Raw genomic sequence first — 49,604 nt, 5'->3', positions numbered from 1 at the left:
GGCGCGTGCAGGGCCAGGCCCGCGGCGCGCAGCGGGGCGGCGAGGGCCGCGGCGAGCTCGCCGACCAGCGCCACCGGGCCGGTGCCCGCCGCCCCGGCGGTGGTGACCAGCGCGTCCACCGCCTTCCCGACGATCTCCGTGGCCACCGCATCGCCGGCGGCCGCCGCGTCGAGCCCGGCGGGCGACGAGCTCGCGAGGTCGGTGGCGGTCCCCGGCCGTCCGCGGGCCTGGAGGTCGCGGGCGGGCCCGGTCAACGTGGTGGCCGGGCCGGCGTCGTCGAGCGCCCGCAGCGCCGCCCGCAGCCCGTCCTGCCCGATCCGGGCGCCGCCGCCCTCGTCGCCGAGGAGCAGCCCGTGGCCGTCGACGCGGCGCAGCGCCCCGGCGGGGGAGACCCCGAGCGCCACCGCGCCGGTCCCCACGACGAGCACCACGCCCGAGCCGCCGTCGAACGCCCCGGCGTGCCAGGCGACGACGTCGGAGGTCACCGCGACCTCGTCGGGCGGCCGGGCCCAGCCGCCGGTGAGGGCCTCGGCGAGCTCCGCGGCATCGTCGGGAAGGGCCATCGCGCCCGGCACCCCGACGGCGAGGGACCAGGGTCCGGGTGGGATGTCCCCGACCGCGCCCCGCAGCACCGCGGCCACCCCGCCCGCGCCGCCCGGGTCGCCGAGCCCGGCGCCGGTCGTCGTGACGCGGCGTCCGCCGGGATGCACCACTCGAGCGCCGGACCGACCCAGGTCGACCGCCACCAGGCTCACACGCGCTCTCCGGAGACGACGGTCGAGCTCCGCTCAGGCGTTCCATCTCCCACCCCGATGGTCGAGCTCCGCTGCGCTCCGTCTCCCGGCGGGATGATGTCCATCTCGATGAGGTAGCGGTCGCCCCGGGCCAGCGACTCGACGCGTTCCACCACCTCGCCCCGCTGGTCGCGCGAGGTGCGGACGAAGCGCAGGGCCGGGGCGCCCGGGGCGACGCCGAGCAGGTCGGCGTCGCGGGCCGTGAGGACCACCGGCGCCACCGACTGCGTGCCCGACCGGATCCGGCGGCCGAACCGGTCGAGGAGGATCTCGTAGTACGACGACGGGCCGTCGAGGTCGTCGCCCGTCAGCCCCGGGACCCGCGCGGACGGGACGTGCAGAGTCTCGAGGGTCATCGGGTCGCCGTCGGCGAGGCGCACGCGGCACACCCGCAGCACCGTCTCGCCGCCCGGCATCTCCAGGCGCGCGGCGAGGTCGGTGTCGGCGGTGACGGTGTCCCACCAGAGCAGCCTCGAGGAGGGCTCGAGGCCCCGGCGGCGCATGTCGTCGCCGAACGAGGTGGCCATCAGCGGCTGGGCCACGGCGGGCCGGCGCACGAAGGTGCCCGCGCCGTGGCGGCGCTCGACGACGCGGCGCGTCATCAGCTCCTCGAGGGCCTTGCGCACGGTGGCCCGCGAGACGCCGAACCTCGTCGACAGGTCCCGCTCACCTGGCAACATGGCTCCGGGACCGAGTTCGGCGCAGAGCGCGGCGACCTTGGCGCCCACTTCCGTCGATCTCGTCACCGCCATCCGCAGAGGTATAGACCTCTGTCCGGCGTGAAGCAAGAGGTACGTACCTATGCAGATCGTCCGCTTCGTCCTGTCGTCGCGGCACGCGTACGAGGGGCGGCCGTCGGACGGCCCGACCCCCGCCGAGACCTGGTCGCCGGAGGCCATCGAGCTGCGCGCCGGGCACGGCGTGGTCGGCGACCGCTACGCCGGGCACCGGGCGCACCGCGACGCGGCGCTGACGATCATCGCGGCGGAGGCGCTCGAGGCGGTGGCCGCCGAGCTCGGCGTCCCGCCGTTCGACCCGGCGCTCGCCCGCCGCACCGTGGTGACGCGCGGGCTGGACGTGGAGCGGTTGCGGGGCACCGACGTGCTGCTCGACTCCGGCGACGGCCCGGTCCTGCTCGGCGGCCGCCGCCCCGCCGCCCCGTGCGGCTGGATGGACGAGGTGCTGGCGCCGGGGGCGCACCCGCTGCTGCGCGGCCGCGCCGGGGTGCGGTTCGCGGTGCTCGGCAGCGGGATCCTGCGGGTCGGGCCCCTGAGCGTCACCTATCCGGAGCGCGACACCCTCTTCCCCGACGACGAGTTGCTCGCCGCGCGTCTCGACCCCGCGCGGGCCGCCGTGGGCACCCGGCGTCGTCAGGCCTGAGCCCGGCGGGTGCGCAGGATCGCCCACCCGACGAGCCCCGCGGCGAGCACGGTGAGGACGGAGCCGGCGACGAGGACGGCCTCGTCGAACTCCGCGGTCTGTGCCGGGGTCCAGCCGGACGAGGCGATGCTGCCGGTGAACAGCGCGGCGAGGACCGTGCCGGCGACGGCGATCCCGATGCCGGAGGTGACCTCGGTGGCGGTGTCGGTGAGCGCCGCGCCGATCGAGGTCCGGTCGGACGGCAGCCCCCGCAGCACGTTCACCGCGGCGACGGCGCCGGCGACGCGCAGCCCGGCGGCCACCAGGGCCAGGGCGAGCGCGACCGCGACGTAGCCGAGGCGGCCGAACAGCGTGAACCCGGCGAGCCCGGCGACGATCGCGACCGCGCCGAGCCACGCGGCCCGGTCGATCCCCACCCGCTGCACGAACGGCTGGACGAACGGCCCGGCGCCGATGAGCACGGCGACCTGCGGCAGCATCCCGAGGGCGGCCTGCGTGGGCGTCCACCCCCAGTCGAGCTGGAGCTGCAGGGTCACCAGGTAGCCGGTGCCGGCCACGGCGAGCCCGGCGGCGGCCTTGTAGGCGAGGCCGCTCGAGACCAGCGGGCGGGCGACGAGCGCGAGGTCGAGCAGCGGGTGGCGTGCCGTGCGCTCGCGCACCACGAACCCGATCGCCGCGACGACGGCGGCCGCCGCGACCGTCCACGGCTCCCACGACCCGGTGCCCCGCTCGACGAACAGCGTCGGCGCGACGAGGGCCAGCACGATCGTCGCGGTGCCGAGCACGGCGCCGAGGACGTCGACGGGGTCGCGGTGGAGGTCGGCGGGGTCGTCGGGCGCGATCCCGAGCCGGATGCCGACGAACGCGAGCACCGCGATCGGCACGTTCACCAGCAGGAGGACCTGCCACGGGGCGACCGCGAGGACGAGGCCGCCGGCGGTGGGCCCGACCGCGAGCCCGACGAGCCCGACGGTGGAGATGAGGGTCATGGACCGGAGCCAGAGGGCCTCGGAGTCGAAGAGCCGGAAGGCCAGGGCGATCGACCCGGGCGTCGTCATGGCCGCCGCGACGCCCATGACCGCGCGGACCGCGATCAGCTCCTCCGGGGTGTTCACGGCGGCGGTGGCCAGGCTCGCGAGCGCCAGGAGCACCAGCCCGACGAGCATCAGCCGACGCCGGCCCGACCGGTCGGCGAGCGCGCCGAACACCAGCATCAGGCCGCCGAACACCACGCCGTAGGCGCCGGTCACCCACTGCAGCGCGACGGTCGAGGCGTGCAGCTCGCTCCCGATGGTCGGCAGGGCGACGGTGAGGATCGAGTTGTCGAGCATCTCGACCAGGAACACCGCCGAGAGCCCGGCCAGGGCCACCCAGGCCTCGCGGAGCGAGCGGGGGGCGGCGGTCGGCCGCGTCGTCGTCACGAACATCGTTCTACGCACGAACGTTGTTCGCGTCAAGCTAGGGTGGGGGCGTGAACCCGAGGGAGCGCCGTGCGGCCCGCCACCGGCCGGTCGCGGACGAGGCCGGGTCCCGGCCGCGGCGGCGGGCCTCGCCGATCACCGTCGACCAGGTCGTCGACACCGCCCTGGGCGTGATCGCCGCCGAGGGCTACGAGGCCCTGACGATGCGGCGGCTCGCCACCGCGCTCGACACCGGCCCGGCCTCGCTCTACGCCCACGTGGTCAACAAGGCCGACCTCGACGAGCTGCTGATCGGGCGGCTCTGCGCCGATCTGGTGCTCCCGGAACCCGACCCGGCGGCCTGGCGCGACCAGATCCAGGGGGTGTGCGCCCAGCTGCGCGACCAGTTCCTGCGGTTCCCCGGCATCTCCCGCGGCGCGCTCGCCATGGCCCCCACCGACCCCGAGACGCTGCGGGTCAACGAGGGGATGCTCGCGATCCTGCTGGCGGGCGGGGTCGCCCCGCAGACCGCCGCCTGGGCGATCGACGCCCTCCTGCTCTACGTCGCCGCCTACTGCCTGGAGGCCTCGATCGCCCGGCAGCGGGCCGCCCACCCCGACGACGCCTGGGTGCTCGACCGCGACGAGCTCACCCGCCGGCTCGCCGCCCTCCCGGCCGCGTCCTACCCCCACACCGTCCGGCACGCCGCCGTGCTCACCGCGGGGGAGGGGCACGACCGGTTCGACTTCACGGTCGGGCTGATGGTCGGCGGCCTCCCGCCGGGCTGAGGGCCCGCGGGTGCGAGCGCGCGACGCCACAGCAGCTGCCCGGGTGGGCGGGCGCCCGGCCGGGAACGCTGGCGGGACCGCCCGACGACCGAGGGAGACCCCACCGATGACCGGCCCGCTGGGCACCGAGGACGCCGCCCGCCGCCTGCTCGACCTGATCCCGGCCGGCGCCGACGTGATCGTCCCGATCGGGCAGGGGGAGCCGCTGACGCTGCTCGACCTGCTGGAGGAGCACGCCGGGGAGCTCGAGGGTGTGCGGATCCACCGCATGGACCCGTTCGTCGAGCGGCCCTACATCCGCGGCGAGTTCGGCGACCACCTGCGCCACGTCGACTACTACCTCGGGCCGGGCTCGCGGCAGGCCTACCGCGACGGGCTCTGCGACCTGGTGCCCAACCACTTCTCGGAGATGCCGCTGCTGCTCGCGCAGGCCACGAAGCGCACGGTGGTGCTGGCCGCGGCGGCGGGTCCCGACGAGCAGGGCCGGTTCAGCCTGGGCACGAACGCGGACTACGTCGCCTCGATGATCGGCGAGGTCCCGTTCGTCCTCGAGGCCACCTCGGCGATGCCCTTCACCCACGGCGAGAACCTGCTGCGCCCGGACCAGGTCGCCGCCTGGATCGCCACCGACCGGCCGCTGCCGCCGGTGCGCCACCGGACGCCCTCGCCGGCCGACCACACGATCGCCGGGCTGGTGGCCGACATGGTGCCCGACGGCGCCTGCCTGCAGATCGGGGTCGGCGGCACCCCCGACGCGGTCACCGCGGCTCTCACCGGGCACCGCGACCTCGGCATCCACACCGAGTGCCTCGCCGCCGGGCTCGCCCGCCTCGTCGACCTCGGGGTGGCCACCGGGGCACGCAAGTCCCAGCGCCCGGGCGAGCACGTCACCACGTTCTCCATCGGCGACGAGTCCCTGCACCGCTGGCTCGACGGCCGCACCGACGTCTCGTTCCTGCCCGTCGAGTGGACCAACGACCCGCGGGTGGTAGCGCGCGAGCCGAACTTCGTCTCGATCAACGCGACCACCGAGGTCGACCTCATGGGGCAGGCGGCCAGCGAGACCATCGCGGGCCGGTACTGGTCGTCCTCGGGCGGGCAGGCCGACTTCGCCCGCGGGGCGATGTACTCCGAGGGCGGCCGCGCGTTCCTGGTCACCCACGCCGCGACCTCGTCGGGAATGTCGCGGATCCGGGCGCAGCTCACCCCGGGCAGCGTGGTGACGACCCTGAAGAACACGGTCGACCACGTGGTCACCGAGTACGGCGTGGCGTCCCTGCGCGGCCGCTCGATCGCCGAGCGCGCCCGCGAGCTGATCGCGATCGCCGCGCCGGAGCACCGGGAGGACCTGCGAGCCGAGGGCCGGCGGTTCGGGATCCTGCCGTGACCGCTCAGGCGGCGACCAGCACCATGGCCGCCGCGACCACCCCGCCGGCGCTCCAGGCGAGCACCCGCCACCAGTTGGTGCGGACGAGGCGGGCCAGGACCTCGTCGTCGTAGCCCCGCGAGAGGCGCTGGTGGCACGGCACGGAGACCAGCACCGTCACCGCGACGGTGGCCGCCCCGCACACCCCGGCGACGGCGGCCAGCCAGAACGGCACGCCCTCGGGGCGGCGCACCAGGAGCACGGCGGTGGTGATGCCCTGCACCGCCCACGGGCCCGACACGACGAAGGACATCAGCCGGGTGTGGCGGTCGTGCCACTCGGTGAACGCCGCCCGGTCGATCCCGGCGAAGCCGGGGTAGACGAGCACCTGCACCACCCAGACCAGCCCGACGCAGAACCAGACGGCGGCCAGGTGGACGACGAGCAGGGGCACGTCCGCGGGGTGCCTCCGGCATGTGAGCACTAATCCGTGCCGGGACACGGATTAGTGCTCACGGGCGCGAAGCGCCCCTGTATCTCCGCCGCCGCCTCCACCGTCGCGGCCGCGAGCGCGGGCAGGGAGCGCCGCACCCGGGCGGCGGGCCCCGAGACGTTGACCGCGGCCACCACCCCGCCGTGCAGGTCGCGGACCGGGGCGGAGGCGCCGGCGAGGCGGGGGTCGAGCTCGCCGTCGACCACGGCGAGGCCGTCGGCGACCACCCGCGCCGCGATCGCCCGGTCGAGCCCGCGGGCGGCGAGCCGGCGCCCGAGCCCGGCCTCGTCGCGGAAGGCGAGCAGCACCCGGCCCGCCGAGCTGATCTCGACCGGGACCTCGGAGACGTCGAAGGCCAGCCGGGGCGGCGTGCCGTCGCCGGCGGCGGTGAGGACGGTCGCGACGGCGTCGCCGTGCAGCCGGCACAGGTGGGCGCCCACCCGCAGCCGGTCGGCCAGGGTCGCGAGGACCCGCCCGGCGGTGCGGACGAGGCGGGCCTCCGTGGTCCGCGCGGCGAAGGCGTAGAGCCGCCACCCGAGGGCGTAGCGCCGGCTCGTCGGGTCGCGCTCGACGAGCCCCTCGGCGGCCAGGGCGGCGAGCGCGCGGCTGACCTGCGACTCGGTGCGGCCGGTCATCGCCGCGAGCCGGGCGACACCGAGCCCGGCGGCCTGGGCCTCGGCCGTGGCGAGCGCGTCGAGGAGGTCGACGTCGCGCCGCAGACCCTCCACCCGGTCAGGGTACTTGCGCTCACCGCAAGACGACCTTGTCGCGGGGCGGCGTCCTCGCGTGCACTGCGGGCGTGGAGAACGGCACGTGAAGATCACCGACATCCGGGTGACCGAGTACCACCTCGAGCTCGACCCGCCGATGCACGCCGCGTGGGACCCCGACCCCCGGCGCGGGTTCGCCGCGACCGTGGTGCACGTCGAGACCGACGAGGGGCTGGTGGGCGTCGGGTCGGGCGACACCATGGCGGGGTTCGCGCCGCACGTCGGCCACTTCCTCGGCACGGACCCCCTCGCGATGGCCACCCAGGTGCGGCGCATCGAGTCGGTCGCCTTCCACGGCGGCCGGTTCTGGCCGCTGGAGGCGGCGCTCTGGGACGTCGTCGGGCAGGCCGCCGGGGTCCCCGTGGCCGTGCTGTTCGGCGGGGAGGCCGACCGCCTGCCCGTCTACGCGTCGTGGTGCTCGGTGCAGCCGCCGCAGCGCCGGGCCGAGGACGCGGTCGACCTCGTCGCGCGCGGCTTCCGGGCGGTCAAGGTGCGGGTCGACCCCCGCGACCCCGGGCCCGGCGTGGCGTCGGTCGCCGCCGTGCGCGAGGCCGTCGGCGACCGCCTCGACGTGCTCGTCGACCTCAACCAGGCCTGGCGCATGGCGGGCGACGTCCGGCCCCCGGTGGAGCTCGTGGAGATCCGGCGCCTGGTGCGCCGGCTCGCCGAGTACGAGCCCGGCTGGATCGAGGAGCCCCTGCCCTACGACGACGTCGCCGGGCACCGGACGCTGCGCGCCGACAACCCGGGCCTGCGGATCGCCTCGGGCGAGATGTGCGACAACCGCGTGCAGCTCGAGGCGCTGGCCGAGGAGCTCGACGTGGTCCAGACCGACGTCGTGCTCTCCCTCGGCATGTCACGCACCCGCCACCTCGCCGAGGGCCTCGCCGCCCGCCACCGCCGGTTCACCCCGCACACCTGGTCGAACGGGCTGGGCCTGCTCGCCAACCTGCACGTCGCGGCCGGCGTCGGCGCCGGCCCCTACCTGGAGTTCCCCTACGACCCCGCGGGCGGCTGGACCCCGGAGCGACGCGACTTCCTGCTCGCCGAGCCGCTGTGGCCCGCCGCCGACGGCACGCTCGCCGTCCCGCAGGCACCGGGACTCGGTGCCCACCTCCACCCCTCCCTGGAGCTCCGATGACCGACTGGCTCGCCCGGGCCACGGCCTTCACCCCGCCGTCGACGCTGCTGATCGACGGCGCGGAGGTCACGCCCGGCACGACGATGCCCGCGCACACCCCACGCGACGGGTCGCTGCTCGGCGACGTGCCGTTCGCCGGCCCCGCCGAGGTCGACGCCGCCGTGGCCGCGGCCCGCCGCGCGGTCGACGACGGCCGCTGGGCGCAGCTCGCCCCGGCGGCCCGCAAGGCGGTCCTGCTGCGCTTCGCCGCGCTGGTCCGCGAGCACGCCGAGGAGCTCGCGCTCGCCGAGACCCTCGACACCGGCAAGCCGATCCGCGAGTCGCTGGCCGTGGACGTCCCGACCTGCGCGGACGTGCTCGCCTGGTATGGCGAGGCGGTCGACAAGCACTACGACCTCGTCGCACCCACCGGCCCCGGGTCGCTCGCCACGATCACCCGCCGCCCGCTCGGGGTGGTCGCGGCGGTGGTGCCCTGGAACTACCCGCTCATCATCACCGCCTGGAAGATCGCCCCCGCGCTCGCGGTCGGCAACAGCGTGATCGTCAAGCCCGCCGAGCAGTCGCCCTCGTCGGCGCTGATCCTCGCGCGGCTCGGCGCCGAGGCCGGCCTGCCCGACGGCGTGCTCAGCGTCCTGTCCGGCGACGGCCCGACGACGGGCGCGGCGCTCGGCCGCCACCCCGGTATCGACAAGATCGGTTTCACCGGCTCGGTGGAGGTGGGCCGGCTGTTCCACCGGTACTCCGGGGAGTCGAACGGCAAGGCCGTCGCGGTGGAGGCCGGCGGGAAGTCCGCGCAGGTGGTCCTCGGCGACGCCGACCTCGACGCGGCGGCCTCCGCCATCGCCTGGGGGATCTTCTACAACGCGGGCCAGACCTGCCACGCGGGCTCCCGCGTGGTGGTCGACCGGTCGGTGCACGACGAGCTCCTGGGCCGGGTGGTCGACCTCGCCAAGACCTTCACCGTCGGCGACCCGCTCGACGGGGACACGGTGCTCGGCGCGATCGTCGACCGCACCCAGCTCGACCGCGTCACCGGCTACCTCGACCTGGCCCGCTCCTCGGTCGACGTCGCGTTCGGCGGGTCGGTGCTCGAGCCCGTCGCGGGCGGCACCTACGTCGAGCCCACGGTGCTCTCCGGCGTCCCCAACTCCTCGCCGCTGGCCCAGGAGGAGATCTTCGGGCCGGTCCTGTCGGTGATCGCCTGCGACGGTCCCGACGAGGCCGTGGCCCTGGCCAACGACACGCGGTTCGAGCTGGCCGCCTCGGTCTGGACCCGCGACCTGACGACGGCCCACCGGGCCGCCGACGCGCTGCGGGCCGGGACGGTGTGGGTGAACACCTACGACGCCGCCTCGGTCACCACCCCCTTCGGCGGAGGCGGTGACACCGGGGGAGGACGCGACCGGTCCCTGGCCGCGCTCGACGCGTACTCCGCGCCCAAGACCACCTGGTTCGCGCTGTGAGCGCCGTGGAGCCCCGGCCCGGGGTCGGCCCGGACGTCAGCGACGTGCCATCGCGGACGACCGATGTCAGCGATGTGCCATCGCTGACATCCGGCGCCATGGCAGCCGGCGCGTGCGCCTGCCCCGGCACCACCCCGTTCGTCCACGAGGCCGGCCCCGCCGTCGACTCGGGGCCCGGCGCCCTCGCCCGGCTCGGCGACCACGTGCTCGACGTGCACCGCGCCGACCGCTCCGGTGGCGCCGTGGTGGTGACCGACGCCGGGCTGCGGGCCACCGGCATCGTCGACGAGGCGCTGGCGGTGCTCGCCGCGGCCGGGTGCCCCACCGTGGTCGTCGACGACGTCCCCGGCAACCCGACGGTCGCGTCGGTCGAGGCGGGGGCGAAGGTCGTCGCGCACGCGTTCCCCGGCTCCCGCCCGGTGATCGTCGCCCTCGGCGGCGGGTCAGCCCTCGACGCCGCGAAGGGCATCGCGCGGCTCGCCGCCGACCCCTCGGGCCCCGGCCTGCCGCTCATCGCCGTCCCGACGACCGCGGGGACCGGCGCGGAGACCAACGGCTTCGGCGTGCTGGAGGACCCGGCGCGGCGCTGCAAGGTCTACTGCGGCGACACCACGACGACGCCGCGGGTCGCCCTGCTCGACCCGCTGCTCACCCACGGCCTGCCCGCCGGTCCCACCGCCGCCACGGGGGTCGACGCGCTCGTCCACGCGGTCGAGTCGCTGGTCAGCCGCGGCCGGAGCCCGGTCTCGGAGGCCTTTGCGGCCGAGGCGCTGCGCCGGGCCTGGCGCTGGCTCCCGGCGGCCTGCGCCGACGGCGGGGACGCCAGGGCGCGCGCCGAGATGCTCGTCGCCGCCCACCTCGCGGGGCAGGCGCTCACGCGGTCGGGGCTCGGCCTCGTCCACGGGCTCGGGCACGCGATCACCGCCCACCACGGCGTGGTGCACGGGCGGGCGCTCGCCGCGGTGCTGCCGGAGGTGGTCGCCTTCTCCCTCGGCGAGGCCCCCGACGCCTGGGCCCGGGTCACCGAGGTCCTCGGCCTGCCCCGGCCCACGGCCCTGCCCGGGGCGCTCGCCGACTGGTGCGCGGCCGTCGGCGTGGTGCCCGGCCTCGACGCGGCCGGGCTCGGCATCGGCCCGCGGGAGGTGGAGGCCCTCGCCGGCACCGCCGTCGCCGACCCCGTGAGCCGCAACGCGCCGCGGGCCGGGGCCCGGGAGGACCTCGTCGGGCTCGTCACCCGGTCGCTGCGGTGACCCGGACGACCCGTTTGTGGAGAAACAACAGAACCCGGCGACACCTCCTCGCTTACCGCGTAGAGCGTGAGGGGAGGCCGTCCATACCGTCGAGGACATGATCGCAGGAGTCCTCGGCCGGGCCGCGCGCGTGGTGGCCACGCCGCTGCTGCCCGACGACTACCTGGCGCTGGTCAACCCCCTCTGGTCCGCCCGCCACCCGCGGGGGCGCATCGTCGCCACGCGCCCGGTCGGGCCGGCCACCACCGAGCTGACGATCCGCACCGGCGCGGGCTGGCAGGGGCACCGTCCCGGCCAGCACGTGGGGCTCGGCGTCGACATCGCGGGCCGGCGGCACTGGCGCACCTACTCGATCACCAGCGCGCCCGGCGCCGACGAGCTCACCGTCAGCGTCACCGCCGTCCCCGACGGCTCCGTCTCGGTCCACCTCGCCCGGGTCGCGAAGGTCGGCGACCTCGTCGGCCTCGGCCCGGCGACGGGGGAGTGGACCGCGACCGGACCCCTGCTCCTCGTCTCCGGCGGCAGCGGCGTCACGCCCGTACTGGGCCTGCTGCGGGGCGGGACGGTCGACGACGCGGTCGTCGTGCATTCCGGCCGCGGCACGCGCCTGCACGCTCCCGAGCTGCACCGCCTCGCCGGGGCGAGCGCAGCGACGGGGGAACGCATCGTCGGGAACGGCTCCCTGCGGGTGCTCGAGCACGACAGCACCGCGGGCCGCCTGCGGCCCGCCGACCTCGACGTCCTGGTCCCCGACTGGCGGTCGCGCACGATGCTCGTCTGTGGCCCCGAGGCGATGATCGAGGCCTTCTCCGCCCACGCGGCCGAGGCCGGCGTCCCGAGCGTCGTCGAGCGCTTCCGCCCGCCGACCCCGGTCACCACCGGGGGCACCGGCGGCACCGTCACCTTCACGACCTCGGGCGTCGTGGCGCAGGCCGACGCGGCCACGCCCCTGCTGCGCGCCGGCGAGGACGCCGGCGCCCTGCTGCCCAGCGGCTGCCGCATGGGCATCTGTCACACCTGCGTCGGGCGGCTCTCCGCCGGCGCCGTCCGCAACCTGCAGACCGGTGAGACCGAGAGCGCGCAGGACGGCGACGTCGTCGTCCGGACCTGCGTCTCCGCGGCCGCCGGCGACTGCCGCATCGACCTCTAGCACTCGCTCCCCAGCGTCCCAGGAGGATTCATGACCACGCTCGCGAACCCGGAAGTCATCCCGGAGCACGTGACCCGAGTCAACGAGGCGAAGACCCCGACCGGCCCCGGCCGCCCGGGTGCCTCGAAGGCGCACATCACGGCTTCGACCGAGCACCTCTCGGTCGAGGACATCGAGCGCATCGGCGCCGAGCTCGAGGCGATCCGCGACGAGGTCATGTCGACGCTCGGCGAGGCCGACGCGCAGTACATCCGCCGCGTGATCCGCAGCCAGCGCGGGTTCGAGATCGCCGGGCGCATCCTGCTGCTCGGCGCGCTCTTCCCGCCGGCCTTCGTCGCCGGCGCGGCCTCCCTCGGGATCGCGAAGATCCTCGAGAACATGGAGATCGGCCACAACGTCCTGCACGGGCAGTGGGACTGGATGCGCGACCCGGAGATCCACTCCACCACGTGGGAGTGGGACCACGTCTCCACCGCGTCGTCGTGGCAGCAGACCCACAACTACCTGCACCACACGTACACCAACGTGCACGGCAAGGACCGCGACATCGGCTACAACGTGCTGCGGATCGACCCCGACCAGCCGTGGCACCCGCGCTACCTCTTCCAGACCGTGACCAACCTCGGTCTCGCCCTGATCTTCGAGTACGGCATCGCGGCGTTCGACCTCGAGCTCGACGACGTCGCGAACGGCAAGGCGACGTGGCGCGACAAGATGCCCGAGATCAAGGTGATGGCCCGCAAGGCCGGCAAGCAGGCCCTCAAGGACTACGTCGTCTTCCCGGCGCTCTCCGGGCCCTCGTTCGTCCCGGCTCTGCTCGGCGGCCTGCTCGCCAACACCATGCGCAACGTGTGGTCGCACGCCGTCATCTTCTGCGGCCACTTCCCCGTCGAGGTCGAGACGTTCGACGAGGAGCGGCTCGAGAACGAGTCGCAGGCCGAGTGGTACGTCCGGCAGATGCTGGGCTCGGCCAACATCGAGGGCTCGCCGCTGCTGCACCTCATGACCGGGAACCTCTCGCACCAGATCGAGCACCACCTGTTCCCCGACATGCCCTCGAACCGCTACCGCACGATCGCGCCGAAGGTGCGCGACCTGTGCCGGCGCTACGGGCTGCCCTACCACGCGGGCCCCATGTACAAGCAGTACGGCGGCGTCCTGTGGAAGATCGCCCGGCTGTCCTTCCCCGGCGGCCACGAGACGATCGCCAGGCGCCAGCGCAAGGCCCTGCCCGGTGGCCGCCTGGCCGCCGCCACGCTGCGTCGGCTGCGCGACCGGACGGTGCCCGCCGCCGCCTGATGCGCTCCGCCGTGCCGCCTCCCGCCGGGTGCCTATGATTCGCCCGTGGTGGATGACCTGACGTGGCGGGAGGAGCGGGACCGGTTCGTGGACGATGACGCGGAGAACGCGGCAGGGCCGCTCGCCCGGCAGTTCGTGACGCTGGGGGCGTCGCTGTCCCGGGGTGGCGGCCACGACGACGTCGCGAGCGTCCTCGAGCGCATCGTGCACGTGGCCCGCGACGTCACCGGCGCCGACGTCGTGTCGGTCACCCTGCGCGACGGCGACGGGTTCACCACCCCGGTCGAGACCGACGAGGTGGCCACGAAGGCCGACTCGATCCAGTACGAGACCGGCGAGGGGCCCTGCGTCGAGTCCACCGTGGACGGCGGCGTCGGGTACGCCGGTTCCTCGGACCTCGCGCACGACGAGCGCTGGGCCCGCTTCGGGCCCGCGGCCGCCGAGCTCGGGCTGCACAGCGTGTACGCCACCGGGATGTTCCCCGGCGGCGACCAGCCCCGTCTGGGTGCGCTGAACTACTACTCGCGCCGCGTCGGCGGGCTCGACCACGTCGACCGCGACGACGCGCTGCTGTTCGCGACGTTCGCCGCGGTGGCGCTGCAGGGGGCCCGGGCCGTCGAGGCCGCCGAGCTGCGCTCCACGCAGCTCGAGGAGGCCGTGCGCTCGCGCGACGTGATCGGGCAGGCCAAGGGCATCCTCATGGAGCGCCGCGGCCTCACCGCCGACGAGGCCTTCCAGACCCTGCGCCGCACCTCGCAGGAGCTCAACATCAAGCTCCGCGACCTCGCCGCCACCCTCGCGAACAACCGCGCCGACCTGTAGCCGGTGTTTCACGGCACCCGATCGTGGGGCAACCTGTCGGTATCCACCCGTGGAGCCCAGGCGGGACCGTGTCCGTGCGTGTCCTCCGGAGGTGTCCCGTGGCTGCACCGTTGCTGCCCGACGGCTACCCGACCGACCTCGCCGACCGACGTCGCGAGGCCCGGCGTCGAGCCGTCACGTACGCCGACGAGGGTGTGGGGCTGAGCCGGTACGACGACGGCTGCCTCGCGCTCGCCGTCGTCGGCGACGCCGGACCGGCCCAGGTCAAGGCGCTGCGCGCGCTGCGGCCCCGCCTCGCCCAGGAGGCGTGGGCCGAGCTGACCGTGGAGCTCTCCGCCCTTACCGGCGACTGCGGGCCCGCCCTCGTGCGGGTCCTCGGACAGCTGCGCGTGCACCGGCTCGCCGCCGGCGCGCGGGTCGAGGTGCACGGCGCACCGCCCGCGCTGATCTCGGCCCTCGGGTCGTCGCCCGCCACGGAGTTCACCGTCCGGGACGTCGACCCCAGCTGGTCCTGAGCGGCCTGGTCCTGAGCGGTCAGGCTTCAGGGGCGGGCTCGCCCAGCCCGCCCCCGAAGCGGAGGGCGAGGGCGACCTCGAGCCGGGCCACCGGGTCGTCCAGCGCCCCGGCGAAGGACTCCTTGAGCCGCGCGAGGCGGTAGCGCACCGTCTGCGGGTGCACGTGCAGCGTGCCCGCCGTCTCGGCGACGTCGCCGTGGGCGTCGAGCCACGCGCGCAGCGTCTCCACCGCCCGGTCGCGGGCGGTCGAGGTCATACGCCGCAGCGGCTCGAGCCGCTGGGCCACGAGGTCGGTGGTCACCGACACGTCGGCGTGCAGGAGCAGGGCGAGCAGGTGGTCGTCCGCGCGCACCAGGCCCGACGGCGGCTTCGCGCCGCGGGGCGCCGCGACCGCCGGGTCGGCCACGATCTCGCCGGCCGCGACCAGCGGCCAGGCGCCCCGGGCCCGCGCGATCGTGCGGCACAGCTGGTCGGGCGCGACGGTCGGACCGATCACGGCCGGCACCCCCGCGGTCGCCTCGACGAGGGCGTCGGCGCGGGCCGGACCGTCGGGGTCGGGCACGACGATGACCCCGAGCCCGTCGACGCGGGAGCCGACGACGTCGGGCGGCAGGCGCCGGAACACCGCCTGGAGGGCCTCGTCGTCACAGATGACCACGGCCAGCGAGCGCGGCAGCGCCCACTCGGCCTCGCGGGCGAGGCGCTCGAGCTCGGTGCCGTCGGGGGTCGGGGTGCGCATCAGCGCCGCGACGAGCGTGTGCCGGCGCGCCTGGCGCGACCCGGCCGTGAGGCTCTGCTCGTGGGCGTACCCGGCGACCGAGGCCGCGGCGAGCTGCTCGGTGTACTCGAAGAGCGCCTCGGCGAGCCGGAAGATGCCGTCGGAGTCGAGGCCGTAGGCGTCGCTGCCGACCGAGATCCGCCGCCACATCACCCGCGTGCCGACGCGGTAGGCGGTCTGCAGCGCGTCCATCGTGCGGCCGTGCCGGTGCTCGACGCGGCCCAGCTCGAAGTAGACGCGGGTGTCGGGCAGGTCGCCGTCGGTGCCGAGCAGCTGCAGGAACTGCTCGAGGGCCACCGACACGCCCTTGCGGATGTTCTGGCCGAACAGCCCGTCCATCGAGAGCGCGTACTCGGCGACCTGGAGGCGGACCTCCTCGATGATGTCGTCGCCGGCGCCGATGACCACGGCGCGCATGCGGTCGGCGGCCTCGGGCGGCACGTCGGCCCACGGGTGCCGACGGTCGGGGGGACAGGTCGCGACCGCGCGCAGCGGGGTCCGCGCCTCGAGTCCCGCTCCGTCCGCCACGGGCGCCATTGTGACCCAGACGGCGGGGATCGGGGGCGTTCCGGCGGCGCGGGCACAGCGACGTCACAGTCGCGGCGGCGATGATGCCGCTGGGTGTCAGCACTGCGGCCTTGCTGACACTGGACGTCACAAACGGGCCAGGTACCAGGGGGTCAGGCGGGGTGTCCGGAGCGGGGACCGGGCGGCAGCGGCGGGCCGCGGTGAGCGCGCTCGCGGTCGGGGCGGGAGCGGCGGTCGTCGTGACGGCGGGTCTGCGACCGCTCACCCGGCGCTGGCCCGCGGCCGTCGCGGCGTCCCTGCTCGCGGCGTTCGCCACCGAGCTCCCGCGCCCCACCGCGACGCTCACCGGCGGGGCCGCGCTCGTCGCGGCGTGCCGCGGGGCGGCCCGCTCCGCGACCGGCCGCGTCGGGCTGGGCCTCGCGGGCGGCTCGGTCGTCGCCCTGCTCGCGCTCGACCGTCGCGCCCGGGTCACCGACGACGTCCTCTCCGCCGCGCTCGCGGGTGCCCTCGGGGGAGGCGTCCCGTCGACCGAGCCCCCGCCGTGGCTCTCGCCCCGCGCGATCGCCGCGCCCCGCCGGTTCCGGGCGGCCGGGGCGCGGGACGTGCCCTACGGCCCGCACGGCCGCGCGAACACCCTCGACATCTGGCGCCACCCCCGCCTTCCCGACGATGCCGCGGCGCCGGTGCTCGTGGAGATCCACGGCGGGGCGTGGTCGTCGGGCACCAAGGAGGGCGAGGCCAACCCGCTGATGGCCCACCTCGTCGCCCGCGGCTGGGTGTGCGTCGCGGTGAACTACCGGCTCGGCCCCGACAACCGCTGGCCGGCGATGATCGACGACGTCCGGGCCGCCCTGCGCTGGGTGCACGCCCACGTCGCCGAGCACGGCGGCGACCCGTCGTTCGTCGCCGTCTCGGGTGGGTCGGCGGGGGCGCACCTCGCGGCGCTGGCCGCCCTGACCGGCTCGGGGGACACCCGCGTCGACGCCGCGGTCACGCTCTACGGGATCTACGACCTCACCGCGGACGACGGCAGCGGCACCCTCGACGTCCTGCTCGCGGACACGATGATGGACGGCGACGACGCGGCGGCGTGGACCGCGGCGTCGCCCGCGCACCGGGTGCACCCCGGCGCGCCGCCCTTCCTCGTCCTGCACGGGACCGGCGACGCGGTCGTCGTGCCGGAGCAGAGCCGCACCTTCGTCCGTGCCCTGCGGGCCGTGTCGCGCGCGCCGGTGGCGTACGCGGAGCTGCCCTACGCCCAGCACGCGTTCGACGTCCTGCCGACGCCGCGGACGATGCTGGTGGTGCGGGCGGTGGAGGCGTTCCTGCTGGGCGTGCGCGGACGACGGCCCCCGCGGCCCTGAGCCCGACCCGCGCCCCGAACGGTGTCGGTGCCCCTCGATAAGCTGGGACGGACGACGGGGGAGCCCTCGACGTCCACCTCGACCCAGGAGCACCGCCGTGTCCTCGCCCCCCTCGTCCGCCACCACCCCGAGCGTCCGGGTCGCCGCGGGCACGACGGCCGGCCAGGCGGTGCGCGAGGCGGGCCTGCCCGGCAACGGCCCGCAGGCGGTCGTCGTCGTGAAGGCTCCCGACGGCACGCTGAAGGACCTGGCCTGGACCCCGGCCGAGGACGTCGAGGTCGAGCCGGTCGCCGCCGACACCGCCGACGGCCGCGCCGTGATCCGGCACAGCGCCGCGCACGTGCTCGCGCAGGCGGTGCAGCAGAAGTTCCCGAGCGCGAAGCTGGGCATCGGCCCGCCCGTCACCGACGGCTTCTACTACGACTTCGCGGTGGACACCCCGTTCACCCCCGAGGACCTCGCCGACCTCGAGAAGTCGATGAAGAAGATCATCAAGGCGAAGCAGCGGTTCGTGCGCCGCGAGTACGAGAGCCTCGACGCCGCGCGCGAGGAGCTCAAGGACGAGCCCTTCAAGCTCGAGCTCGTCGACCTCAAGGGCACCAGCGAGGCCGAGGCCGACGGCGAGATCATGGAGGTCGGCTCCGGCGACCTCACGGCGTACGACAACGTCCACGCCCACACCGGCGAGCGCGTCTGGGGCGACCTGTGCCGCGGGCCCCACGTGCCGACCACCGGGTACATCCCGGCCTTCAAGGTCACCCGCAGCGCCGCCGCGTACTGGCGCGGCGACCAGCGCAACGCCCAGCTGCAGCGCATCTACGGCACCGCGTGGGAGTCGCCGGAGGCCCAGGACGCCTACCTCGAGCGCCTGGCCGAGGCCGAGCGCCGCGACCACCGGCGCCTGGGCTCCGAGCTCGACCTCTTCAGCTTCCCCGACGAGATCGGCTCGGGGATGGCGGTGTTCCACCCCAAGGGCGGGATCATCCGCAAGGAGCTCGAGGACTACAGCCGCCAGCGCCACGCCGAGGCGGGCTACGAGTTCGTCAACACCCCGCACGCCACCAAGGGCGAGCTCTTCCAGACCAGCGGGCACCTCGACTGGTACCGCGAGGGCATGTTCCCGGCGATGCACCTCGACGCCGAGTACGGCGAGGACGGCGAGGTCCGGCGCCCGGGCATCGACTACTTCCTCAAGCCGATGAACTGCCCGATGCACAACCTGATCTACCGGGCGCGCGGGCGCTCCTACCGCGAGCTGCCGCTGCGCCTCTTCGAGTTCGGCACGGTCTACCGGTACGAGAAGTCGGGCGTGATCCACGGGCTGACCCGCGCGCGGGGCTTCACCCAGGACGACGCGCACATCTACTGCACCCGCGAGCAGATGGCCGGCGAGATCACCTCGCTGCTGACCTTCGTGCTCGACCTGCTGCGCGACTACGGGCTCGACGACTTCTACCTCGAGCTCTCCACCCGCAACCCGGAGAAGTCGATCGGGTCGGACGAGGAGTGGGAGGAGGCCACCGACGCGCTGCGCGAGGCCGCCTCGTCCTTCGGTCTCGACCTCGTCGACGACCCGGGCGGCGCCGCCTTCTACGCCCCGAAGATCAGTGTGCAGGCCAAGGACGCGATCGGGCGCTACTGGCAGATGTCGACCATCCAGGTCGACCTCATGCTGCCCGACCGCTTCGAGCTCGAGTACACGTCCTCGGACGGCAGCCGACAGCGGCCGGTCATGATCCACCGCGCGCTGTTCGGGTCCATCGAGCGGTTCTTCGGCGTGCTCACCGAGCACTACGCCGGGGCGTTCCCGGCGTGGCTCGCGCCGGTGCAGGCGGTCGCGATCCCCGTGTCGAACGACCAGGGCGACTACGTCGACGGCATCGTCGGGAAGCTCCGGGCGCGGGGCCTGCGCGTCGAGGCCGACCACGCCGACGACCGCATGCAGAAGAAGATCCGCACACACACTCTGCAGAAGGTCCCGTTCATGCTGCTCGCGGGCGGCAAGGACGCCGAGGCCGACGCGGTGTCGTTCCGGTTCCGCGACGGCTCGCAGGTCAACGGGGTGCCGGTGGACGACGCGGTGGCGGCGATCAGCGGCTGGGTCGCCCGCCGGGAGAACGCCTCGCCCGACGAGACCACCTTCGCCCCGCTGCTGACGCCCTGAGGACCGGTCGTGTCTGACACCGGCGGGGGCGTGCCCCCGCAGCCCGGGCGGCCCGACTCCGGGGTCCCCGCCGACCACCCGGCGGGGGCCGACGAGCTGACCGGGGCCGGGACGCCCGACGGCTTCCGCCGGCTCTGGGCGCCCCACCGCATGGCCTACATCGCGGGGGAGCAGGGCACCGGCGAGGTCGACGGCGGGTGCCCGCTCTGCGCCATCCCCGGGCGGACCGACGCCGACGGCCTCGTCGTGGCCCGGGGCGAGCAGGTCTACGCGGTGCTGAACCTGCACCCGTACAACCCCGGGCACCTCATGATCGTCCCCTACCGCCACGTGGCGAACCTCGACGAGCTGACCGACGAGGAGTCGGTCGAGCTGATGCGCTTCACCCAGCACGCGGTGCGCGCGCTGCGGGTCATGTCGTCCCCGCACGGCTTCAACGTCGGGATCAACCTCGGCCACGTCGCGGGCGGGTCGCTCGCCGACCACCTGCACCAGCACGTGGTCCCGCGCTGGGGCGGCGACGCCAACTTCATCACCGTCATCGGCCAGACGAAGGTGATCCCGGCCCTGCTGGCCGAGACCCGGGAGCGGCTGGCCGAGGTCTGGGCGGCCGGGGACGGGGTCGGCCCGTGATCAACCGGTGGGGCCGGGCCGTCATGTCCGGGGTCGTCGAGCCGACGAGCGCCTGGCTCGTCCGGCGGGGCGTGCACCCCGACGCCGTCACGGTCCTGGGGACCGTCGGGGCCACGGCCTCGGCGCTCTGGCTGATCCCCACCGGGCACCTCTTCGCCGCCGCCCTGGCCGTCTGGTTCTTCGCGATGCTCGACATGCTCGACGGGTCGATGGCCCGCGCGCGGGGGGTGAAGAGCCCGTTCGGCGGCGTGCTCGACTCGGTGTGCGACCGCCTCGCCGACGGCGCCGTCTTCGCGGGCGTCACGTGGTGGGCCGCGTCGACGGGACGCTGGTTCGTCGTCGGGCTCGCCCTCACGTGTCTGCTCGCGGGACAGCTGATCTCCTACGTCAAGGCGCGGGCCGAGGGCGCGGGCCTCGAGGGCGGCGGCGGGATCGTCGAACGCCCCGAGCGGCTCATCCTCGGCCTCACCGGCATCGGCCTGACCGGCCTCGGCGTCCCGTACGCCGTCGAGGTCCTGCTGACGGTCCTGGCGCTCGGGTCGGTGGTCACGGTCGGGCAGCGCGTGCGCGCGGTGTGGATCAGCGCCCGCGAGCAGTACGGGGCGGCCACCGGCCACACCGAGGCGCGCGCCGAGCTGCCCACCGCGGAGCCCGACCGGTGAGCCCGCTCGCCGAGCGCGCCGCCGACCTCGGGTACGCCGCCGGGTGGCGGCTGGTGCGGGAGCTGCCCGAGCCGGTGGCGCGGGTGGCCTTCGACGCGGGCGCCGACCTCGCGGCGTGGCGGGGTGGCCCCGGGGTCGCGCGGCTGCGCGCGAACTACGCGCGGGTGCGCCCCGACCTTCCCGACGACGCCCTCGACGAGCTGACCCGGGCCGGCGTCCGGTCCTACGCCCGCTACTGGCGCGAGGCGTTCCGACTCCCGTCGGTGGACCTGAAGGCCCTCGCCGACCGGGTCGACGACGAGGTCGCCGGCCGCGAGCACCTCGACGCGGCCCTCGAGCGCGGCCGGGGCGCGGTGGTGGGGCTGACCCACTCGGGCAACTGGGACGTGGTCGGCGCGTGGGCCGTCCAGCGCTACGGCGGCTTCGCGACCGTCGCCGAGCGGCTGCGTCCCGAGGCGCTGTTCCAGCGCTTCGTCGACTACCGCGAGTCGCTCGGCTTCGAGATCCTCCCGATGACCGGCGGCGACCCGCCGGTGCGGGGCCTGCTGCGCACCCTGCACGCCGGACGCATCGTCTGCCTCGTCGCCGACCGCGACCTCTCCCACCGCGGCGTCCCCGTCGACTTCTTCGGCCACCGCTCCGCGATGCCGCCCGGCCCCGCCTCGCTGGCCGCGGCGACGGGGGCGCCCCTGCTGCCGCTGGGGTGCTGGTTCACCGAGGACGGGGGCTGGGGCTTCCGCATCCACCCGCCGATCGAGGTCAGGTCGCGGAGCGAGGTCCCGGCCGCGACCCAGGCGATGGCCGACGCGTTCGCGGCGGAGATCGCCGAGCGCCCGCAGGACTGGCACATGCTGCAGCGGATCTGGCCCGACCTGGGCTGACCGCCGGCCACTCCAGGGTGATCCCGCCGCCCTCGGGCAGGGCCCGCCACCGGTCGGCCACGTCGGCGAGGCGCGCGACGATGCGGGCGAGCACCGGGTCGTCGACCGGGCCGCCGTGGCGCCAGGCCCGGACGGCCAGCGCCGCGAGCTCCTCCGAGCGCGTCATGTCGGCGTCCTCCTCGGCGGTCGGGCGGTAGCGGGCCTCCCGGCGCTTCTCGCGGCGCCGCTCGTCGGGATCGGCCGGCCAGAAGATCGTGTTCCGCCCCGCGGCGACCCGCCCGTACACCCCGTGGCGCAGGCCCGCCTCGGTCTCGACGACGAGGTGCACAGCGTCGTGCGGGAGATCGTCGTCGTAGCCGGGGCCGCGCCGCGGGGCGAGCGCCGGGCCCCGGTCGCGCCGCACCGCGATCTCGTAGGCCCGCCCGGTCAGCTTCGTGAACCGCACCTCCACGGGCGCCACGGTAGGAGACCGTCGCGGGCGTCGCACCCGAATTCCGGTCCGACGTTTACCGCCCGGGGCTGCAGCATTTGCCGATGGGATTTCGCGGGTGGTGCCCCTAGAGTTTTTCGCATGGCTGACGTGGAGAACGCACCCGCACCCGACAGCGAGGAATTCCTCGAGAATCAGAACACCGTGGAACGCGTGGCCCCGGGGAACACCGCCGACGCCCCCGCGGTCGACCCGCACCTGATCTCCACCGATCCCGGTGGCGGCACCGGGGCACCCGCGACCGACGAGGAGCGCGACCCGCCGCGACCCTCCTGATGCTTCGACCCGGCCACGTTTCTCGTGAGGCGTGGCCGGGAACTGCGTCGCCGAATTTCCGGGAATTGCCTACGACCCGGATGCGCGGGGCGCCAGACGCATTCGCAGGGCGCCGACGGCACTCGCGAAGCCGTCCGGGAGTTCGCCCAGCAGCACGTGCAGTTCCTTCTCGACGACGGCGGTGGCCGCGTCGTGCGCCGTCCGCCCGGCGGCGGTGGCGGTGACCAGCGACGAGCGCCGATCGGTGGGGTGGGCGCTCCGCCCGACCAGGCCGGCCGCCGCGAGCCGGTCGACCAGCTTGCTCGCGGCCCCGACCGTCACCCGCAGCGCGGTCGACACGTCCTGGACCCGGCAGTCCGGCGTCGTCACCACCGCGCGCAGGGTCTCCACGCGGCCGAGCGGCAGTCCGACCTCGGCCCGCAGGCGCTGGTCGACCGCCTCCCAGAGCACGATCTCGACACGCACGAGGTCGTCGAACAGCTCGCTCAGAGACATGTGCATTCCATGGAATCATCTCCCGTGTGATGGGGTTGTGGCGGCATGAGCATCCCCGATTCCATGCGCGCGGTGGTCCTCGACGCCCCGGGTCCGCCCGAGGCGCTGCAGCTGCGCACGCTCCCCGTCCCGGTGCCCGGCCCCGGCCAGGTCCTGATCCGCGTCACCGCCGCCGGCCTCAACCGCTCCGAGCTGCACACCCGCCTCGGGCTCGCCGACGGCGTGACCTTCCCCCGCGTGCTCGGTATCGAGGCGACCGGCGTCGTCGCGGCCTGCCCGGGCGGCGAGTTCGCCGAGGGCGCGCGGGTCGTCGCGATGATGGGCGGGATGGGCCGGCAGTTCGACGGCGGGTACGCCGAGTACACCTGCGTGCCCGTGAGCCAGGTCCTCGAGGTGCGCACGCACCTCGATGCCGCCGTGCTCGGGGCGATCCCGGAGATGCTGCAGACCGCGTACGGGTCGTTGACGGTCGGGCTCGACGCGCAGCCGGGGGAGACCCTGCTGATCCGCGGCGGGACGTCGTCGATCGGGCTCGCGACGGCGGTGCTGGCGAAGCGCCTCGGGATGACGGTGTTCTCCACGACCCGCGACCTCGCCCGGACGCCGCTCCTGCAGGGGGTGGGGGTCGACCACGTGGTCCTCGACGACGGCGCGGTGGCGCCGCGGGTGCGCGCGATCCGGCCGGAGGGGGTGGACCGCGCCCTCGAGCTCGTGGGCACGCCCACGCTGCCCGACACCCTCGCCGCCGTCCGTGTCCACGGCGTCGCCTGCGTCTCCGGGATGCTCTCCAACGTCTGGACGATCCCCGACTTCTACCCGATCGCCTACCTCCCGCGCGGCGTCCGCCTCGCCGGCTACGGCGGGGACGCCGCCGACCTGCACGCGGAGGTGCTGCAGGGCTTCCTCGACGACGTCGCGGCCGGGACGGCCAGCGTGCCGCTCGGGCGCACCTTCCCGCTCGAGCAGCTGCCGGAGGCCCACCGCCTGATGGAGGAGGGGCACGCCGGCGGGAAGCTCGTCGTCCTGCCCTGACCGTCAGCGGGGGTCGAGGACGCAGAACTCGTTGCCCTCGGGGTCGGCCATGACGATCCACGGGTGGTCGGGCGCGAGGTCGAGGACGCGGGCGCCCAGGGCGGTCAGGCGCTCCACCTCGGCGTCGCGGGTGGTGTCCACGGCGGCGAGGTCGAGGTGGACCCGGTTCTTGCCCACCCGCTCGTCGTCGACGGGCTGGAAGAGCAGTTCGGTCCCCCCGGAGAGCGGCACGGCGACGTAGGTGGTCCCGTGTGCGTCGGTCCAGGGCTCCCCGACCTCGGCGCCGAGGGCCGCGGCCCAGAAGGAGGCCAGGGCGTGGGGGTCGGCGGCGTCCACCGCGACGGCCAGCAGGCGGCTGTGGGGTGCGGTCATCGTGCTCGTCTCCCGGGGTGACTGTCGGTGGGTCGAACTAGTATTCGATGCATGAGCAGGGGAGTCGAGGCGGTGGGGCCCGCCGACTGCGCGCGGCTCGCCGCGCTCGATCTGGCCGCCCTGACCGGGGAGGAGGCGGTCGCCGCGATGCGGCTCGCCTTCCGGGTGTCCAACTGGGCTGCCTCGATGCTCGACCGGACGATGTACGAGGCCTGCCGCGCCGAGGAGGGCACCACCGTCCGGCGCGACCTCGACCGGCACTCCTGCCTGGAGGCCGCCGCCGCGTTCGGTTGGTCGACGTCGATGGCCGCGCGCCGTCTCGATCTCGCGGCCGACCGTCTCGAGCGCCTCCCCACGGTGGCGGCGGCGATGGCCGAGGGCGGGCTGGAGCCGCGCAAGGCGCAGGTGTTCAGCGACGTGCTGGTCGAGATGACCCCCGAGCACCTGGGCCGCACCTGCGAGGAGGTGCTGCCCGAGGCCGCGGGGTTGCCGGTCGGGGCGCTCGGGGACCGGCTCACGGAGGTCGCGATGTCGCTCGACTCCGGGTGGTCGGCCCGCCGCCTGGCGCGCGCCCTCGGGGAGGCGCGGGTGACCCACCGGCTGAACCCCTCCGGGAGCGGCGACCTCTGTGGACGGGACCTCCCGCCGGAGGACGCGATCCGCTCCCGCGCCCACCTCGACGCGCTGGCCGACGCCGTGCACTCCGGGGTCCGGGAGCAGGGCGTCCGCCCACCGCGCCGGGCGTGGGTGCGGGCACGCGTGCTGTGCCGGCTCACCGACGGGTCGCTGACCGGGCTCGACGACGAGGCGCTCGTCGCCCGTCTCGTCCGGGAGATCGCCGCCGAGCTCGCCGACGGCGAGGGCGTGGACCCGGGTGGTCCCGACGACGACGGCCCGTCCGGCCCCGACCGCGGGCCCGGCAGTGGACCTCGTGGCCCGGACGACGGGCCCGATGCAGGGCCGGGCGACTGTCCCGGTCCGAACCCGGACGGTGGACCCGACGACGAGTCCGAGGGCGGCCCGGATGACGACCCCGATCCGCGTCACGACGACACCGACGAGGCCACCGACGCGAACGACGCAGGCGCCAACGACCGAGGCAGTGCCCCGGCGGGTAGCCGGGGTGGCCTGGACGAGGAGCCCACCCCCGGGCCGGCTCCCCCCGATCGCGGTCCGGCCGAGGCCGAGCCCGAGGAGACGTTCCCCGACGTGCCCGGCTCCCGCCTGCGCACCGGCATCGTGGAGGTCCGGCTCCGGCTCTCGACCCTCCTCGGCCATGACGACCTCCCGGGGAGCGTGCCGTCCTGGGGCACCGTCGGGGCCGCGACCGCCCGGACGCTGGCCCTCGCCCGTCCCGGTGGGGAGTGGCGTGTCGTGCTCTGCGACGACGACGGTCGGCCCACCCACGTGCTCGTGTCCCGCCGCCGTCCGACCCACGTGCCACGGCATCGGCGCGACGGTCGGGACGGCCACGCCATCGTCGAGCTCGCGGTCCGCACCCGTGACCTGCGGGCTCTCCGACTCGACGCCGACGACCCCTACGCGCCCCTCGTCCGAGCAGCCCAGGCCGCGCTCGAGGGACTGCCCGACCTCGACGACCCGGCCCACCCCGCAGCGACCCGTGCCCACGCCACGAGACGTCGCCCGGGTCCCGAGCTCGACCGCTGGCTGCGGGTCCGCGACCGCTGCTGCATCGGACCGGCCTGCCACCAGCGCGCCGCCACCGCCCAGATCGACCACACCCGGGACTGGGCGAAGTGGGGCCCCACGATCGCCGACAACATCGGCGTCCCCTGCGCGACGCACCACCGCGCCAAGACCGACGGCCGCTGGACCCTGACCCAACCCCGTCCCGGGTACTTCCGGTGGACCTCACCGGCGGGGATCGGGTACGTGACCCGCCCGCGCCGGGCGATCGATCCGCTGCCCGACCCGATGATCGCCCGCACCACACCCGTTCCGCGGCCACGACCTCCGGCCGACGACGCGCCCGCCGGTCGGGAGACCCCGTCGCGAACCGGATCGGGGGAGGCCGACGCCCGGGCCGGGCGGACGCCGACCGGGGGAGTGGTCCGCGACCTGTTGCGTCGCTGGCGCTCCGTCGTGCCCTCGGACGTCTCCTCGGCCGGCCCCGACCCGCCGTTCTGATCCGCCGGGCCCAGCCCGGCGCTGTCGGGCACCTCGCGCCGGCGGGGCCCCGTCGCCCGTCCGGGTCGGCGGAGGTCGGCGAAGATCGCCCGGACGGCGCACCGGCATAGGCTCCCGGGGTGAGGAACTCCCGCCGGATCAGCGGTGTGCTCGCCGGCGTGGGGCTGGTGCTGCTCGGGATCGTCGCCCTGGTGGTGCTGCTGGTCGCGCTCGGGGCGATCGTGCCCGGGCTCTGGCGGCTCTCCGGGTACGCCACGGTCCTGGTGACCTGGCAGGGACCGGCCCTCGTCCTCGCCGGGCTGGTGGCGACGGTCCTCGCGGTGGTGCTGCGACGTCGGGCGCGGCGGTCGGCCACGGTGGTCGCGGCGATCGGGGGCGTGGGCACCGTGGCGCTGGCGGTGGTCGTGGGCCTCGTCGTCGCGGCGGCCGTCGAGGCCGGCGGCTCGGTCGACCTGCTCCGGGCGGTCGCACCGCACGGTGACCTCTCGATCCCCGACGCCCACCCGCAGTACGGCACCGGGCCGGACGGCCGGCCGCTCTCGGTCGCGGTGTACGACCCGCGCGGCGCCACCGGCCCGGCCCCGGTGTTCGTCTACGTGCACGGCGGCGGCTGGTCCGGCGGGTCGGAGCTCGACAACTCGGCCGACATGCGCTGGTTCGCCGACCGCGGGCGGCTGGTGGTCAGCGTCGGGTACACGCTCGTGGCCGACGGCCGGCCCACCTGGGACGTCGCCGGACCCCAGGTGGCGTGCGCCCTCACCCAGGTCGCGCAGTTCGCGGCCGCCCGGGGCGGCGACCCGAGTCGGATCGTGCTGGCCGGGGACTCGGCGGGCGGGCAGCTCGCGATCTCGGTGGCCTACCACGCGGCCTCGGGCACGCAGCCCTCCGCGTGCGGCGGGCGGGTGCCCGTCCCACGCGGGGTCCTCGTGCAGTACCCGGCGACCGATCTCGTCGACGCCTGGGAGCTCGGGACGGGGGTCGGCGAGCCCGACGTGTCCGCCCGCCCCATCGGCGAGGCCTACCTCGGCGGCACCCCGGCCCAGGTCCCCGAGCGCTACGCCGCCCTCTCCGGCGTCCCCGCCATCACCCCCGCGGCCCCGCCGACCCTCGTGCTCGGGCCGACCGACGACGAGCTCGTCCCGCCCGGAGGCGTGGCCCGGTTCGTCGACGCGGCGCAGGGGGCCGGTCTGGACGCGACCCTGGTGCGGGTCCCGTTCGCGAACCACGCCTACGACCTGCTGGCCTACGAGTCGCTGGGCAACCAGCTCCGGCGCTCGGTGAGTGAGCGCTGGCTGACCGACCGCGGCCTGTGAGGGCCCCACGGACGGCTGCGGACCGGCCCCCGGATGAGGACGATCAGTGCAGCGCCCACGCGTCGGGAACGGTGCCGTCGAGGTCGGTGACGCCGTACGCCCGCGCCAGCTCGCCCGCCGTCACCGACGCCTGGTTCCACCGCGCCCGGTCGGGGTCGGCCGCCAGTGCGGCGATGCCGCGCCCCACGAAGCGCGGCGTCTCGGACTGCTCGAACCCCTCCGGCGCCGTGGTGCCGAGGGCCTCGCGCCAGGACTGCTCGGTGACCCCGAAGGCCTCGAGCATGAGCTCCGAGCGCATCCAGCCGGGCGTCACCGCCAGGGCGGTCGCCCCCCGCGGGCCGAGCTCGTGCCCGAGCGACCAGCCGAGCCGGTTCACCGCGACCTTCGCGAGGTCGTAGTACACCGAGATCCGGTAGTTCTCCGCGTTGAACGCCGTGGTGCCGTCGGTGACCTCGACGTGCAGCCCGCCCGGCCGCGCGAGCAGCAGCGGCAGCAGGTGGTGCGCGGTGACGAGGTGGGTGTCGATCGCGAGACGCAGGATGCGCAGCCCGACGTCGACGCCGTGCTCCCACACCGGGGTGTTCCACTCCGGCGGGGCCCCCTTGAGGTCCTCCCCGCCCCAGATGTCGTTGACCAGCACGTCGATCCCGCCGAACTCGGCGCGCAGCTCGTCGGCCAGGCCCGCCACCTGCTGCGGGTCGAGGTGGTCGACCTGGCGGGCGATCCCGGTGCCGCCCAGGGCGGTGACCAGCTCGGCGGTCTCCTCGATCGTCTCGGGCCGCCCCGCGTAGTCGGACACCACGCCGGGCCGCCCGTTCCGGCTCGACCGGCCGGTGCAGACCACCGTCGCCCCCGCCTCACCGAAGGCGGCGGCGATCCCGCGCCCGGCCCCCCTCGTCGCGCCGGCCACCACCACCACGGAACCGCTCGGATCGGTCATGTCGGGCAGTGTGCCGCGGGGGTCCGACAGTCACCCGGGCCGCAGCCCGCGGAGGTGCGGCCACGCCGGGTCCTCGGAGCCCGGGGAGCGCTCGCGTGGCGTCCAGCCGCACGATCCGTGCCGCGCTCGGAGTCGGACCGGTCCCGCAGGGCCGTCCCGCACCCGCGTGCCGCCGCTGACGGCCTCCACGGCAGGAGCCTTGACCACGGTGATCGTCGGGGTGTCCACTGATCGTCGTCCGCGAGCGAGGAGGTGAGTGATGAGTCCCGGTCACAGTCCCGGCGCCGGCCCCCGGTGCAGCACGGCCCGACCCCTCACCCCACCCGCCCCCCGAGGCGCCCACCCGGTCTGACGGCCGGCCGCGCGTCCGGCCGGGGTGGGCCCGACGCGCGCGAAGCGAGGTCGTCATGACCCTCACGATCACCATCACCGTGCCCGCCCCCGCCTTCGTGGCCCGGCCGGCGACCTGGCGCACGGTCCGCCCGTTCGTCCCTGTCCTGCTCGCCGGGGCGGAGCAGGTCGTCCCCGGCCTCGGCGTCGTCGTCGCCCTCGTGGGGCTCCTCGGCCTCGGCGCCGCGGTGGAGGCGACCCCGGCCGCGCCCCCGGCGGAGACGGCCGCGGTCCCCGTCGCCGACGAGGAGCCCGCGCTACGCGGGCCCGGCCTCGTCGCGGCCTGAGCCCGGGTGGTCGCCCTCGCCGTGCGAGCTGAGGTCGACCACGGCCAGCGTGCCCGCGTCGCGCAGGGCCTTGCGGTCGTCCGCCGCGAGCTCGGCGAGCGGGCGGTAGACCAGCCGCAGCGGGTCCAGGCCGAGGTCGGTGGCCGCGTCGTGGTCGAGGCGCTCGACGAGGGGCTTGGAGGCGAGCAGCTGGCCCCCGGCCGCGACGTGCTCCACGCGGGCGCACTCGTTCACCTCGTCGCCGAGCGCCGTGACCTCCAGGCGGCCACCGGTGACGATCTGCCCGATGTAGAGGTCCGAGCCCCAGTGGACGCCGACGTTGACGCGGAAGTCCTCGCGCGCGAGCCCGACCCCGCCCTCGACGAGGTCCCCGACGATCGTGCGGGCCGCGTCCGGGAGGGCCAGCGCCACGGCGAGGGCGGCGTGCGCCGCCGCCGACTCGTCCGCCCCCGACGGACCCGCGCCCGCGTCCCCGGCCAGGAAGAACGCGCTCGCGCCGTCGCCCGCGTGCTTCCCGACGATGCCGCCGTGGCGCGCGACGAGGTCGTCGAAGACGGTCGCGAAGCGCCGGATCAGGTCGAAGTACGCGGCCGTGGGCAGGCGACGGGAGAGCGGGCCGGAGGAGTCGATGTCTGCGAACAGCACGGCGGTCGGCCGCCGGCCCGGCTCGGTGAGGTCGGCCATGCGCGTGAACATGGCCTCGTCGCCCTCGCTGACCAGCGCCAGGACCCGGGCCGGTAGCAGCGGGGCGAACACGAGGGCCGTGCCCGCGACGGAGCCGTCCGGGCCGCGGATCGTGAGGCCCAGCATGCCCACCGGGCGGGTGCGGTGGGCCAGGTGCAGCTCGACGGGTGCGACCCACACCGGCGGCTGGTCCGTGTCGGGGTCGAGGTGCCCCGCCAGCTCGGCCCGCAGGTCCTCCCGCGTCCGGTCCGTGAGCATCGCGGTCCAGACCGGGAGGTCGAGGCCGTCCTCGAGCTCCATCCCGATCCCGACCTCGGTCGAGGAGTCGGCCCCGGCCAGCTCCAGCATCTGCTCCGAGACCCACTCGAGGCGCCCGCCCTCGTCGTAGACCTGCGAGGCGGTCCGACCCTGCTGCAGCGCCTCGATGGCGGAGCGGCGCAGGGCGGCCGCGGAGTCGGTGGGGCCCACCGGACGGACGCTAGCGGTGCTCCGCCCTGCCCGCGGGCCCCCGCCCGACGACGACCCGGACGGGGCGCCGACGATCTCTCGGGGAGGAGTAGGTGACATAGGCCACAGCACGGGCTACGTTCATCGGATGAACGCGGAACGGCCCGGCTCCCCGGCGGGCCTCCGGGCGGCGAACCGGCGGCGCCTGCTCGACGCCGTCCTCGCGGCGGGCGAGCCGAGCCAGTCCGGGATCGCCGCCGCGACCGGGCTCGCCCCCGCGACCGTCTCGAACATCGTCCGCGACCTCTGCCGCGAGGGCCGGCTGACGGCGTCGACCGCGACGCGCGGCGGCCGGCGGGTGCGGGTCGTGCGCCTGGCGCCCCCGCCCGGGGTGGTGGCGGGGATCGACTTCGGGCACGGCCACGTGCGCGTCGCCGTGGCGCGGGCGGCGGAGACGACTCGGCTGTTCGCCGCGTCCGACGCGCCGGGCGACCGGCTCCTCGGCGAGCGGTCGGTGGAGCTGCCCGAGGGCCACCGCGCCACCGACGGGCTGGAGGCGGCGGCCGACCTGCTCGACGACGTGCTGGCCGCCGCGGGCGTGCCCCGGGACGAGCTCCTCGGGGTGGGGATCGGGCTCCCGGCCCCGGTCGACGCCCGCACCGGCGCGGTGGGGGAGCCGGGCATCCTGCCGGGCTGGGTGGGCGTCGACGCGGCCGCCGTGGCGGCGCGGCGCCTCCGCGCCCCGGTGGTCGTCGACAACGACGCCCTGCTCGGGACCCTGGCCGAGCAGGCCTGGGGCGCCCTGCACGGCGTCGACGAGGGGATCTACCTCAAGCTGTCCGACGGGGTCGGTGCGGGCCTCGTGCTCGGGGGACGGCCCTATCGCGGCCGGGCCGGGACGGCGGGGGAGATCGGGCACGTCGTCGTCGACGACACCGGAGGCCCGCCGGGCGGTTCGGTGTGCCGCTGCGGCAACCGCGGCTGCCTGGAGACGTGGGCGTCGACCGACACCGTCGTCGGCCTCCTCGCCCCACTGCTCGGCAGCCCGCTCACGGTCACCGAGGTGGTGGCCCGGGCGCGCGGCGGCCACGTGCCGGCCCGCCGGGTCCTCGCCGACACCGGCGGCCAGGTCGGCCGCGCCCTCGGGGCGCTGTGCAGCGTGCTCACTCCCGCCCGCATCGTCGTCGGGGGCGAGCTGGCCCAGGCCGGGGACCTCCTGCTCGACCCGCTCGTCGCGGCGCTCGAGCGCTGGTCGTTGCCGGGCGCGGCCGACGTGGAGGTGGTGACGGCGGCCCTCGGGCAGCACACGCACGTCCTCGGGGCGATCGCGCTCGCGCTCGACCACGTGCTCGCCGCCCAAGAGTGACACGGTTCGCGCCGCGGCCCTCGCGGTGCCAAGATCAGCGGTGGTGCGTTCATCGGTTGACCACATCACGCCGTGCGCCTAGCCTGTGAACAGCATCACAGGCTGTTCGGGAACCGGATCAGCGACACGAGAAACGACGTGGAGGTCGCTTCCATGAGTTCGCGCGCGTCCGAGCTGCCCGAGCCCTCCACCGTGATCGCCGAACGCGGGGACGGCCGGAAGCCGGCCGTCTTCCTCGACTACGACGGCGTGCTCAGCCCCATCGTCGACCGGCCCTCCGACGCGGTGATGACCGACGAGATGCGCCGCATCGTCTCCGATCTGGCGGGGCGCGCCAGCGTCTGCGTCGTGTCGGGGCGCGACCGGCAGGTGGTCACCGAGCTCATGGGCCTGGACGACCTCGTGGTCGCGGGCAGCCACGGCTTCGACATCCACCACCCCGAGACCGGCGTCATCACGCACGACGCGTCGACCGGGTTCGAGGACCTCGTCGAGCGGGTCACCGCGGAGGTGTCCGAGCAGGCGGCCGGGATCGAGGGCACGCTCGTCGAGCCCAAGCACGCCTCGGTCGCGCTGCACTACCGCGGGGTGGACGCGGCCCGGCACGCGGAGGTCCAGGAGCTCGTCGACGGCGTGCTCGACGCGCACCCGGGCGAGCTGCGCGTGACCCCCGGCAAGTTCGTGCACGAGATCCAGCCGAAGATCGACTGGAACAAGGGCAAGGCCGTGGAGCACCTGCTCGACGTGCTGGACCTGCGCGGGGTGGACGTCCTGCCGATCTACGTCGGGGACGACGTGACCGACGAGGACGCGTTCAACGCCCCCAGCATCGCCGACGGGGGCCTCGGGGTCCTCGTCATCGGCCCCACCGACGCCGACGAGCGCGAGACGGCCGCCGCGGCCGTGCTCGCCGACGTCGACGCGGTCGGCGCCTTCCTCGACGGCCTCGCCCGATGACCTCTCCAGGAGACAGCGTGACCCTCGCCCCGGACCATCAGGACGACGACAGCTGGACCCTCACCTGGGAAGGCGTCAACCCCGAGGAGGAGGGCCTGCGCGAGGCGCTGTCCTCCACCGGCAACGGCTACTTCTGCACCCGCGGCAGCGCGGAGTGGGAGGACACCGACCCGCCGGCGCACTACGCCGGGACCTACGCCCACGGCGCCTACAACCGTGAGACGACGATCCTCGGCGGGCGCCCCGTGCTCAACGAGGACCTCGTCAACCTGCCGAACTGGCTCGTCCTCATGCTGCGCATCGAGGGCGAGGAGGCGATCACGCTCGACAACGTCGAGGTGCTCGAGTACTCGCACACCTACGACATCCGCACCGCCACGGTGGGTCGCGTGTTCCGGTTCCGCGACCGCAAGGGCCGCGAGTCGACGCTGCGCAGCCGGCGCTTCGTCTCGATGGCGCACAGCCACCAGGCCGCGATCGAGTGGGTGCTGACCCCCGAGAACTGGTCGGGCAGCGTCGGCATCGTCACCGCGATCGACGGCCGCGTCGACAACGACATGGTCGCCCGCTACCGCGACCTCGAGGGCCGCCACCTCGACCCGGTCACCCCGCGCACCTTCGGTCCGGAGGTCATCGCGCTCAAGGTGCGCACCCGGCAGTCGAACCTCTACATCTCCGAGGCCGCCCGCACCCGGGTCGCGCGGAGCCGCGGGCGCTCGTGGCAGGCCGTCGAGCCGAAGCGCACGTTGCACCAGATGAACGACTACATCCAGCAGGTGCTCGAGCTGGAGGCCCACGAGGGCGAGGCCATCAAGGTCGAGAAGCTGGTGGCGTTCTTCACCAGCCACGACAACGCGATCACCGAGACCCTCACGGCGGCCGGCCGCCACGTCGAGCGCTACCCCGACTTCGCGGAGGCCTTCGCCGAGCACGAGTCGGCCTGGACCGAGCTCTGGGACGTCTCGGCGATCGACCTGCCCTCCGAGCCGCGGGTGCAGCTGCTGCTGCGCTTCCACACCGCGCACATCCTGCAGGTCTGCTCGCGCCACACCGCCCGCCACGACGCCGGCGTCCCCGCCCGCGGGCTCAACGGGGAGGCCTACCGCGGCCACGTGTTCTGGGACGAGCTCTACGTCTACCCGTTCCTCAACTTCCGGCTCCCCGAGGTCACCCGCGGCCTGCTGATGTACCGCTACCGGCGCCTCACCGAGGCCCGCGCCGCCGCGGCCGAGGCCGGCTTCTCGGGGGCGATGTTCCCGTGGCAGTCGGGCTCCGACGGCACCGAGGAGACCCAGGTGGTCCACCTCAACCCGCTCTCGGGCCAGTGGGACCCCGACCACTCGCACAACCAGCGCCACGTCAACGCGGCGATCTTCTACAACGTCTGGCAGTACTACCAGGCCTCCGACGACCTCGAGTTCCTGCGCGACTACGGCGCCGAGCTGATGCTCGAGATCGCCCGGTTCTGGGCCTCGATCGCGCACCGGAACCCGCAGACCGGCCGCTACGAGATCCACGGCGTCATGGGTCCCGACGAGTTCCACGAGGGCTACCCGGGCGCCGAGACCGGCGGGCTGCGCAACAACGCCTACACCAACGTCATGGTGGCGTGGATCTGCGCGACCGCGCCGAAGGTGCTCGCGCTGCTGCCCGCCAGCCGCCGCCGGGCCCTGCGCGACCGCCTCGGGATCACCGACGCGGAGATCACGCGCTGGGACGAGATGACGCGGCTCATGTACGTGCCCACCCACGACACCGGCGACGGCCACCGGGTGCTGAGCCAGTTCGAGGGCTACGAGTCCCTCGACGAGCTCGACTGGGAGGGCTACCGCGCCAAGCACACCAACATCCAGCGGATGGACCGCATCCTCAAGGCCGAGGGCGAGGACCCCGACCGGTACAAGGTGGCCAAGCAGGCCGACGCGGTGATGCTGTTCTTCCTGTTCTCCGACATCGAGCTGCGCGAGGTCCTCGAGCGGCTCGGCTACACCGAGATCGCCGACGACCCCGACTTCGCCCGCCGGACGATCGACTACTACGACCACCGCACCTCGCACGGCTCCACGCTGAGCCTCGTCGCGCACGCGGCGGTGCTGGCGGGCATCGACCCGGCGTCGTCGTGGGAGCGGTTCGGGATCGCCCTGGAGTCCGACGTGGGCGACGTGCAGGGCGGCACCACCAAGGAGGGCATCCACATGGGTGTCATGTCGGGCACGCTCGACCTCCTGCAGCGGGCCTACGTGGGCTGCAGCGTGCGCGACGGCGTCCTGCACTTCGCGCCGCGCCTGACCAGCCGCCTCGAGGGGCTGCGGTACTCGATGGTCTTCCAGGGCACCTCGCTGCAGGTGTCCGTGGCCGACGGCGCCCTCGTCGTCGAGGTGGCCACCGAGGGCTTCTCCCACCCGGTGAAGGTCGGCATGGGCGGCGAGATCCGGGAACTCGCCGCCGGCGACCGGGTGTCGGTGCGACTCGTCGACGACCCGGCGCAGATTCCCGGCACCTCCGAGCTCGAGCACGTCTGAGGAGCGATCACGTGACCAGTGCATCCAGCGGTACCGGCTTCCGGGGCGGCATCTTCGACGTCGACGGCGTGCTCGTCGACTCGCCGCACGAGCAGGCGTGGCGCGAGGCGCTGCGCGAGCTGATGGAGGGCTCCTGGTCCGACATCCGCGACCAGACCACGTGGACGCCCGAGGGCTTCACCTCCGACGTCTACCACCAGCGCATGTCGGGCAAGCCGCGCGAGGCGGGCGCCACGGCGGCCCTGGAGTACTTCGGGGTGCCCGACGTCGAGCAGCGCGTCACCGAGTACGGCGAGCACAAGCAGGAGATGATCATCCGTCTCATCAAGGACGGGAAGTTCTCCGCCTACGAGGACGCCGTCCGCTTCGTCATCGCGGTGAAGAAGGCCGGCATCCCGGTCGCCGCCGCCTCGTCGTCGAAGAACGCGAAGCTCTTCCTGGAGCGCATCGACCTCGCGAACTACGGCGGCACCGGCAACCTGCACGAGATCTTCGACGTCGACGTCTCCGGCCGCGACTTCGCCCAGGGCAAGCCGCACCCGGAGATCTTCCTAACGGCCGCGAAGGAGCTCGGGGTCGACCCGGCCGACGCGTTCGTCTGCGAGGACGCCATGAACGGCATCCAGGCCGCGAAGGCCGGCGAGTTCGCCGCGATCGGCGTCGCCCGCAACGACGACGTCGACGCCCTCGCGGGCGAGGGTGCCGACATCGTCGTCACCGACATGGGCACCATCGACGTCGACAAGCTCGCCTCGCACGAGCTCGCGACCTCGTAGGGCGGGGCGACATGGAACCGGCCGACGTCCCGGCCGACGCCCTGACCGTCGGTGTCGACGTCGGCGGCACGAAGATCGCGGCGGGGGTCGTCGACAGCGCGGGCAAGCTCCTCGCCCACACCCGTCGCGAGACCCCGGCGCAGAACACCGAGGGGGTGCTCGCCGGGATCGCCGACGCGGTCCGCGAGCTCGCCGCCGAGCACGAGATCGGCGCCGTGGGGATCGGGGCGGCGGGCTTCGTCGACTCGCGGCGCACCACGGTGATGTTCGCGCCGAACCTCGCCTGGCGCGACGAGGACCTGCGCTCGAAGCTCAGCGCCCGGCTCAACCTGCCCGTCGTCGTCGAGAACGACGCCAACGCGGTGGCCTGGGCGGAGTCCCGGTTCGGCAGCGGACGCGACCACGACGACCTCGTCGCGATCACCATCGGCACCGGGGTGGGCGGCGGCATCGTCGTCGGCGGGCGACTGCTGCGCGGCGGCTACGGCGTGGCCGCCGAGATCGGCCACATCACGATGGTCCCGTACGGCCGTCGCTGCGGATGTGGCCTGCAGGGGTGCTGGGAGCAGTACGGCTCCGGGCGCGCCCTGGTCACCGAGGCCCACGAGATCGCCCGGCACTCGCCGGCGTTCGCGGCCGGCCTCCTCGAGGTCTCCGGCGGCGATCCCGACGCGATCACCGGCGAGATGGTCACGGCGGCCGCCCAGCGCGGCGACGTCGCCGGCCTGCACTGCTTCGACGAGATCGGCCGCTGGATCGGGCTGGGCTGCGCCCAGCTCGCCGCGGTGCTCGACCCGTCGTTGTTCGTCATCGGCGGCGGGGTGTCCGCGGCGGGGGAGGTGCTGCGGTCCCGTGTCGAGACCACGTTCCGCAGCAACCTCACCGGACGCGGCCACCGTCCGGTGGCAGAGGTCCGCCTGGCCGAGCTCGGCTGGGAGGCGGGGATGGTCGGCGCCGCCGACCTGGCACGTACACATCCCGACACCGCAGTCACGGGGAGAGCGCAATGACCACTGATTCACCGGCCGGGGCGGGGGGCTCGTCGGCCTCGTCGGGCACGGGAGCCCCACCGAAGACCACGGCGAAGGCCATCCTGGTCTCCATCGTCGCGGCGGTCGGCGGGTTCCTGTTCGGCTTCGACTCGAGCGTCATCAACGGCGCCGTCGACGCCCTCAACAACGAGTTCGGCCTGACCAACAGCCCGCTGCTCGCCGGCTTCACCGTGGCGTGCGCGCTGCTCGGCTCCGCGGTCGGCGCGTGGTTCGCCGGCCCGGTGGCCGACCGCTACGGCCGGGTGCGGGTCATGCTGATCGCGGCCGCGCTGTTCGCGATCAGCTCGATCGGTTCCGGGCTCGCGTTCGCGGTCTGGGACCTGATCATCTGGCGCATCCTCGCCGGCGTCGGCATCGGCATCGCCTCGGTGATCGCGCCCGCGTACATCGCGGAGATCGCCCCGGCGCACATCCGCGGGCGGCTCGGCTCCCTGCAGCAGATGGCGATCGTCCTCGGCATCTTCGTCGCCCTGCTCTCCGACGCCCTGCTCGCCGGGGTCGCGGGCGGTGCGGCGAACGAGTTCTGGATCGGGCTCGAGGCGTGGCGCTGGATGTTCCTCGTCGGCGTCATCCCGTCGGTGATCTACGCCGTGCTCGCCCTGCGCATCCCGGAGTCGCCGCGCTACCTCGTGGCCAAGGGCCAGCTCGAGAAGGCCGGCGAGGTCCTGGCCTCCGTCGAGGACACCCGCTCCCCGGAGTCGGTGCGCGCCAAGATCCAGGAGATCGACGAGTCGCTGCGCCGTGACGTCAAGCCGTCGCTGCGCGACCTCAAGGGCGACCGCTTCGGCCTCAAGCCGATCGTCTGGGTCGGCATCCTGCTGTCGGTCTTCCAGCAGTTCGTCGGCATCAACGTGATCTTCTACTACTCGACCACGCTGTGGCAGGCCGTCGGGTTCTCCGAGTCCCAGTCGTTCCTGGCCTCGGTGATCAACGGCCTCATCAACGTCGTCTCGACGATCGTCGCGATCCTCATCGTCGACCGGGTCGGCCGCCGGCCGATGCTGCTCGGCGGCTCGCTCGGCATGACGCTCTCGCTGCTCGTCATGGCGATCGCGTTCTCGCAGTCGATGCCGACCGTCAGCGAGAGCGGCGAGGCGACCGTCGGCCTGCCGGGCGCCTGGGGCCCGATCGCCCTGGTCGCGGCGAACCTGTTCGTCGTCTCGTTCGCCATCACGTGGGGCCCCGTGGTCTGGGTGCTCCTCGGCGAGATGTTCCCGAACTACCTGCGCGCCGCCGCGCTCTCCGTCGCGGCCGCCGCCCAGTGGGTCGCGAACTTCCTCATCACCGTGTCGTTCCAGTCGCTCGCCGACGTCGGCCTCTCGCTGGCCTACGGGCTCTACACGGCGTTCGCCCTGCTCTCCTTCATCTTCGTCTACAAGGCGGTGGCGGAGACCAAGGGCAAGGAGCTGGAGGACATGGTCGCCTAGCCCGAGGGTCGCCGACGCAGGCGACCGAGGGTCGAGCCGCCCGAGGCCCGTTTGAACAGGTACTCGGCGCGCTCGTAGGACAGCCGGCGACGCCCGGTGTGCGGACAGAGGTCCCGCGCACCGGGCGTCCGCGTCGGTCCGGGCCGACGCTCGGAGAGGAACACCGGTCCGGCCGTCCGGTTCCCGACGAGGTCCGTGAGCAGCGCCGTGGTCCGCGGCGAGCACCGGAGGCCCCCGAGGTCGGGCACGTCGAGGGCGAGCGCGTCGGTGACCGTCCCGCCCGACTCGGCGAGCAGGGCCCACAGGGCGCGCTCGCGGGGCGGGCCGTCGGGGACCTCCGGGGCGGGCGTCGACACCCGCGGGGAGACGGTGCGCCCGGGGAGCCCCGCGGCGAGGTCGGGCCGGGAGAGCCACGCGGCGAACGACCGGACGGCGGCCCGGTGCCGGTTCCACGTCGCCGCCGACGTGGCGCCCCACGTCGTCGTGACGACGTCGGCGACCACCGCGTCGTCCACCGACGCCAACGGGCGCAGGTCGCCCAGGGCACGGGTCAGGCGCAGCAGGGTCTGCGCGTAGGAGCGGCGGGACGCGGCCGCGAGGTCGTCCCGCGCGAGGAAGCGCTCCACGGCGGGGCCGAGCGTCGGGCCGGTCGCCGCGACGGCGGCCAGGGCGTCGGCGCGGCGCAGGAGCACCGCCCGCTCGGCCGCGTTCGAGGCGAGCGCGGCGGCGCGGCGCCACTCCACCCGGGCCTCGGCGTCGCGGCCGTGGCGCGCGAGCAGGTCGGCGCGCACGGCGGGGAGCAGGTGGTAGTCGCGCAGCGCGCCCCCCGCGGCGAGCTCGTCGACCGCCGCGAGGCCGACCTCGGGCCCCCGGGCCCGCCCCAGGGCCACCGCCCGGTTCAGCCGCACCACCGCGGTGGGCGTCACGGTGACGAGGAGGTCGTAGAGCGCGGCGATCTGCGGCCAGTCGGTGTCCTCGGGCCGCTCCGCCCGCGCGTGGGCGACGGCGATCGCGGCCTGCAGCACGTACGGGCCGGGGGGACCGGCCCCGCGGGCGCGCAGGAGCGCGGCCAGCCCCCGGCGGATCGCGGCCCGGTCCCAGCGGGAGCGGTCCTGCTCGTCGAGCGGCACCGGCGCCCCGGTGGCATCGGTGCGGGCCGCCGAGCGCGAGGCCTGCAGCTCCATCAGCGCGACGAGGCCGTGGACCTCCGGTTCGTCGGGCGCGTGGACCGCGAGCAGCCGCCCGAGCCGCAGGGCCTCCTCGACGAGGGCGGGCCGCAGCAGGTCGTCCCCGCTCGTGGCGGTGTAGCCCTCGTTGAACACGAGGTAGACGACCTCGAGCACCGAGGGCAGCCGGTCCGCGAGCTCGCCCGGCGCGTCGATGCCGACCCCGGCGAGGGTCCGCTTGGCGTGGGCGATCCGGGCCACCACCTGCGGCTCGTGCAGGAGGAACGCCCGGCCGATCTCGGCGGTGGACAGGCCCGCGACGAGGCGCAGCGTCATCGCGGTCCGCTCCTCGCGGGCCAGCTCGGGGTGGCACGTCAGCAGAGCGAGGCGCAGGACGTCGTCGGGCCCTTCGGAGGTCGCGCCGGGCTCCCCGGCCGGCCCCGGGCGGTCGTCGGGAGGGCCGGCGGGGGCGCGGTCGTCGGGAAGGCCCTCGTCGGGGAGGCCGGTGAGGCGACCGGACCGGCGCAGGTGGTCGACCGCGCGCCGGCGGGCGACCGTGGTGAGCCAGGCCGCCGGCGCGTCGGGGACGCCGGCGCCCGGCCACTGCTCCAGGGCCGCCACGAGGGCGTCCTGCGCGAGCTCCTCGGCGAGGCCGACGTCGCCGACGAGGCGCACGAGGCCCCCGACGAGCGTCGCGGACTCCGCGCGCCAGACCGCGGCGGCGACCTCGCCCGGGTCCATCAGCCGGTGAAGATCTGGTGGATCGTCGACTGCCCGTCGCCGACGACGGCGCGGAACCGCCGCGCCAGCTCCAGGGCCTCGTCCCAGCTGTCGGCGTCGAGGATCGCGAAGCCGAGCACGGCCTCCTTGGCCTCGACGAACGGGCCGTCGGTCACGGTGACCTCGTCGCCCACCGTCTCCATCCGCCGGGGGTCGGGGGCGAGGCCGCCGGTCATGACGAGGTGGCCCGAGGCCGTCATCTCGTCGATGAACGCGCCCATGTCGGCGAAGAGCGCCTCGTCGGGCGTCCGGCTGTTCTCACCCGTGGTCATGAGGAATCGCATCGTGGTCTCCCTGGTCGGTCCGGCTGGTCACCACGACGTCGGACGAGGCCATGTGACAGGGAACGGTCCCATTCCCTGTCGCGTCGGTCCAGACGACGTCCCGGTGTCAGCACGACGACCAGGAGGACGCCATGACCGCCACGCTCCGGACCACCGCCCCGGCCCCCACCACCGACCGCCGGCTGCTCCTCGCGGGCACCGTCGCCGCCCCGCTCTGGGGAGCCGTCGCCCTCGCCCAGGCCGCCCTGCGCCCCGACTTCGACTTCTCGACCCAGCCGCTGAGCCTGCTCTCGACCGGCCCGCTCGGCTGGGTCCAGATCGCGAACTTCGTCGTCGGGGGAGTGCTGGCGGTGCTCGGCGGGGCCGGGCTGCGCCGGGCCGCCCCGGAGGACCCGTGGCTCGGCCGGCTCGCCGTCGGGTACGGGCTGGGCTTCGTCGCCGCCGGGGTGCTCGTGATGGACCCCGTCGGCAGCACCGGCCTGAGCGGGCACGCGGTGGGCCACATGCTCGTCGGCACGCTCGCGTTCGTGGCGCTCGCCGGTGCCTGCCTGGTCCTCGCGGTCCGGTTCCGCCGCGGCGGGCGCGGCCGCCGCGCCGCCGTGTCGGTGGCCGCCGCCGTGTCCGTCGTCGCCGGGAACGCCTGGGCGATGTCGGGTGGCGCCCTCGGCCCGATGACGCTGGGCTTCGGCGTGCTCGCCGCGATGCTCTGGCTCTCCGCGGTGTCCTGGATGATCCGGGCCGCGGCGTAGGCCCCCGGCGTGGGCCCGACGGGCACGCGGTGCGGACCCCCGGACCGCGTGCGGGACGATGCCCCCATGCGCGTCGGGATCGTCTGCCCCTACTCGCTGGACGTGGCGGGCGGGGTCCAGGCGCACGTGCTCGACCTGGCCCGCGCCCTGACCGGCCTCGGGCACGACGTCGACGTCCTCGCCCCGGCGAGCGAGTCGACCCCGGTGCCCGGGTTCGTGACGAGGGCCGGCCGGGCCGTCGCGATCCCCTACAACGGGTCGGTGGCCCGGCTGACGTTCGGCCCGGTGTCGCTGCACCGGGTGCGGCGCTGGCTGCAGGCGGGGGACTTCGACGTCCTGCACCTGCACGAGCCCACGGCGCCGAGCCTGTCGATGCTCGCGCTCGTGCTGGCGGAGGGCCCGGTCGTCGCGACCTTCCACACCTCGACCCCTCGCTCGCGCACGATGCTCACCTTCCAGCCCCTGCTGCGCCCGATGCTCGAGCGGGTCACCGCGCGGATCGCCGTGTCCCCGCTCGCGCGCCAGGTCTACGTCGAGCACCTCGGCGGGGACGCGGTGGAGATCCCGAACGGGGTCGACGTGCCCGCGATCGCGGCGGCGGCCGCCGACCCGCTGCCGCGCCCGCCGGGGCCGCCGACGGTCGGGTTCCTGGGCCGGTTCGACGAGCCCCGCAAGGGCATGCCGCTGCTCCTCGAGGCGCTGGCTCCGCTCGACGTGCGCCTGCTCGTGGTCGGGCGCGGCGACGCGGACGACCTGCGGCGGCGGCTGCCCGCGGCCCTCGTCGACCGGGTGGACGTGCTCGGGGCCGTCGACGACCGCACCCGCTCCCGGGCCCTCGGCACGATGGACGTGCTCGCCGCCCCGAACACCGGCGGCGAGAGCTTCGGCATCGTCGTGGCGGAGGGGCTGGCGGCCGGGACGCCGGTGGTCGCGAGTGACATCGAGGCGTTCCGCCGGGTCCTCACCGAGCCCGCGACCGGGAGGACCGCCGGGCTGCTCCTCCCGCCCGACGACCCGGCCGCCTGGACCGCCGGACTGGCCGGGCTCCTCGCCGCGCCGGACCGCCGCGCCGAGCTCGTGCGCCTCGGGCGGGCCCGGGTGCGGGCCTTCGACTGGTCGACCGTGGCCGCGGCGGTGCTGCGGGTCTACGAGGTCGCCGTCGCGGCCGACCCGCGCGGGGTCGCCGCCCTCGACGAGCCGGCGGTCACCCTGCCCGAGCCCTGAGGGCGACCGGCCCCGGCGGTCGTCGCGCCGGGGGCCCGCACGTAGGGTTCCCCCGCCGGTGCGAGCAGGGGAGTGGCGCGTGAACGTGTTCGGCGCGGGCGGGTGGATCGCGGTCGTCGTCATCGCGGTCGTCGTGCTGATCCTGCTGGTCACGGCCGGGTTGGCCATCGCGCGGGCGCGCCGCCTCGACCGGCTCCACGTGCGCACCGACGCCGCCCGCCAGGGTCTCGTCACCGCCCTCGACCGGCGGGCCGCCGTGATCCGGGCCGTCGCCGCGACCGCGCCGAGCTCGGCCCTGACCCCCACGGGACGACGCGCCCTGCGCGCCGCCGCCCGGGCCGCGGAGTCGGCCGGCGAGGGCGAGGCCCGCGAGGCCGCGGAGAACGACCTGGTGGCCCGGCGGGCCCCGCTCGAGACCGCGACCCTGCCGCCCGACCTCTCGGCCGAGCTCGCCGACGCCGACGCCCGCGTGGTGGTCGCCCGCCGCGTGTACAACGACGCCGTGCGCGACACCCGCGCCCTGCGGGGGCGACGGATGGTGCGGGTGCTGCGGCTCGCCGGGACCGCGCCCTACCCCTTCTACTTCGAGATCGCCGAGCCCGCCGACCGCCCGGCGGAGCCCGCCGGCGACGCGGGTGACGAGCCCGCGGTCGCCCGGGACGCCGCCCGACTCGTCGTCCTCGACCCCGACGAGCGGGTGCTCCTGTTCGAGGGCGTCGACCCGGCCCGGCCCACCGAGGCGTTCTGGTTCACCCCCGGCGGCGGCATCGAGCCGGGGGAGGACGCCGCCGAGGCCGCCGCGCGCGAGCTGTCCGAGGAGACCGGGCTCGCGGTGGGCACCGACGCGCTCGGCCGCCCGGTGTGGGTGCGCGACGTGATGTTCTCCCACGACGGCGTCGCCTACGCCGCCCGCGAGCTGTTCTTCCTGCTCCGGGTCGACGAGGCGCCGGAGATCGACGTGTCGGGGTTCACCGAGCTCGAGCGGCGCACCGTGCGCCGCCACCGGTGGTGGACCCGCACCGAGCTCGCCGCGACGGTCGACGTGGTCTACCCCCGCCAGCTGGCCGACCTGCTGGGCGACCCGGAGTCGCTGGCGCCGGCCGAGCCGCCGGTACCGATCCAGTAGGGGTGACGGGCGACGCCCCCACGTCGTCGGTGGTCCCGGTTAGCCTCGGGACCGACCACCCCTCGACGACGCCGGAGGTCTCCGCCGTGACCCGCCCCGCCCCCACCGCCCACCAGACCGGCTCCGACGGGGTCAAGCGCGGGCTCGCCGACATGCTCAAGGGCGGCGTCATCATGGACGTCGTCGACGCCGAGCAGGCGAGGATCGCCGAGGACGCGGGCGCCGTCGCGGTGATGGCCCTCGAGCGCGTCCCGGCCGACATCCGCGCCGACGGCGGCGTCGCCCGCATGTCCGACCCCGACATGATCACCGGGATCGTCGACGCGGTCTCCATCCCCGTGATGGCGAAGGCCCGCATCGGCCACTTCGTCGAGGCGCAGGTCCTGCAGTCCCTCGGCGTCGACTACGTCGACGAGTCCGAGGTGCTCACCCCGGCCGACGAGGCGCACCACATCGACAAGTGGGCCTTCACGGTGCCCTTCGTCTGCGGGGCCACCAACCTCGGTGAGGCCCTGCGCCGCATCGGCGAGGGCGCGGCGATGATCCGGTCGAAGGGCGAGGCCGGCACCGGCAACGTCGTCGAGGCCACCCGGCACATGCGGGCCATCCGCGCCGACGTCCGCCGCCTCGCGCGGATGGACACCCAGGAGCTCTACGCCGCGGCGAAGGACCTGCAGGCCCCGCTGCCGATCGTGCGCGAGATCGCCGAGTCGGGCCGCCTGCCCGTCGTGCTGTTCACCGCCGGCGGCATCGCCACCCCGGCCGACGCCGCGATGATGATGCAGCTCGGCGCCGAGGGCGTCTTCGTCGGCTCCGGCATCTTCAAGTCGGGCGACCCCGCGCGGCGCGCCGAGGCGATCGTCAAGGCCACCACCTTCCACGACGACCCCGACGTCATCGCGAAGGTCTCCGCGGGCCTCGGCGAGGCCATGGTGGGGCGCACCACCGCCGACATGCCCGAGTCCGAGCGGTTGGCGCGCCGCGGCTGGTGACCGGGTGATCGACCGTCCGTGTCGGGAATGGGAGGATCGGCGACGATGAGCGCGGAGACGAACCAGGGCGCACGCCGGGTCCGCGTCGTGCCCCGCCCCGCCGGGCGCGACGGCGCGGTGGCGCCGGTCGACGCGCCGACCGAGGTCCTGCCGCGGGTCGGTGCCGCTCCCGTCCCGACGACGAGGCCCGCCGCTCCGGCGGTCGAGGCCCGGCCCGCGGAGGCCCCACCCGTGGCGGCCCCGTCTGCGGAGGCCCCGCCGCGCCGGGCCCGCCCGGTCGAGGAGGAGGCCCCCGAGGGGGTTCCCGAGCGCCGCAACGGCCTGGGCGTCCCCGCGCTCGTGCTCGGCCTGCTCGCGGCCGCGACGGCGTGGACCGGCTGGGCCGGGGTGGTGCTGGGCCTGTTCGGCGTCGCCGCCGGCTACCTCGGGGCGCGCCGGGCGTGGAAGGGCCTCGCCACCGACGGCGGCCCCTCCCTCGGCGGCCTCGCCCTCAGCGCGATCGGGCTGGTGTGGGGCGGAGTGGTCGTCTCGCAGACCCTCTTCGGCTCCGGGACCTTCGGCGACGGCCTGACGCTCGACCAGTGCCTGGCGGAGACCACGTCGTCGTTCGAGATGCACATGTGCAAGTCGCAGCACATCACCGAGTTCAACCAGCGGTACCCCAATGCCGCCGAGTAGCCCCGTGGGACCATCGCGCCCATGACGACGTCGCGCCCCGACACCTCCCGCACCGGTCGGGACGGCCGCCGCGGGCTCGCCGGCTGGGGCTCGCCGGCCCTCGTGCTCGGGGTCATCGCCGTCGGCACGGCGTGGGTGCTGGGCTGGGTCGGCGTGGTGGCGGGCCTCGCCGCGGTCGTCGTGGGGTTCATCGGGGCGCGCAAGGCCTTCCGCGACCCGGAGCGCTCGGGCGGTGCCGCGCTCGCCGGGTTCGTCCTGGGCCTCGTCGGGCTGATCTGGGGCCTCGCGGTGGTGCTCCCGGGGCTCCTCGGCGGCGGCGCCTTCGGCGAGGGGCTGACCCTCGACGAGTGCATGGCGCAGGCGAACGGCCAGCAGCAGCAGCGCATGTGCGCCACGCAGCACCTCGACGAGTACCGGACCCGGGACCCCCAGATATGAGTGCCGCCCCGCCCGTCGGCGTCCTCGCCCTGCAGGGCAACGTCCCCGAGCACCTCGACGCGCTGCGCGCCTGCGGCGCCGATCCCCGGCCGGTCCGCCGCCCGGAGGAGCTGGGGCAGGTCGAGGGCCTCGTCCTGCCCGGCGGCGAGTCGACCACCCTGTCCAAGCTGCTCGTGACGTTCGACCTGCTCGAGCCGCTGCGGGCGCGGCTGGCCGAGGGGATGCCGGCCTTCGGCTCGTGCGCCGGGATGATCCTGCTCGCGCGGGAGGCGATCGACGCGCGCCCCGACCAGCGCCAGCTCGGCGCGCTCGACATCGTCGTGCGGCGCAACGCCTTCGGGCGCCAGGTGCAGTCCTTCGAGGCCGACCTCGCGGTGACCGGCATCCGCGGCGGCCCGGTCCGGGCGGTGTTCATCCGGGCGCCGTGGGTCGAGTCCGTGGGGCGCGGGGTCGAGGTGCTGGCCCGCGTCCCCGGGTCGGTGGCCGGGCCGGCGTCGGGCAAGGTCGTGGCCGTGCGGCAGGGACCGGTGATGGCCACCGCGTTCCACCCCGAGCAGACCGGCGACGCGCGCCTGCACGACCTGTTCCTGCGTCGGGTCCGGGAGCACGCCTCCTGAGCGGCTGGGTCCTCACCCGCCACCCAGCTACCGTGGGGGGATGAGCACCCCGTGGCGGACCCTCGACTCGGGCACGTGCTCGATCGCCCGCACCATGACGGTCCTCGGCGAGCCGTGGACGGTCCTCGTCCTGCGGGACCTGCTCAACGGCGTGTCCCGGTTCGACGACCTCGTCGACCACCTCGGGATCGCCCGCAACGTGCTCACCCGCCGGCTCGCGACCCTGGTCGACGCGGGGTTCGTCGAGACCCGCGAGTACCGGGAGCCGGGGCGGCGGGCCCGCCGGGAGTACCGGCCGACCGCGACGGGCCGCGACCTGCGCACGGTGCTCATCGCGCTGATGGCGTTCGGCGACCGCCACCACGCCGGGCCCGAGGGCCCGCCCGCGGTCGTCCGGCACGAGTGCGGCGCCGCGGTGGGGCTGCAGGAGGTGTGCGAGGACGGGCACGTGCTCACCCCGGCCGACCGGGTGCGCACCGAGCCGGGCCCCGGGGCGCGGCTGCGGTAGCCGCTAGAGGAGCAGGCAGCTCGACGTCGCCTCGCCGAGCAGCCGGTCACGCGAGTCCGTGATCGACGCGCGGGCCAGCACCACCCGGCGCCCCGCCGACACGATGACGCCCTCGCAGCGGACCGGGCCGGTGTCGGAGGTCATCGGCCGCAGGAACCGCACGCTGAGGTCGAGGCTCGTGTACCCGACGCCGGCGGGCAGCGTGGACTGCACCGCGCAGCCGCAGGCCGAGTCGAGCAGCGTCGCGTAGACGCCGCCGTGCACCGAGCCGATCGGGTTGTAGTGGTACTCGGCCGGGGTCATCGTGAACACGACCCGGCCCTCCTCGACCGACTCCACCCCCGCGCCCAGCGTCGCCATGATCGGCGGGGGCGGGAGCTCACCGGAGACGAGGCCCTGGAGGAACTCGAGCCCGGAGCGGCCCTCCATCTGCGCGGCGAGCGCGCGCGGGTCGTCCCAGCGGTACGAGCGCTCGCGGAGATCGGGGGTCGTGGTCATGCGTGGCCTCCTGGGTTGCGATCTGCAACCCAGAACCTAGGGCGTCGTGCTGCCCGCGGCAACGACGGGCCCCGGTAACATGGCCGGTCGAGGCAGGAGCGCGACGTCCGGAGCCGGCACCGTCCGGCGCCCGTCGCGACCCGTGCCGCCGCCGGCACCCTCCCCGCACCCCGCGGACGGTCGGCGAGGGCACGGCCACGCGCGAGACGAGAAGGGCGGGAGCCATGAGCGGCCACTCCAAGTGGGCGACGACGAAGCACAAGAAGGCCGCCATCGACGCGAAGCGCGGCAAGATCTTCGCCAAGCTGATCAAGAACATCGAGGTCGCGGCGCGCACCGGCGGCGGCGACCCGGGCGCCAACCCCACCCTCTACGACGCCATCCAGAAGGCGAAGAAGACCTCGGTCCCCAACGACAACATCGACCGCGCCGTCAAGCGCGGGTCGGGGGCCGAGGCCGGCGGGGCCGACTACCAGGCGATCACCTACGAGGGCTACGCCCCGGGCGGGGTCGCGGTGCTCATCGAGTGCCTCACCGACAACAAGAACCGCGCCGCGGGCGAGGTGCGCATCGCGATGAGCCGCAACGGCGGGGCGATGGCCGACCCGGGCTCGGTGGCCTACCTGTTCAACCGCAAGGGCGTCATCATCGTCGCGAAGGAGCAGGGCTCCGCGGAGCTCTCGGAGGACGACCTCCTGCTCGCGGTCCTCGAGGCGGGCGCCGAGGAGGTCAACGACCTCGGGGAGAACTTCGAGATCCTCTGCGAGGCCACCGACCTCGTCACCGTCCGCAAGGCGCTGCAGGACGCCGGCATCGACTACGACTCGGCGGAGGCGTCCTTCGTCCCGTCGATGAACGTCGAGGTCGACGCCGACGGGGCCCGCAAGGTGCTGCGGATCATCGACGCGCTCGAGGACTCCGACGACGTCCAGAACGTCTACTCGAACTTCGACGCCTCCGACGAGGTCATGGCCGAGGTCGGGTGACCGGGGCGCCGGTCGTCGTCGACCGGCTGGGGCCCGCGTCCGCGGGCGAGGCCCTCACGGTGCAGTACGCCGCCTACCTCTCGGAGGGACGGCGCTACGCCACCACCGAGATCCCGCCGCTGGTCGAGACCCTCGAGCAGCTCGCGGCCGACCTCGCCCGCGACGACACCCGCGGCTTCGGCGCCTGGATCGGGCCGCGGCTCGTGGGCAGCGTCCGGCTGCGCCGCGTCCGGGGTCCCGGGCCGGTCGAGTTCACCCGCTACTCGGTCGCGCCCGACCTCCAGGGGCTCGGCATCGGCACCGCCCTGATCGACGCCGCCCACGCCACGCTCGCCGCCCGCACCGTCTCGGTGCTGGTCACCGGCGTGCGGAGCACCGGCAACCTCGGCCTGTACGGGCGGCGCGGCTACCTCGAGACCGGGCGAGAGGTGGACGCGGCGGGCGTCGAGGTGGTGCGGATGGAGCGCATCGCCCCCTGATCCCGACACGTCAGCGCGTCACTGCGAGGTCGTCCGGCCGTTGGCGCTGACGTGGCCGACCGCGACGGTTCCCGGACCCCGGGCGCACGACCGTTGCCGTGGTACTGCGTCCACGAGTCGGGGAGGGCGGCCTTCTCGACGATGGTGGCGGCCGGTCTGGCGACGGCCGCGGCCCTGGTGGCGGCCGGTGGGCTCGTCGTGGTGGGGGAGTGGCTGCTCGCCGTGGTCGCGGGCGGCATCGCGCTCGTGGCGGGGTGGAACACCTGGGCGTCGGCACGCAGCGTGGGCCGGCTCGCCCCGCGACCCCGGACCGGCACGACGACCGCCGCGGGCACCACCGCCACGACGAGGCCAGCGGCACCGGCGGCGCCCCGAACACCCCCGGCGCCGGGCGGCACGACGACGCCGGCGGCGCTCCCGGCCGGCTTCCACCGCGCCCCGGTCCGCCCGGTCCCGCCGGTGGC

The 49,604-nt window shown here is 75.2% G+C and carries 50 protein-coding genes; 37 read left to right on the top strand and 13 right to left on the bottom strand.

The window, feature by feature from the left end; all coding sequences use genetic code 11:
* Nucleotides 1-755 (bottom strand): BadF/BadG/BcrA/BcrD ATPase family protein (locus tag ACFPBZ_RS24890; protein WP_378038807.1); only part of this gene is annotated, 755 nt, incomplete at its 3' end.
* Nucleotides 752-1,546: a GntR family transcriptional regulator gene (locus ACFPBZ_RS24885; protein ID WP_378038806.1), complete on the bottom strand. Its 795-nt coding sequence runs from the start codon at nucleotides 1,544-1,546 to the stop codon at nucleotides 752-754. The genes ACFPBZ_RS24885 and ACFPBZ_RS24890, both read right to left, overlap by 4 nt.
* A gap of 49 nt (nucleotides 1,547-1,595) precedes the next feature.
* Between ACFPBZ_RS24885 and ACFPBZ_RS24880 the strand changes: the two genes are divergently transcribed.
* On the top strand, nucleotides 1,596-2,174 hold the full coding sequence (locus tag ACFPBZ_RS24880) for an MOSC domain-containing protein (RefSeq protein WP_378038805.1): 579 nt from the start codon (nucleotides 1,596-1,598) through the stop codon (nucleotides 2,172-2,174).
* Here ACFPBZ_RS24880 and ACFPBZ_RS24875 read toward each other — a convergent pair.
* Nucleotides 2,165-3,601, bottom strand: a complete 1,437-nt coding sequence (locus tag ACFPBZ_RS24875) for an MFS transporter (protein ID WP_378038810.1) — start codon at nucleotides 3,599-3,601, stop codon at nucleotides 2,165-2,167. The two genes, ACFPBZ_RS24880 and ACFPBZ_RS24875, sit on opposite strands and share 10 nt — an antisense overlap.
* Nucleotides 3,602-3,645: 44 nt before the next feature.
* On the opposite strand from ACFPBZ_RS24875, the gene ACFPBZ_RS24870 reads away from it, so the two are divergent.
* The gene (locus ACFPBZ_RS24870) at nucleotides 3,646-4,362 is read left to right on the top strand and encodes a TetR/AcrR family transcriptional regulator (RefSeq protein WP_378038804.1); all 717 of its coding nucleotides are present in this window, start codon (nucleotides 3,646-3,648) and stop codon (nucleotides 4,360-4,362) included.
* Nucleotides 4,363-4,468: 106 nt separating this feature from the next.
* A complete protein-coding gene (locus tag ACFPBZ_RS24865; protein ID WP_378038803.1) occupies nucleotides 4,469-5,749 on the top strand; it encodes an acetyl-CoA hydrolase/transferase family protein in 1,281 nt (426 codons plus the stop codon).
* A 4-nt stretch (nucleotides 5,750-5,753) separates the two neighbouring features.
* Here the strand turns inward: ACFPBZ_RS24865 and ACFPBZ_RS24860 are convergent, their stop codons facing one another.
* Both ACFPBZ_RS24860 and ACFPBZ_RS24855 read right to left on the bottom strand, forming a co-directional pair.
* Nucleotides 5,754-6,182: a hypothetical protein gene (locus ACFPBZ_RS24860; RefSeq protein WP_378038802.1), complete on the bottom strand. Its 429-nt coding sequence runs from the start codon at nucleotides 6,180-6,182 to the stop codon at nucleotides 5,754-5,756.
* 29 nt (nucleotides 6,183-6,211) lie between these two features.
* Nucleotides 6,212-6,949 carry an IclR family transcriptional regulator gene (locus tag ACFPBZ_RS24855; protein WP_378038801.1) on the bottom strand — a complete coding sequence of 246 codons (738 nt, stop codon included), beginning with the start codon at nucleotides 6,947-6,949 and terminating at the stop codon, nucleotides 6,212-6,214.
* Nucleotides 6,950-7,034: 85 nt separating this feature from the next.
* Here ACFPBZ_RS24855 and ACFPBZ_RS24850 point away from each other — a divergent pair, with 85 nt between their 5' ends.
* From ACFPBZ_RS24850 to ACFPBZ_RS24820, 7 genes are all read left to right on the top strand, one after another.
* On the top strand, nucleotides 7,035-8,132 hold the full coding sequence (locus tag ACFPBZ_RS24850) for a mandelate racemase/muconate lactonizing enzyme family protein (protein WP_378038800.1): 1,098 nt from the start codon (nucleotides 7,035-7,037) through the stop codon (nucleotides 8,130-8,132).
* Nucleotides 8,129-9,595 carry an aldehyde dehydrogenase family protein gene (locus ACFPBZ_RS24845; RefSeq protein WP_378038799.1) on the top strand — a complete coding sequence of 489 codons (1,467 nt, stop codon included), beginning with the start codon at nucleotides 8,129-8,131 and terminating at the stop codon, nucleotides 9,593-9,595. The genes ACFPBZ_RS24850 and ACFPBZ_RS24845 overlap by 4 nt, the downstream gene beginning before the upstream one ends.
* Nucleotides 9,596-9,693: 98 nt before the next feature.
* Nucleotides 9,694-10,845, top strand: a complete 1,152-nt coding sequence (locus ACFPBZ_RS24840; RefSeq protein WP_378038798.1) for an iron-containing alcohol dehydrogenase family protein — start codon at nucleotides 9,694-9,696, stop codon at nucleotides 10,843-10,845.
* Nucleotides 10,846-10,942: 97 nt separating this feature from the next.
* The gene (locus ACFPBZ_RS24835; RefSeq protein ID WP_378038797.1) at nucleotides 10,943-11,995 is read left to right on the top strand and encodes a flavin reductase family protein; all 1,053 of its coding nucleotides are present in this window, start codon (nucleotides 10,943-10,945) and stop codon (nucleotides 11,993-11,995) included.
* A 135-nt stretch (nucleotides 11,996-12,130) separates the two neighbouring features.
* A complete protein-coding gene (locus ACFPBZ_RS24830) occupies nucleotides 12,131-13,294 on the top strand; it encodes a fatty acid desaturase family protein (RefSeq protein ID WP_378038809.1) in 1,164 nt (387 codons plus the stop codon).
* Between the two features lie 45 nt (nucleotides 13,295-13,339).
* Nucleotides 13,340-14,116, top strand: a complete 777-nt coding sequence (locus ACFPBZ_RS24825; protein ID WP_378038796.1) for an ANTAR domain-containing protein — start codon at nucleotides 13,340-13,342, stop codon at nucleotides 14,114-14,116.
* Between the two features lie 98 nt (nucleotides 14,117-14,214).
* Nucleotides 14,215-14,631: a hypothetical protein gene (locus tag ACFPBZ_RS24820; protein ID WP_378038795.1), complete on the top strand. Its 417-nt coding sequence runs from the start codon at nucleotides 14,215-14,217 to the stop codon at nucleotides 14,629-14,631.
* Between the two features lie 19 nt (nucleotides 14,632-14,650).
* On the opposite strand, the gene ACFPBZ_RS24815 is transcribed toward ACFPBZ_RS24820, so the two are convergent.
* Nucleotides 14,651-15,937 (bottom strand): PucR family transcriptional regulator, encoded by a 1,287-nt coding sequence (locus tag ACFPBZ_RS24815; protein ID WP_378038794.1) that lies wholly within the window; start codon nucleotides 15,935-15,937, stop codon nucleotides 14,651-14,653.
* Between the two features lie 161 nt (nucleotides 15,938-16,098).
* Here ACFPBZ_RS24815 and ACFPBZ_RS24810 point away from each other — a divergent pair, with 161 nt between their 5' ends.
* The 6 genes from ACFPBZ_RS24810 (at nucleotide 16,099) to ACFPBZ_RS24785 (ending at nucleotide 22,407) form a co-directional block, all read left to right on the top strand.
* Nucleotides 16,099-17,301 carry an alpha/beta hydrolase fold domain-containing protein gene (locus ACFPBZ_RS24810; protein WP_378038793.1) on the top strand — a complete coding sequence of 401 codons (1,203 nt, stop codon included), beginning with the start codon at nucleotides 16,099-16,101 and terminating at the stop codon, nucleotides 17,299-17,301.
* 97 nt (nucleotides 17,302-17,398) lie between these two features.
* A complete protein-coding gene (gene thrS, locus ACFPBZ_RS24805) occupies nucleotides 17,399-19,465 on the top strand; it encodes a threonine--tRNA ligase (protein WP_378038792.1) in 2,067 nt (688 codons plus the stop codon).
* A gap of 150 nt (nucleotides 19,466-19,615) precedes the next feature.
* On the top strand, nucleotides 19,616-20,098 hold the full coding sequence (locus tag ACFPBZ_RS24800; protein ID WP_378038808.1) for an HIT family protein: 483 nt from the start codon (nucleotides 19,616-19,618) through the stop codon (nucleotides 20,096-20,098).
* On the top strand, nucleotides 20,095-20,760 hold the full coding sequence (gene pgsA / locus ACFPBZ_RS24795; protein WP_378038791.1) for a phosphatidylinositol phosphate synthase: 666 nt from the start codon (nucleotides 20,095-20,097) through the stop codon (nucleotides 20,758-20,760). The genes ACFPBZ_RS24800 and pgsA overlap by 4 nt, the downstream gene beginning before the upstream one ends.
* Entirely contained in the window at nucleotides 20,757-21,641 is an 885-nt protein-coding gene (locus ACFPBZ_RS24790; RefSeq protein WP_378038790.1) for a phosphatidylinositol mannoside acyltransferase, read from the top strand. Before pgsA ends, ACFPBZ_RS24790 begins: the two co-directional genes overlap by 4 nt.
* A gap of 571 nt (nucleotides 21,642-22,212) precedes the next feature.
* Nucleotides 22,213-22,407, top strand: a complete 195-nt coding sequence (locus tag ACFPBZ_RS24785; RefSeq protein ID WP_378038789.1) for a hypothetical protein — start codon at nucleotides 22,213-22,215, stop codon at nucleotides 22,405-22,407.
* Between the two features lie 69 nt (nucleotides 22,408-22,476).
* Here the strand turns inward: ACFPBZ_RS24785 and ACFPBZ_RS24780 are convergent, their stop codons facing one another.
* The gene (locus ACFPBZ_RS24780) at nucleotides 22,477-22,902 is read right to left on the bottom strand and encodes a MarR family winged helix-turn-helix transcriptional regulator (RefSeq protein WP_378038788.1); all 426 of its coding nucleotides are present in this window, start codon (nucleotides 22,900-22,902) and stop codon (nucleotides 22,477-22,479) included.
* 45 nt (nucleotides 22,903-22,947) lie between these two features.
* Here ACFPBZ_RS24780 and ACFPBZ_RS24775 point away from each other — a divergent pair, with 45 nt between their 5' ends.
* Nucleotides 22,948-23,934, top strand: coding sequence for a zinc-binding alcohol dehydrogenase family protein (locus ACFPBZ_RS24775; RefSeq protein WP_378038787.1), 987 nt, complete (start codon nucleotides 22,948-22,950; stop codon nucleotides 23,932-23,934).
* A 3-nt stretch (nucleotides 23,935-23,937) separates the two neighbouring features.
* Here ACFPBZ_RS24775 and ACFPBZ_RS24770 read toward each other — a convergent pair whose 3' ends face one another.
* Nucleotides 23,938-24,306, bottom strand: coding sequence for a VOC family protein (locus ACFPBZ_RS24770; RefSeq protein WP_378038786.1), 369 nt, complete (start codon nucleotides 24,304-24,306; stop codon nucleotides 23,938-23,940).
* Between the two features lie 51 nt (nucleotides 24,307-24,357).
* Here ACFPBZ_RS24770 and ACFPBZ_RS24765 point away from each other — a divergent pair, with 51 nt between their 5' ends.
* Nucleotides 24,358-26,454: a DUF222 domain-containing protein gene (locus ACFPBZ_RS24765; protein WP_378038785.1), complete on the top strand. Its 2,097-nt coding sequence runs from the start codon at nucleotides 24,358-24,360 to the stop codon at nucleotides 26,452-26,454.
* A gap of 119 nt (nucleotides 26,455-26,573) precedes the next feature.
* On the top strand, nucleotides 26,574-27,767 hold the full coding sequence (locus ACFPBZ_RS24760; protein WP_378038784.1) for an alpha/beta hydrolase: 1,194 nt from the start codon (nucleotides 26,574-26,576) through the stop codon (nucleotides 27,765-27,767).
* Between the two features lie 43 nt (nucleotides 27,768-27,810).
* On the opposite strand, the gene ACFPBZ_RS24755 is transcribed toward ACFPBZ_RS24760, so the two are convergent.
* Nucleotides 27,811-28,707, bottom strand: coding sequence for an SDR family oxidoreductase (locus tag ACFPBZ_RS24755; RefSeq protein ID WP_378038783.1), 897 nt, complete (start codon nucleotides 28,705-28,707; stop codon nucleotides 27,811-27,813).
* Nucleotides 28,708-29,114: 407 nt separating this feature from the next.
* On the opposite strand from ACFPBZ_RS24755, the gene ACFPBZ_RS24750 reads away from it, so the two are divergent.
* Nucleotides 29,115-29,384, top strand: a complete 270-nt coding sequence (locus ACFPBZ_RS24750; RefSeq protein WP_378038782.1) for a hypothetical protein — start codon at nucleotides 29,115-29,117, stop codon at nucleotides 29,382-29,384.
* On the opposite strand, the gene ACFPBZ_RS24745 is transcribed toward ACFPBZ_RS24750, so the two are convergent.
* Nucleotides 29,355-30,536: an adenylate/guanylate cyclase domain-containing protein gene (locus ACFPBZ_RS24745; RefSeq protein ID WP_378038781.1), complete on the bottom strand. Its 1,182-nt coding sequence runs from the start codon at nucleotides 30,534-30,536 to the stop codon at nucleotides 29,355-29,357. The genes ACFPBZ_RS24750 and ACFPBZ_RS24745 overlap by 30 nt on opposite strands.
* Nucleotides 30,537-30,663: 127 nt before the next feature.
* On the opposite strand from ACFPBZ_RS24745, the gene ACFPBZ_RS24740 reads away from it, so the two are divergent.
* The 6 genes from ACFPBZ_RS24740 to ACFPBZ_RS24715 all read left to right on the top strand — a co-directional run bounded on the left by ACFPBZ_RS24740 (nucleotide 30,664) and on the right by ACFPBZ_RS24715 (nucleotide 38,615).
* Entirely contained in the window at nucleotides 30,664-31,881 is a 1,218-nt protein-coding gene (locus ACFPBZ_RS24740; protein WP_378038780.1) for an ROK family protein, read from the top strand.
* 153 nt (nucleotides 31,882-32,034) lie between these two features.
* Nucleotides 32,035-32,838, top strand: coding sequence for a trehalose-phosphatase (gene otsB / locus ACFPBZ_RS24735; protein WP_378038779.1), 804 nt, complete (start codon nucleotides 32,035-32,037; stop codon nucleotides 32,836-32,838).
* Between the two features lie 17 nt (nucleotides 32,839-32,855).
* Nucleotides 32,856-35,360 carry a glycoside hydrolase family 65 protein gene (locus ACFPBZ_RS24730; RefSeq protein ID WP_378038778.1) on the top strand — a complete coding sequence of 835 codons (2,505 nt, stop codon included), beginning with the start codon at nucleotides 32,856-32,858 and terminating at the stop codon, nucleotides 35,358-35,360.
* 11 nt (nucleotides 35,361-35,371) lie between these two features.
* A complete protein-coding gene (locus ACFPBZ_RS24725) occupies nucleotides 35,372-36,136 on the top strand; it encodes an HAD family hydrolase (protein WP_378038777.1) in 765 nt (254 codons plus the stop codon).
* 11 nt (nucleotides 36,137-36,147) lie between these two features.
* Nucleotides 36,148-37,146: an ROK family glucokinase gene (locus ACFPBZ_RS24720; RefSeq protein WP_378038776.1), complete on the top strand. Its 999-nt coding sequence runs from the start codon at nucleotides 36,148-36,150 to the stop codon at nucleotides 37,144-37,146.
* Nucleotides 37,143-38,615, top strand: coding sequence for a sugar porter family MFS transporter (locus tag ACFPBZ_RS24715; protein ID WP_378038775.1), 1,473 nt, complete (start codon nucleotides 37,143-37,145; stop codon nucleotides 38,613-38,615). Before ACFPBZ_RS24720 ends, ACFPBZ_RS24715 begins: the two co-directional genes overlap by 4 nt.
* Here the strand turns inward: ACFPBZ_RS24715 and ACFPBZ_RS24710 are convergent.
* Together ACFPBZ_RS24710 and ACFPBZ_RS24705 are read right to left on the bottom strand one after the other, a co-directional pair.
* Entirely contained in the window at nucleotides 38,612-40,522 is a 1,911-nt protein-coding gene (locus ACFPBZ_RS24710) for a DUF6596 domain-containing protein (protein ID WP_378038774.1), read from the bottom strand. The genes ACFPBZ_RS24715 and ACFPBZ_RS24710 overlap by 4 nt on opposite strands.
* Nucleotides 40,522-40,833, bottom strand: a complete 312-nt coding sequence (locus ACFPBZ_RS24705; RefSeq protein WP_378038773.1) for a YciI family protein — start codon at nucleotides 40,831-40,833, stop codon at nucleotides 40,522-40,524. The genes ACFPBZ_RS24710 and ACFPBZ_RS24705 overlap by 1 nt, the downstream gene beginning before the upstream one ends.
* 143 nt (nucleotides 40,834-40,976) lie before the next feature.
* Between ACFPBZ_RS24705 and ACFPBZ_RS24700 the strand changes: the two genes are divergently transcribed.
* The 8 genes from ACFPBZ_RS24700 (at nucleotide 40,977) to ACFPBZ_RS24665 (ending at nucleotide 47,177) form a co-directional block, all read left to right on the top strand.
* On the top strand, nucleotides 40,977-41,594 hold the full coding sequence (locus ACFPBZ_RS24700) for a DUF998 domain-containing protein (RefSeq protein ID WP_378038772.1): 618 nt from the start codon (nucleotides 40,977-40,979) through the stop codon (nucleotides 41,592-41,594).
* A 66-nt stretch (nucleotides 41,595-41,660) separates the two neighbouring features.
* Nucleotides 41,661-42,818: a glycosyltransferase family 4 protein gene (locus tag ACFPBZ_RS24695; RefSeq protein ID WP_378038771.1), complete on the top strand. Its 1,158-nt coding sequence runs from the start codon at nucleotides 41,661-41,663 to the stop codon at nucleotides 42,816-42,818.
* Nucleotides 42,819-42,897: 79 nt separating this feature from the next.
* Nucleotides 42,898-43,944: an NUDIX hydrolase gene (locus ACFPBZ_RS24690; RefSeq protein ID WP_378038770.1), complete on the top strand. Its 1,047-nt coding sequence runs from the start codon at nucleotides 42,898-42,900 to the stop codon at nucleotides 43,942-43,944.
* 86 nt (nucleotides 43,945-44,030) lie between these two features.
* On the top strand, nucleotides 44,031-44,936 hold the full coding sequence (pdxS, locus tag ACFPBZ_RS24685; protein WP_378038769.1) for a pyridoxal 5'-phosphate synthase lyase subunit PdxS: 906 nt from the start codon (nucleotides 44,031-44,033) through the stop codon (nucleotides 44,934-44,936).
* Nucleotides 44,937-44,981: 45 nt separating this feature from the next.
* A complete protein-coding gene (locus ACFPBZ_RS24680; protein WP_378038768.1) occupies nucleotides 44,982-45,614 on the top strand; it encodes a hypothetical protein in 633 nt (210 codons plus the stop codon).
* Between the two features lie 21 nt (nucleotides 45,615-45,635).
* Nucleotides 45,636-46,052, top strand: a complete 417-nt coding sequence (locus tag ACFPBZ_RS24675; protein ID WP_378038767.1) for a hypothetical protein — start codon at nucleotides 45,636-45,638, stop codon at nucleotides 46,050-46,052.
* The gene (gene pdxT / locus ACFPBZ_RS24670) at nucleotides 46,049-46,669 is read left to right on the top strand and encodes a pyridoxal 5'-phosphate synthase glutaminase subunit PdxT (protein ID WP_378038766.1); all 621 of its coding nucleotides are present in this window, start codon (nucleotides 46,049-46,051) and stop codon (nucleotides 46,667-46,669) included. Before ACFPBZ_RS24675 ends, pdxT begins: the two co-directional genes overlap by 4 nt.
* A gap of 40 nt (nucleotides 46,670-46,709) precedes the next feature.
* Nucleotides 46,710-47,177, top strand: coding sequence for a winged helix-turn-helix transcriptional regulator (locus ACFPBZ_RS24665; RefSeq protein WP_378038765.1), 468 nt, complete (start codon nucleotides 46,710-46,712; stop codon nucleotides 47,175-47,177).
* 3 nt (nucleotides 47,178-47,180) lie between these two features.
* On the opposite strand, the gene ACFPBZ_RS24660 is transcribed toward ACFPBZ_RS24665, so the two are convergent.
* Entirely contained in the window at nucleotides 47,181-47,675 is a 495-nt protein-coding gene (locus tag ACFPBZ_RS24660) for a PaaI family thioesterase (RefSeq protein ID WP_378038764.1), read from the bottom strand.
* A gap of 224 nt (nucleotides 47,676-47,899) precedes the next feature.
* Here ACFPBZ_RS24660 and ACFPBZ_RS24655 point away from each other — a divergent pair, with 224 nt between their 5' ends.
* From ACFPBZ_RS24655 to ACFPBZ_RS24645, 3 genes are all read left to right on the top strand, one after another.
* Nucleotides 47,900-48,661: a YebC/PmpR family DNA-binding transcriptional regulator gene (locus ACFPBZ_RS24655; RefSeq protein WP_378038763.1), complete on the top strand. Its 762-nt coding sequence runs from the start codon at nucleotides 47,900-47,902 to the stop codon at nucleotides 48,659-48,661.
* Nucleotides 48,658-49,140 carry a GNAT family N-acetyltransferase gene (locus ACFPBZ_RS24650; protein WP_378038762.1) on the top strand — a complete coding sequence of 161 codons (483 nt, stop codon included), beginning with the start codon at nucleotides 48,658-48,660 and terminating at the stop codon, nucleotides 49,138-49,140. The genes ACFPBZ_RS24655 and ACFPBZ_RS24650 overlap by 4 nt, the downstream gene beginning before the upstream one ends.
* A gap of 141 nt (nucleotides 49,141-49,281) precedes the next feature.
* A partial coding sequence (locus ACFPBZ_RS24645) for a hypothetical protein (RefSeq protein WP_378038761.1) occupies nucleotides 49,282-49,604 on the top strand: 323 nt, incomplete at its 3' end.

This window comes from Actinomycetospora atypica, assembly GCF_042653685.1.
Taxonomy (GTDB): Bacteria; Actinomycetota; Actinomycetes; order Mycobacteriales; family Pseudonocardiaceae; genus Actinomycetospora; species Actinomycetospora atypica.
Note: the sequence above shows the minus strand (reverse complement) of the source record. Positions and strands in the feature narration are given on the sequence as shown.

What these genes read in the sequence shown, in the direction of transcription:
- ACFPBZ_RS24885 (WP_378038806.1), bottom strand. Translation starts at nt 1,546, where the DNA reads ATGGCGGTGACGAGATCGACGGAAGTGGGCGCCAAGGTCGCCGCGCTC.
- ACFPBZ_RS24665 (WP_378038765.1), top strand. Translation starts at nt 46,710, where the DNA reads ATGAGCACCCCGTGGCGGACCCTCGACTCGGGCACGTGCTCGATCGCC.
- ACFPBZ_RS24700 (WP_378038772.1), top strand. Translation starts at nt 40,977, where the DNA reads ATGACCGCCACGCTCCGGACCACCGCCCCGGCCCCCACCACCGACCGC.
- ACFPBZ_RS24710 (WP_378038774.1), bottom strand. Translation starts at nt 40,522, where the DNA reads ATGGACCCGGGCGAGGTCGCCGCCGCGGTCTGGCGCGCGGAGTCCGCG.
- ACFPBZ_RS24705 (WP_378038773.1), bottom strand. Translation starts at nt 40,833, where the DNA reads ATGACCACGGGTGAGAACAGCCGGACGCCCGACGAGGCGCTCTTCGCC.
- ACFPBZ_RS24750 (WP_378038782.1), top strand. Translation starts at nt 29,115, where the DNA reads ATGACCCTCACGATCACCATCACCGTGCCCGCCCCCGCCTTCGTGGCC.
- ACFPBZ_RS24775 (WP_378038787.1), top strand. Translation starts at nt 22,948, where the DNA reads ATGAGCATCCCCGATTCCATGCGCGCGGTGGTCCTCGACGCCCCGGGT.
- ACFPBZ_RS24660 (WP_378038764.1), bottom strand. Translation starts at nt 47,675, where the DNA reads ATGACCACGACCCCCGATCTCCGCGAGCGCTCGTACCGCTGGGACGAC.
- ACFPBZ_RS24740 (WP_378038780.1), top strand. Translation starts at nt 30,664, where the DNA reads ATGAACGCGGAACGGCCCGGCTCCCCGGCGGGCCTCCGGGCGGCGAAC.
- ACFPBZ_RS24680 (WP_378038768.1), top strand. Translation starts at nt 44,982, where the DNA reads ATGAGCGCGGAGACGAACCAGGGCGCACGCCGGGTCCGCGTCGTGCCC.
- ACFPBZ_RS24675 (WP_378038767.1), top strand. Translation starts at nt 45,636, where the DNA reads ATGACGACGTCGCGCCCCGACACCTCCCGCACCGGTCGGGACGGCCGC.
- ACFPBZ_RS24780 (WP_378038788.1), bottom strand. Translation starts at nt 22,902, where the DNA reads ATGTCTCTGAGCGAGCTGTTCGACGACCTCGTGCGTGTCGAGATCGTG.
- ACFPBZ_RS24655 (WP_378038763.1), top strand. Translation starts at nt 47,900, where the DNA reads ATGAGCGGCCACTCCAAGTGGGCGACGACGAAGCACAAGAAGGCCGCC.
- ACFPBZ_RS24875 (WP_378038810.1), bottom strand. Translation starts at nt 3,601, where the DNA reads ATGTTCGTGACGACGACGCGGCCGACCGCCGCCCCCCGCTCGCTCCGC.
- ACFPBZ_RS24765 (WP_378038785.1), top strand. Translation starts at nt 24,358, where the DNA reads ATGAGCAGGGGAGTCGAGGCGGTGGGGCCCGCCGACTGCGCGCGGCTC.
- ACFPBZ_RS24755 (WP_378038783.1), bottom strand. Translation starts at nt 28,707, where the DNA reads ATGACCGATCCGAGCGGTTCCGTGGTGGTGGTGGCCGGCGCGACGAGG.
- ACFPBZ_RS24840 (WP_378038798.1), top strand. Translation starts at nt 9,694, where the DNA reads ATGGCAGCCGGCGCGTGCGCCTGCCCCGGCACCACCCCGTTCGTCCAC.
- ACFPBZ_RS24715 (WP_378038775.1), top strand. Translation starts at nt 37,143, where the DNA reads ATGACCACTGATTCACCGGCCGGGGCGGGGGGCTCGTCGGCCTCGTCG.
- ACFPBZ_RS24865 (WP_378038803.1), top strand. Translation starts at nt 4,469, where the DNA reads ATGACCGGCCCGCTGGGCACCGAGGACGCCGCCCGCCGCCTGCTCGAC.
- otsB (WP_378038779.1), top strand. Translation starts at nt 32,035, where the DNA reads ATGAGTTCGCGCGCGTCCGAGCTGCCCGAGCCCTCCACCGTGATCGCC.
- ACFPBZ_RS24835 (WP_378038797.1), top strand. Translation starts at nt 10,943, where the DNA reads ATGATCGCAGGAGTCCTCGGCCGGGCCGCGCGCGTGGTGGCCACGCCG.
- ACFPBZ_RS24880 (WP_378038805.1), top strand. Translation starts at nt 1,596, where the DNA reads ATGCAGATCGTCCGCTTCGTCCTGTCGTCGCGGCACGCGTACGAGGGG.
- pdxT (WP_378038766.1), top strand. Translation starts at nt 46,049, where the DNA reads ATGAGTGCCGCCCCGCCCGTCGGCGTCCTCGCCCTGCAGGGCAACGTC.
- ACFPBZ_RS24695 (WP_378038771.1), top strand. Translation starts at nt 41,661, where the DNA reads ATGCGCGTCGGGATCGTCTGCCCCTACTCGCTGGACGTGGCGGGCGGG.
- ACFPBZ_RS24800 (WP_378038808.1), top strand. Translation starts at nt 19,616, where the DNA reads ATGGCCTACATCGCGGGGGAGCAGGGCACCGGCGAGGTCGACGGCGGG.
- ACFPBZ_RS24720 (WP_378038776.1), top strand. Translation starts at nt 36,148, where the DNA reads ATGGAACCGGCCGACGTCCCGGCCGACGCCCTGACCGTCGGTGTCGAC.
- ACFPBZ_RS24845 (WP_378038799.1), top strand. Translation starts at nt 8,129, where the DNA reads ATGACCGACTGGCTCGCCCGGGCCACGGCCTTCACCCCGCCGTCGACG.
- ACFPBZ_RS24785 (WP_378038789.1), top strand. Translation starts at nt 22,213, where the DNA reads ATGGCTGACGTGGAGAACGCACCCGCACCCGACAGCGAGGAATTCCTC.
- ACFPBZ_RS24770 (WP_378038786.1), bottom strand. Translation starts at nt 24,306, where the DNA reads ATGACCGCACCCCACAGCCGCCTGCTGGCCGTCGCGGTGGACGCCGCC.